The following is a 54,767-nucleotide window of genomic DNA, read 5'->3' as shown; positions in this document are numbered from 1 at the left end:
TCCGGTACAGTGGATTGGCCATGGTCGCTTTCCTCGTGTTGGCGGTTGCGGGCGAAAAAAAAGCCCCTGTCGTCAGGGGCTTTTTTTCGTGAATGCGGGAATGTCGGGAACGGCCGCGCCTCGCAGCAACGCCGCCGCGCCGCCCGCAAGGGTGTCGCTGATGCCGCTTCGCTGCCATGCTGCTTGTCTCATTACATCCGTTCCGAACAAAACTGCGGGAATATATCCCATGATCGCCGCACTCGGCAAGTCCTCGCCCATGGAATGGGCGGCGGCAATCGCCTTCGGCGGCCGGATTCTTGCAAATCCGCCCGCTCCGGCTGATGCTGAAAAAAAGACGCCTTGTCCGCCAGGGCGCCGGCCCGATCCGTCGCACCGCGACGATTTGCTGAATTCCACTCCGCGGCAGCAGGCCGCCAAGCGCCATGATCAAGTGCATTGATGTCAGCGAGCTAAAAGTCGGCATGTACATCCACGACCTGAACTGCGACTGGATGTCCCACCCTTTTCTGATCAACCGCTTCAAGGTGAAGGACGACAGCGAGATCCAGAAAATCGCCGACGCCGGCATTCACGAAGTCTACATCGATACCCGCAAGGGCCTGGACCTGCCCTCCGCCCGCAGCGAAGGCGAAGTGCGCAAGCAACTGGAAAGCGAGCTGCGCGAAATCGCCTCCCGCGAGAGCACGGTGGTCCGCCGCGTGGAGGCGGCGGAAGAATTCGGCCGCGCCCGGGTCATCCACGACGAAGCCAACCAGATCGTCCGCGACATCCTGCAGGACGTGCGACTGGGCAAGCAGGTGGAGCTGGAGCAAGTGGAGCCGCAGGTGGAAAAGCTGACCGAATCCATTCTGCGCAACGGCGGCGCGCTGCTGTCGCTGTGCCGGATCAAGGACAAGGACAACTACACTTTCCAGCATTCGGTCAGCGTCGGCGCGCTGATGGTCAGCTTCTGCAACGGCCTGGGCATGAGCAAGGAAGTGATACACCACGCCGGCATCGGCGGCATGCTGCACGACATCGGCAAGATGAAGGTGCCCAACGAGATCCTGAACAAGCCGGGCAAGCTGACCGAGCAGGAATTCCAAGTGATGAAGTGCCACGTGGTGGAAAGCCAGAAGATTCTGCACGCCACCCGCGGCATCTCGGAAACCGCGGTGCTGGTGGCCGGCCAGCATCACGAGCGCCACGACGGCAGCGGCTATCCAGCCGGACTGAAGGGCGAACAGATTTCGCAGCTGGGACAGATGGCCGCCATCGTCGACGTCTACGACGCCCTCACCTCCGAACGCTGTTACCACCAGGGCATGTCGCCGACCGACGCGCTGCGCAAGATCTACGAATGGTCGAAATTCCACTTCAACCCGGAACTGGTGCAAGCCTTCATGCGGGTGATAGGCATCTATCCGATCGGCACCCTGGTGCGGCTGGAGAGCGGCCGGCTGGGCGTGGTGATCGAGCAAAACGACAACAATCTGGTCTCGCCCAAGGTGAAAGTGTTTTTCAGCACCAAGAGCAATACTCACATCGCGCCGGAAATCGTCGACTTGTCGCGCAAGATGGGCTTCGGCGGCGGCGACCGCATCGTCAAGCACGAGTCGCCGGAGAAATGGCACATCGACCCGCTGCGCTTTCTATAAGGGGCGCCACCTCAAGGGAGTGACGCACCGCATTTCCGAGCATTCATCGTTCGTCCGCGGCGGCATAGTCGGCGCGCCTCCCCTCCGGGTTGACGCGCCTTAGCGGTAATCCCCCCACACCGCCTGCATCGCCGCCACCGCCGCCAGCGCCGCGGTCTCGGTGCGCAGGATGCGCGGCCCCAGCTTCAGCGGCGTCCAGCCGGCCGCCAGCGCCGCGTCCTCCTCCTGCGCAGAAAAACCGCCCTCCGGCCCCGCCATCAACCAGCTGCGCGCCGGCCTATCGGCCAGTTGGGCCAAGCTTTTGTCGCCGCGCGGAGACAGGATCAGCCGGATATCGGCCTCCTGCCGCCGCGCCAGCCATTCGTTCAGCGTCAGGATGGGCAGCACTTGCGGCACCGTGTTGCGGCCGCTCTGCTCGCAGGCGGAGATCACGATCTCCTGCCAGCGCGCGACGCGCTTGTCGGCGCGCTCGCCGCTGAGCTTCACCACCGAGCGGCCGGCGGCGATGGGCTGGAACACCGACACCCCCATCTCCACGCCCTTCTGTAGCGTGAACTCCATCTTGTCGCCGCCGGAAATGCCCTGGGCCAGGCCCAGCCACAGTGGGGTTTCACGTGAAACGTGGTCGAAGCGCTCGACCACGCATTGCGCGTCGCGCTTCATCACCGCACAGAGCGCGGCCTGGTACTCGCCGCCGCGGCCGTTGAACAGCGTGATGGCGTCGCCGGCGTTCAGCCGCAATACTTGGATATGACGCACTACAGCATCGGGCAGGGACAGCTGCTGGCCGACCGCGAGGTCGGCATCGAGATAAAACCTTGGCATCGGATATTGAAAGTCGCTGTTGATACCGGTATTTTGCTAGGTTTGCTCCATTCGGCAAACCGCTTTCGCGCGGAAACCACGCAGGGAGAAAAGGATGCAGGTGCTAGAACAGGTGATGCAGCTGGTACGCGACGTGGCCGCCCGCGAGGTGATGCCGCGCTTTTTGCGCGTCGGCAAGAGCCGCAAGGACGACGGCACCCTGTTCACCGAGGCCGATCTCGCCTGCCAGGAAGAACTGCAGCGGCGCCTGCCCGCCATCCTGCCTCATCCGGTGCTGGGCGAGGAAATGGAGCGCGACGAACAGGACGCGCTGTGGGCGGCCAACCGCAACGGACTGTGGGTGGTGGACCCGATAGACGGCACTACCAACTTCGTCAACGGCCTGCCCTATTTCGCGATCTCGGTCGGCCTGATGGTGGATGGCCGCAGCGAGCTGGGCGTGATCTACAACCCGGTGTCGGACGAGATGTTCTACGCCCGCCGCGGGCAGGGCGCCTGGCTGAACGGCCATCGGCTGCCGCTGAAAACCATCAATAACTGCATGGGCGACGCCATCGCCAGCGTCGAAGTCAAATACCTGCGCTCCGGCAAGCTGGCGGCCCGCATCGGCAGCGTGGCGCCGTGCGGCAGCCAGCGCAATATGGGCTCCAGCACGCTGGACTGGTGCTTCCTGGCCGCCGGCCGCTACGACCTCTACCTGCACGGCGGCCAGCGGCTGTGGGACTACGCCGCCGGCGCCGTCATCGCCGAAGAAGCCGGCGCTTGCCTCGCTAGCCTCAACACCGACGACTACTGGACCGACGTGGTGTGGAAACGCTCGGTGATCGGCGCGATCACGCCGGAACTGTTCTCGCAATGGCACCGCTGGGTTCGCGCCAACCAGTAGCCTCCTCGCCATGGGCATGCCGCGCGCGCAACCGCCCCCAGGCCGCCATGAAACAGCCGCCTCTTCCACTCCCAAGCTCGGCCGGCCTCCGGGCAGGCCGATGCGCACCGGCGCTTACCACATGACCACGACCATCCTCGCCATCTTCCTCATCGTCTATCTCGGCATGATTCTCGGCGGACTGCCGTTCCTGCAGCTTGACCGGACCGGCGTCGCGCTGCTCGGCGCGATCGCGCTGATCGGCGTCAACGCGCTGAGCCTCGAGCAAGCGGTGGCCTCCATGCATCTGCCCACGCTGATATTGCTGTTCGCCTTCATGGTGATATCGGCGCAGATGCGCCTCGGCGGCTTCTACGACTGGGTGACCCGCAAATTGGCGACCCTGTCGCTTGGCCCCGCCGGACTGCTGGCGGCGCTGACCGTCGTCAGCGCGGCGCTGTCGGCGGTATTCAGCAACGACATCGTCTGCCTAGCCGTCGCCCCGGTCTTGATCGACGTCTGCAGGCAGCGCCGGCTCGACCCGGTCCCGTTCCTGCTGGCGCTGGCCTGCGCCTCCAACATCGGCTCGGCCGCGACGCTGATCGGCAATCCCCAGAACATGCTGATCGGCCAGACGCTGCGCCTGGACTTTGGCGGCTATTTCCTGGCCGCCGCCATCCCGGTTGGATTCGGACTGCTGGCATGCTGGGCGTTGATCGTACGGCAAACCGGCGGCCGCTGGCTGGATGCCGGCCCCGCCGAGGCTCCTGCCGCCGAGCCGCCGCGCGCGGGCGCGCCTTTCGATGGCTGGCAAACCGCGAAAGGCCTCGTCATCGCCGCGGCGCTGCTGGCGGCGTTCCTGGCGGCGCCGTGGCCCAGGGAGCACATGGCGCTCATCGGCGCGGGCATCTTGCTGATGAGCCGCCAGCTGCATTCCCGCAAGATGCTGGGGCTGGTCGACTGGGAGCTGCTGGTTCTGTTCATGAGCCTGTTCGTCGTCAACCATGCGCTGCAACGCACCGGGATCCCATCGGACGCCGTCGCCGGCCTGGCCGCGCTCGGCGTGCGGCTGGAGCAGCCGGGCCCCTTGTTCGCCGCCACCTTCCTGCTGTCCAACATCGTCTCCAACGTCCCGGCAGTGATGCTGCTGTTGCCCGTCGCCCATCACGAGACAAGCGGCCTGCTGTTGGCGCTGGTCAGCACGCTGTCGGGCAATCTGCTGATTGTGGGCAGCATCGCCAACATCATCGTCGTCGATGCCGCCGCCAGGCGCGGCGTCGCCATCGACTGGAAACGCCACGCCCGCGTCGGCGTGCCGATCACCCTGGCGACCCTGGCCGTCTCCGGCGCGTACCTGGCGCTGCGTTTCCAGCTCGGTCTCTAGTCATCGCCCATCACGGCCGCGCGAATCTGCCGTCACTCGCAACGCGCCGGCGATAAAAAACCGCATGCCGGCAAGGCATGCGGTTGGCGGATAACCTCAACTCCAGCGGCTCAGCGTCTGCGCGCCTGCGCCGACAGGTTCAGGTTCTGCTGGCGCAGGAAGTCGGCCACCATCTGGCCCAGCAGCACGTGGGTGTGCGTGGTCGGATGCAAATTGTCCCAGAACACATAGGCGTCGGCGTTGGTGCACTCCGGCCGCGGCGTCTGCGACGAGATGTAGGGCAGGCTGGCGTTGGCCGCCACGTTCAGGCAGGGCTGGGTGGTGTTGCTCACCTGGTACTTGGCCGGATTCGTCAGCAGATCGTTGAACATGGCGTAGGCGTCGAACAGGCTGAGCTTGAGCGCCGCGCCGTGCTTCTGCTTCAGATTGGCCACCAGCGTCGCCAGCTTGGCGTTGTAGTCCTTCACCTGCTGCGCCAGCTGGGCCGCCTTGCCGCCGGCCGAGCCGGACGGCGTGCGCGACAGGTCGGGCAGCGTCAGCACCACGATGTTGCGCCCGCCGGCGGCGATGATCTTGTCCAGCGCCTTGCCCTGGTCGGCGATCACCTGATCGACGGCGCGGCCGTAGTTGAGCAGGTCGTTGCCGCCGATCAGCATGGTGAACAGGGTGTTTTCCGGACGATAGCCCGGCGCTTTCTGCATGTACTGGGTCCAGGAATCCACCTGCTGCAACAGGCCCGGCACCACCAGGTGGCTGTCGGCGGCGGAACCGCCTATCGCCCAGTTGTAGAACGGCAGCTTCAATTGGTCGGCCAGATGCTCGACCCAGACCCGGCCGTTGCTGAAGCGGCCGACATACCAGCTGCTGGCCACCGGCAGCCGCCATTGCGAGGCGCCGTACATGTTCTGGGTGTCGGACAGGCTGTCGCCGAACACCACCATGCGGTTGATCGCATTGCCCTGGCTGGCGCTGTCCAGCGTCCAGATGGTGTGGTTGTACGACATCACGTTGTTGGCGGCGGCGAACAACGCCAGCGGACGGTTGACGCCCTGCTTGGCCAGCGTCTGCTGGCACACCGAACGCAGCGTGTCCTGGCTGGTGTCGCTGTAGAACATGTTCTTCAGCGCGACGAAGCTGCCCGACCACCAGTAGCCGTTGACGCGGTAGTAGTCCCCGCTGGACGGATCGGTGGCCCACACATAGTCGGTCTGCGGCTGGTTGGCCGCCGGACTCTTGCGGTAATAGCAGCGCAGATACGTGTAGGTGGCGCTGCCAGGCTGCGGCTTGGCCTGGCTCGAGGCGGCGCGCGCCTCGCTGCCGGACAAGGGCTTGCCGGCGGAAATCACGCCGTCCAGCTCGTCGCTGGGGGGCTGTTCGGACTGGGCCTGCGCCTGAGCGCAGGCCAGCATGCCCGCCAGCAGGGACAGAACGATGGTTTGTTTCATGTATTCACCCGATACCTTGTTTGTTATGTGTGGAATGCCCGTCGTTTTCATCCGGTCGCGGCTAAGGCTCCACGCCGGCCGGGGCTTCCTGTCAAACAGAATATCAGCCGTTTACATTTAAAATAAAGTGTTAATTTTAAACAATTAAACTGACTTCACGCTTAGTTGTCTTGGCTCAAACTATGCAAAAAGCCGCGACTGGGTCGCGGCTTTTTTGCTTGATAATGCGTCTCAAACGCTAAGCAAAACGATCTTCAGCGGGGGTTTGCCGTCAATGCTGGGGAAGTCTTCGTCGGGGACGATCCACTCGGCGGCGCGCACTTCGCGGCCGGCTTTGGCGGCGCTGCGCTTCAAACTTTCCAGCCAGGCGTCGCCATCCACTTCTGCAACATTATTGCAACAAACCAGCGTGCCGCCCGGCGCGGTAGCCAGCAAAGCGGGCTTGAACAGCGCCTGGTAATCGTTGACCAGGTCCACCACGCCGAACGGGCTCTTGGAGTAGCGCGGCGGGTCCAGGAACACCAGATCGAACTGGCGCGGCTCCAGCTTTGGGAAGGGAGGCATCTTCTTGCCCCGCACGCGTTCCGGCTGGCCGATGCCGGACAGCTGGCGCACGGCGGCGAAGACGTCGCTATGCAGGCAGCGCGGCCGGGAGGCCAGCAGGTTCAGCTTGGCGTTGGCGCGGCCGACGCTGAGGCTGGATTCGGCGAAATCCACGTTCAGCACGAAGCTGGCGCCGGCCTTGGCCGCCGCCACGCCCACGCCGCAGGTGTAGGCGAACAGGTTGAGCACGCTCTTGCCCTCGGCCAGCTGCATCATGCGGCGGCGCGCGGCGCGCAGGTCGAGGAACAGCCAGGGATCCTGGCCCTTGTGGCGCGCCTGGTAATGGAAGGCGACCCCGTTCTCGCGGATCGCCACATCCTGCTGGGCCACCGCCTGCTCGGCCAGCGACAGCGTGTTGCTCACGCGCGAGTTGGCGTCGCTGCGGTCGTTGTACACCAGCGCCAGCTCCGGCAGCGTCTCGCGGTAATGGGCGCGGATTTCCTCCAGCTCGGCGTCGGTCAGCGGCTTGTGGAAAGTCTGCGCCAGGATCTGTTCGCCATAGCGGTCGACGGCGAGGCCGGGCATGCCCTCCACGCTGCCGTGGAACAGGCGGTAACAGTTGGTGTCTTCGGCGGCCAGGCGCTCGATCAGCGCGGCGCGCGCCGCGTCGGCGCGGCGGAGGAGTTCGGTCAGGGTGGGCATGGGGGCTTTCGATTACAGTTCGGCCGGGCCGCGGGACAACCCGCGGCCGGATCAAAACCGAATTGTAAGCCCTGGCGGACGGCGCGCCAAACGCCGTCCGTCCGCGCGTCAGCGCACCTTGCTCAGCATCGGCATCGCGCCGGTCGAGCCGAGGAAGTCGGCCACCGCGTTGCCCAGCAGCAAATGAGTGTGGGTGGTCGGATGCAGCGTGTCCCAGAACACGAAGCTGTCCGCGTTAGAGCAATTGGCGCGCGGCGACTGGGTCTGCATGTAGTTCAGCGACGAGTCGGCATTGATGTTCAGGCAGGACTGGGTGGTATTGCTGACCTGGTACTTGCCCGGATTGGCCAACACATCGTTGAACATCGCGTAGCTGTCGAACACCTGGATGTTGACGCCGTACTGCTGGCGCAGCGAAGCGGCCAAGGCGTCCAGCTTCTGATTCAGGTCCTTCACCTGCGCCGCTACGGTGGCCGCGCCGTCCTTGTACTGGTACACCGGCGCGCGCGACACATCGGGCAACTTCAGCAACAGGATATTGCGGGCGCCGGCATTGATCAGATTGGTCAGCGCCTGTTGCTGGCCAGCGATCACCTTGTCCGACGTGCTGCCGTAGTTGACCAGATCGTTGCCGCCTATCCACATCGTGAACAATGTGGTCGCCGGGTTGTAGTTGGGCGCCTGCTTCATATAGTCCTGCCAGGACTGAACCTGCTGCACTACGCCGGGAATCACCAATTTCTGCGTCGACACGCCGGCGCCGCCAATCGCCCAGTTGTACATCGGCAGCTTCAGCCGGCTGGCCAAGTATTCCAGCCACACTGGGCCGTTGCTGAAATGGCCGATATACCAGCTGTTGCGGTTGGGCAGCGTCCATTGCGAGGCGTTGTAGACGTTTTGGTTGTCGGACAGGCTGTCGCCGAAGGCGATGATCTTGTTGATGCCGCTGCCCTGCCCGGCCTTGTCATTGGTCCACACCGTGTAATTGAACGACATAGCGTTGTCGGCGGCGAACACCATCGCCGGCTGGGACGGCTTGCCCTTCTTGGCCAGGGTCTGCTGGCAGACGGAGCGCAGTGCGTCCTGCGTCACGTCGCTGTAGAACATGTTCTTCCAGTCGAAGATGCTGCTGGACCACCAGTTGCCGTTCAGGCGGTAGTAGTCGCCGCTGGATGGGTCGAGCGCCCACTCGTAATCGGTGCCAGGCTGGGTATTGGCGCTGCCGGTGCGGTAGAAACAGCGCACATAGGTATAGGTGGCGGGCCCCGGCACCGACATCGCGGAAACACGCGCGGCGGCTTGCTGCTTGGGCAGGCCACGCTTCAGCAGCTCGGCGCGGCTCAGCGGGCCGGACGACGACAGCACGTGGGCATAGCGTGGATCCGGCGCGCCGTCGTCATTGCCGGCCCAGGCCAGCGAGGAAAGGGTCAGTCCCAGCAGCAACCATGACTTCATTCGCACTCCTCCTTGGATTTCGTGTGTGGATCGCGCCGGTCCGTCGGCGCGTCATTACACACTACGGAGAAAAGATGAAAATCGCATGATTGGAATCATTAAGTTACGACAAATTTAGATCAAACGCTCGAATGATGTCTCATCATCGCCAGCGCAGCATGACATCCGGCTCGGCCTCCACCAGTCTGCGCGTATGCCATAGTGAAGGGATCGCCACTTAAGCCGCGAGGAAGCCATGCAAGCCAGCCGCGAACTGCTGAAAACCCTGTACACGATGGCCATGCTGGTGGAGGCGCGCGACGCCTACACCGGCGGCCATCTGTGGCGCGTGTCGCGCTACAGTCATCTGCTGGCCTCCGATCTGCAGTTGCCGCAGGCGGAAGTGGAAAGGATCGCGCTGGGGGGCTTTCTGCACGATCTGGGCAAGGTGGGCGTGCCGGACGCGGTGCTGAACAAGGCCGGCAAGCTCAGCGACGAAGAATACGAAGTGATCAAAACCCATCCGCATGTCGGCGCGGAGCTGCTGAAAGACCATCCTTTGGCCGAACTGGTGATCGACGCCGTGCTGCGCCATCATGAAACCCCGGACGGCAACGGCTACCCCGACCGGCTGTCCGGCAAGGCCATCCCGCTGGCGGCGCGCATCGTCGGCATCGCCGACGCCTTCGACGCGATGACGAGCACCCGGCCCTACCGCCAGGGTATGCCGGCGCCGCAGGCGCTGGCCATCCTGCGCGACAATCTGGGTCGCCAGTTCGACGCCGAGCTGGGGGAGCGCTTCATCCTGCTGGGCGAGGCGGGCCGGCTGGACCACGTGCTGGGCCATAGCGAACCCGGCGTGCCGATGCAGCGCTGCGCGGCCTGCGGCCCCATCATCGCGGTGCCGGCGGCGGCGGCCGATGGCGACGAATTATTCTGCCCTGCCTGTGCCGGCGGCTACCGCCTCAGCCGCCGGGACGACGCGCTGGCGCTCACGCCCACCGGCGCGAACGATCCGGTCCGCGCCCGCCGGCCGCGCGCCGACAGCGCGCTGATCGATCGGCTGCTGGCCGACAGCGGCCGCCTGCGCGCGCGCGGCAAGCCCGGGCTGCTGGACCTGCTATTTGGCTGAGCCAGCCGATCAGGTCATTGCGCTTGCCGTTAAAATGCGAATGGTATAGCCTGATGAATCAATACCTTGTATAGAGGGGACGGACCATGCACCGACTGCATCCCAATCTGCGACCCTGGCTGGCCGAGCTCAACCAGCAGACTGCGCAACGTTTGGCCGAAGGCTACAAACCGACGGCGATAGGCGCGCGGGAAGCGTTGGCGCAGTTGACCGCGCAGATGGTCGCGCCCGGGCCGGACATCGCCTGGGTGAACGATGACCTGGTGCCGGGCGGCGCTTACGCCGTACCGGTGCGCATCTACCATCCCGCGCCCAAAGAAACGTTGCCGGTGCTGGTCTTCCTGCACGGCGGCGGCCACATGGCGGGAAGCGTCAGCGTCTACGACGGCATCAACCGCCGCCTCGCCGCCGCCAGCCGGCACATCGTCGTCGCCGCCGAATACCGGCTGTCGCCGGAAAATCCCTACCCAGCCGGCCTCGATGACGCGCTGAGCGTGGCCAAACATGTGTGGCGCGCGTTGGACGAACGCGGGCTGGCCTACCGGCGGCGCCTGTCGCTGGCCGGCGACTCCGCCGGCGGCGCGCTGTGCGCCAGCCTCTGCGGCCTTGCCGACCCATCGCTTGAGATTTCGCGCCAGGCGCTGATCTATCCCTGCGTCGACTACACGCTGGCGCAGCCCTCGGTGGCGGAAAACGGCGAAGGCCTCTTCCTGACCCGGGCCCGCACCGACTGGTATTTCGACAATTACTTCCAGCACGGCGAAGACCGCGGCCGGGCATCGCCGCTGCATTGGGCGCTGGATGCCCCGCCGCCCGCGACGCTGGTGATCACCGCCGGCCGCGATATCTTGCGCGACCAGGGCCAGTTATACGCGAACAAGCTGCAGGCGGCCGGCGCCGAAGTGGAGCGGCTGCATCTGGAGGACCAGGTGCACGCCTTCCTGAACATGGAGGCGCTGGTGCCGGAAGTCTGCGACCTGGCTTATCGCCGCATCGGCGCCTTCCTCAACGCTGGCTGAACGCCCGGCCCCACAGCCTGCGCGCTGAAATGCGTCAACTTCGGAGACGCGCGCCGCCCGGCGCATGCTGCGTCTCAGTAGTTTTCCGGGAAGAAGTGCCGCTCGGTCAGCTCGATCAGGATATGCAGTACCTTGATGTGCAGCTCCTGGACGCGGTCGGCGTAGCTGCCGCCCGGCGTGTTGACGTAGACGTCGGCCAGCGGCTCCAGCTTGGCGCCGGCGCGGCCGGTCAGGATCACCACCTTGACGCCCAGCGCGCGCGCCGTTTCGGCGGCGCGGATCACGTTGCGGCTGTTGCCGCTGGTGCTCAGGCCGATCAGCACGTCGCCGGCGCGGGCATGGCTTTCCAGGTAGCGGGCGAAAATCTCGTCGTAGCCGTAGTCGTTGCCGACGCAACTGATGTGGCTGGGGTCGCTGATCGCGATCGCCGCCATGCCGCGGCGGTTGTCGCGGTAACGGCCGGTGAGTTCCTCGGCGAAATGCATCGCGTCGCACATCGAGCCGCCGTTGCCGCAGGAAAATACGCGGCCACCGGATTCAAGCGCGGCGATAATCGCCTGCGCCGCCGCTTCCACGGAGGCCAGCGCCTGCGGGTTGGCCAGCAGATTGTCGAGCGCGGCCTTGGCTTCGCCCAGGCTGGCGCGGATATGGTCTTGCATGATGAATTCCGTTGCTTGGTCAGGCTCTAGTGTACACCTGATGATCCGGCGGCACGGAGCCACCGGCGTCTAGCCAGGTCGGACAAGGCGACATCGATCGCGCAACGGGCGCAGCCAGGAAGCGCGACGTCCGCCAAGATGCCCGTCGCCGCGTTCAAGCGATCTGTCGGCCGAACCACACCACCCGCCCGATCACTTCGAACTCGCCGGCGGAGCGGGACAAATCCACGGTGAAAGTTTCATATAAGGGATTGGCGCTCTTCACCTGCACCGCGCCGCCAGGCAAGCGCTGCAGCTGCTTGACAAAGATGTCATCGCCGATGCGGATCACAAACAGGCCTTCGCCTGGATTGCGCTCTGCCGTATTGACCAGAATGGTATCCCGGTCTTCCAGCACGCCGCTCATGCTGTCGCCTTTGACACTGATCACTACCAGATCGCGCGGCGAGGCGTTCAAATAGTTCTTCACCCAATAACGGCGGAAGGCCATATAGAACATCGGCTGCTCGCCGGCAGCGCTGGTTCCAAAGCCGGCAGACGCCTTCAGGTTATAACGCGGGATAAAACAGAACTCTTCTTGCACTCCAGCAGGGATTTCGTGCTCATCGGCGTCGCCGCGCGGAGGCAGCGCCGGCGATGCGGCCGGTTGCGCAACCTCGTGCGCCTGCGCGCGCTCGTCCTGCATCGGGCCATCTCCGTACAGCAGCCATTCGACCCGGCAGCCGCTGCCGGCCGCGATCTTTTGCGCGGTGCCGACCCTCGGAACGCCGCCCTTGTACCACATATTGGTGAACGACCCCTTGTTGAGACCATGGCGCGCCGCCCAAGCGTAGGGCTTCTCACTACCGATCAATAGTTCCAGGCGCTGCCGGAAATCGGTCTGTTGCTGCGAATTTTCCATTTGGAACTCCATCGGAAGTCATGCACGGTTGGAGCGGCGCTCCAGATTACCATTGCATTGTCATTTTGTCGAATGTAACTGACATAAGTAGTGACATCCCGTTGCTTGTTTAGTTCAAAACCAAGGCATACAATAGCAGTCATACTTCATAAGTAGTTCTACTAATTAGCAACAATACTTATAAAAGTGCTAAAATATGAGCACTTCACTACCATGACAGTTCTAAAAACTGACAACGTAAAACCTTGCCTTGACCTAGGTTAACCCTGTTAAAACTATAACTCATTTAGAACTATTTGTCTGCCAAGGCCCTTAGAGGGCTTTCAGGAGCTCACGTGATGACTACAGCCGCGCAATATCCCGCTCTGCCCTCCACCATGCAACTGGTCGCTCAGCTGATTGGCATGCCGCGCACTTTACAGTTAGTGCAAGCGCTAGGCGGCACCACCCTGCCCTTCTCCAAGAACCAGAGCCGCGCAGGCCAACTGCGTTTCGCCGCGCTGGTGGAAGTGATCGGCCAAGAGGCGGCCGAGCGGCTGACCGGCCATTTCGGCGGCGACATCCTCTATATCCCACGCTGCAGCACCGCGCTGCGTCAGGCGCGCAATCAACAAATGATCCGCGACTTCGACGCCATGCTGGTGGAAGGCCTCGGCGCCAACGAGGCGGTGGGCGTGCTTGCGATGCGCTATCGCCTCAGCGACCGCATGGTCTGGCGCGTGCTGAAAACCCCGCCGGCCGATTACGAAGTGCACTGACCCCCCGGCACGGCGCCGCCGAGGGCCGCCTACTCGCCTCCCAGGCCGAGCAACGCATTTCATCAGGCAAAGGAGACCTCATGGCAAGCCGAGCCATTTCCGATCTGCACCCGCAACTGCAGCCACTGGCTGAAACCTTTCTGCGCCTGTGCCGGGACCAGGACGTGGACCCATTGCTGATCTGCACCTGGCGCTCGGCCGCCGAGCAGGAACAGTTGTATCGCCGGGGCCGGGAACTGCCCGGCGTCATCGTCACCTACGCCCGCCCCGGCGAATCGGCCCACAACGCGATGCTGCACGGCAATCCCGCCGCTCGCGCCTTCGACGTGGTTCCGCTGCACGCCGGCAAGCCCATCTGCGACATCGACCACCCTCACTGGCAGGTGATGGGGCGGATCGCCCAGTCCTTGGGCTTGTACTGGCACGGCACGCTGGAAGCGCCGCTGCATGAGATACCCCATTTCCAACTGTCACTGGAGAAATGAGCATGCGCCTCGCCGACCTGCTCCGCCATCCGCGCAGCCGCCGCCTCAGCCACAGCCGGCTGTGGGCCAATATCGCCTGCGCAGCGGCCACCATCATGTTTCTGGTCAATGGCTGGCGCGGCTCGCTGACCGCCGACATCTGGCTGATCTATATGGGCGTAGTCGGCGGCTACTCGGCCACGCTGCGGCTGATCGCCGCCTATCGCGACCGGAGCCGGACATGATCCCCGCCTCCTTCCTGCGCCTGGGCTCCGGCCTGCTGCTGCCGCTGCTCGCCGCCGCCGGCGGTTACGCGCTGGGCCACAGCCAGAGCCGCCAGTACTGGCAAACCAAGCTGCAGGCCACCGTCGCCGATATGCATTCGGCCGACAGCCGCGCGCAGCAACAACGCCAGGCTGCGGCCATGGAATTGCAGCGGCAATGGCGCCAACGCATCGATCAACTGGAAAGCCGGCTGCTGGAACAACAGCAGGCGCTGCAAGCGCAGCAACGGCGACAAGCGCAAAGGATAGACGATGTCACCCGCAACGATGGTCCCCGCTTTACTGGCCTTGGCCCTGGCAGCCTGCGCCTCTACCGCCAGCTCCTCGGCTATTCCGACCAGCTGCCCGGCGCCCAGCCCCTATCTGCTGGAACTGCCGCCCAAACCCCCGGCGCCGATGCCGGGCTACCGGCGCCCGATCTCCTCGCCCACGCCGCCGACTACGGCGCCTGGTGCCAGCAACTGGAGCAACGCCTTGTCGCCCTGAAACAACTCTACTCTCAACAGGAACCCACACCATGACCGACTTCTTCGACCGGGCCAGCGAGCTGGAAACCGAATTCCGCGAGCAGGCGCTTGCCCGTCATTTCGAACAATGGCGCCAAAACGGCCTCAGCCATTGCGAGGACTGCGGCGATCCGATTCCCGGCCCCCGCCGCGCGGCCATCCCCAGCTGCACCCGCTGCGTGCTGTGCCAGCAACTGGCCGAGAAGTGAGAGGTTTCACGTGGAACACGACAACCTGCTGGCCCTGGGCCGCATAGAAGGCAAGCTTGACATGATCGTCGCCCACCTCGCCAAACAGGACAAGAAATTGGAAGAGCTGGACGGCCGTCTGCGCGACGTCGAAATCCAGGCCGCTAAGAGCGGCGCGGTATCCGGCGCCCTGTCCGCGCTGCTGGTCACCCTGGCCGGCGAACTGCTCAAGCGCCTCGTGCACTGACACCCCTCAGCTAAGCCCCGACGCCGCCCGGCGTCACACTCTCCACATCCTCACCATCGTTCCAAGGAATGACCATGTCCATGCTGATTTCCGTGCAAACCGCCATCGCCGACCGCCTGCGCCAAGGCATGGGCCGGATGGTGCGCGAAGTGGCGGCGGACCTGGACGAAACCGCCCTGTGCGGCCTGCAGCTGGCCCACGGCGATTACGCCAGCCGGCTCACCCCGGGCCAGTCCAGCCCCACCATCAACCCGCAGGCGCTAGCTAGGCTGCCGGCGCTGTGGACCGTGGCCGGCGGCATCACGTCCAGCCAGCCGCAGGCCAGCCAACGCCTGCGCTACAAGGCCAACGCTCTATTCACCGTCATCGTCGGCGACCGCTTGCAAGCCGACGCCAACTACGCCGGCGCCGGCGTCTGGCAACTGGTCTACGCCGCGCGCCGCCTGCTGGCCTCGCAGGATTTCGGCCTGGCGGTGAATCCGCTGCTGCCGGAAAAAGTCCGCCCGCTGGGTCAGGCCCCGCGCGACGGCCAGCCTTGGAGCCTGGTGGCCTGCGACTTCAGCACCTACTGGCTGGACGAGGCGCTGGACAACGGCCACTGGCCGTCGCCGCAAACCGACGCCGACCCGGACGCGCTGTTCCGCGCCTTCGGCGGCCGGCTGGAAGATCCGGCCAAGACCTGGCAGAGCACCCAGCTCAACTACAGCCTGGCCGGCTCCGCCGGCGTCAAGGCGCAGGACGTGGTCGTCAATCCCGTCCCCAGCCAGAAATAACCCGCTTTCCCCTCGCCGCGCCAACCGGCGCGGCACCTTCCCCAACCGCCACACCAGGAGCCTTTCCTTATGGCTAGCGCCAACATCAGCTTCGACCAGATTCCGGCCTCCATCCGCAAGCCGGGCAAATACTTCGAGTTCAACACCAAACTGGCGGTGCGCACGCTGCCGGGCAATCCGCAGCGCGTGCTGGTGATCGGCCAACGCCTGGCCGACACCGCCGCGCAGCCGGCGCTGGCTGCGCTGGACGTGTTCAGCGATGAGCAGGCCGCCCAGGCCTTCGGCCGCGGCTCCAACGCCCACCTGATGGCCCGCGCCGCCATCAACGCCAACCCCTATCTGCAGCTGACCGTGATCGGTGTCGACGATGCCGCCGCCGGCACCGCCGCCACCGGCTCCTTCACCTTCAGCGGTCCGGCCGCCGCCGCCGGCGTGCTGAGCCTGTTCATCGGCGCGGTCCGCGTCGACGTAGCCGTCGCCGCGACCGACGATCCGACCAAGATCGCCGCCAATGCGCAAGCCGCCATCGCCAAGCTGACCGACCTGCCGGTCACCGCATCCGCCGCCAAGGAAGTGCTGACCCTCGCCGCCCGCCACAAGGGCAGCATCGGCAACGGCATCGCGCTGAAGGCGCAGGAGCAGATCGCCGGCCTCGGCGTCGTGATCGCTCCGATGAAGGGCGGCGCCGGCGATCCGGACCTCGCTCCGGTCTTGTCCGCAGTGGTGAGCGGCGGCCACCAGATCATCGCCAGCCCGTTCACCGGCGACGCCGCGCTGACCGCGCTGCGCAACCACCTGGACTTCGTGTCCGGCCCGCTGGAACAACGCGGCGCCATCGGCGTGATCGCCACCACCGGCGCGCTGGCCGACGCCTCCGCCTTGTCCGCCAAGCTGGACAGCGGCCGCATCACCGCCGCCTGGTATCGCGGCTCGGCCAAGCTGTCGGCCGACATCGCCGCCGCCTACGCCGCCGTGATCGCCAGCGAGGAAGATCCGGCCCGTCCGCTGAACACTCTGGAGTTGAAGGGTCTGGACGTGGTGGACTTGGCTTCCCGCACCAGCCGCACCGAGCAGGAAAACGCGCTGTACAACGGCGTGACCCCGCTGGAAGTGGCCGCCGGCGACCGCGTGCAGATCGTGCGCGCCATCAGCACCTACACCAAGGACGCGCAAGGCGTGGACGACGTGTCGCTGCTGGACATCACCACCATCCGCACCCTGGATTACGTGCGCAAGGCTTGCCGCGAGCGCATCGCGCTGCGCTTCCCGCGCGAGAAGCTGTCCGACCGCACGCCGTCCAAGGTGCGCTCCGAGTTGCTGGACGTGCTGTACAAGCTGGAAGAGCTGGAAATCATCGAGCAGGTTGAAGCCAACAAGGCCGGCCTGATCGTCGAGCGCGACCTGCAGGACGTCAACCGCCTGGACGCCAAGATCCCGGTGGACGTGGTCAACGGCCTGCACGTGTTCGCCGGCCGCATCGACCTGCTGCTGTAAGCGCGCGCGGCGAGGCGGCTGATCCCGCAGCGCTCGGCCGCCTCGCCTCTCCCCCTTCCTTCAACACCCCAGCCGGCCGGGCCGCCGCCCGGCCGCACCATCCCGAATCGAAAAGGAAAGTCTCATGGCTTTGAAAGAATACGCAGGCTCCATCGTCCTGGAAGTGAATGGCCAGGAAATCGACGTCATCGACCTCAATGTCAGCAGCCGCACCGGCCGCAAGGTGGTGAAGACGATGAACTCCAGCGGCCGCGCCAAGGGCTTCGCTCGCGGCATCTCCGAATACGACCTGGCGGTCACCGTCTCCATCCCGCTGACCGGCGACCTGGACTGGGAAGCGATCGAAGGCGCCAAACTGACCGAATTCCCGCTGGCGCCGGGCGGCAAACGCACCAGCTACCTGGACTGCTTCACGCTGGAAGTCGGCGAGAAATACGGTGTGGAAAGCGAAGCCCGCCGCGATATCAAGCTGATGTCGCTGCGCAAAGTCGTGGAATAACTCTGCCAGGTCGTTAATCAGTGCTGCCTGTCATGAAAGCAGGCAGCACTTTCAACAGGTACTCAGCGATGACTCTGAAGACACACAGAACACGAAACGGCAAAGCCAATGCGGGATTCGACCTCATCCAGCACGCGTTGGATTTCCAAGGAAAAGGGAAGATAGTTGGCCTAACTGACGCCGAAACACGTGCATACGCTTCAGCTGTCATGCAGAAGGAAAGCGGAGGCAATATAGGCAGCGACAATAGGCAAGGCTATTACGGCCAATATCAATTCGGCGCGGAAGCGCTTGTGGAAACGGGACTGGTAGATCGAGCGAAATATAATTCGGCAGTCGAAGCCGCCAAAAAACAGTATGGTAAAAGCTGGAAGGACCACTGGTACGCAAAAAACACCGGCCTTCACGCTCAATTTCTGGAGAATGAATCCAACTGGAAAGTGGCCGGCGGGTTGAAAAGCTTCTTGGGCAATAAAGCACTGCAAGATGAAAAATTTCTTGAATATACCAACAAGCAAATCAATCAGGGCATCAAGCTAAAGGCCATCAATGCGGATGCACCTGCGGAAAGAATCGCCGCCTTTGCCGGCGCAGCGCACTTAAAAGGCGTTGGCGGAGCTAGCGCGCTCTTCAAGAAAAACCAAGAAACGCGCGACGGCAACGGCACCTCGACTGCCGAGTACGCACAGCGCGCCAAAAACGCGATCAACAGCCTGGCCCCAATGGTTGAAAAAACCATGCAAGGAGGCCAAGCGCCATCCCAGTCACCCAAGATAACGCACCTCTCAGAGCCGCCGCGCCCCACGCCTCCTGCGGCCAACCCGCTCCCAGTCCAAGCTACGCCAGCGCCCCATGCGCAGGCAGCCTCCGGCAAAGTATCGGGAGGGCAGGCCCTCCTGGACCAGCGCAGCCGCTTCAACGGCTACAAATACCTGTACGGCGGCAATGGCCAGAAAGACGCCAAGGACGTCAACCGCATCGACTGCTCCCACTTGGTCAACCAGGCGCTCACCGGCGCGGGCTACGCCATTCCGTACCAAACCACGGCGGGCATGGCCAACTCCAAATATTACGAGGAGGTCGACGCCAAAGACGTCAAACCCGGCGACATCGCGCTGTGGCAGGGAAACAAGAACCACACCGGCATCGTCGAGGCCTATGACGCCAAAACCGGCAAAGGCAGCTTCTTCGGCGCCCAGTCCAAGAAAGGCGCGTCCAGCGCCCAAATGGGCAAAGGCGCATGGTGGGGCCAGCCGCAGAAATTCCTGCGTCCCAAGGCTGAATACCGGCAATCGCCGCCGGCAGCCGCGGCCAAGCCGGCGCAAGCGAAACCGGCCGAGTCCAAACCCGTCGCCGCCAAGCCTGCCGCGCAACCATCCGCGGCGCAGCACGCGGCCCAAGCCGCCCCTTCCAGCCAGCCAGCAGCCGGAAACAGCGTGCAGAAACTGCTGAAGACCGAAGGCACCACCCGCGTCTACCAAATGGCTGACGGCACGGTGCAAACCCGTACCGGCGGCACGGTCGCCTGGCGCAACAACAATCCAGGCAACTTGAAGTTTGGCTACGCCGGCAGCCACGACAAAACCGACCACAGCAAGCGCAGCAAGGCCCGCGCGTTGTCCGACGCGCAAAAACGCTATCAGGGCGTGGTCGATCTGGACCAATGGGGCAACGCCATCTTCGCCGACGAGGCGACCGGGCGCGCGGCCAAAGCCCAGCTGCTGACCAAGCAACACGGCGACAAAACCATCGAGCAGATGCTGCCGAAATACGCGGTGTCCGACTACTCGGGCAAGGCCAATCACGCCAAGTACGCCGAGGGCATCTACCAGTTGGCCGCCAACCGAGGTTTGGATCTGCACGGCAAGAAAATCAAGGACCTGACGCACCCGGAGTTCGAGGCGCTGATGGACGGCATGAAAAAGGTGGAAGGCTTTAAAGCCGGCAAGGTGGACGTCAGCGGTACGGCCCATCCTGCCGCTCAAGCTCAGGCCGCGCCGCCCGCCGCCCCCGCAGCAAAAGCGCCGGCCCCCGCCGCGGCCAAGCCGCTTCCCAAACCCGCGGCCTCCGCCAATCAACCCAAGGCCCAGCCCAAGCCGGCCACGCCGCCCAAGAAACCCGCCGCAGCCAGCCAAGCGCCCGCTGCGGCAGGCAACGCCGCCGAGGCGCAGCTGTCCGCATTGATCGCGCAACTCAGCGCCGCGCTGGCGCAACTGACCCAACCGCTGCGCGTGGTGGTCGACGTGCAAAACGGCAACATCGTCGCCGCCGTCAACGCCGCCAACAGCCAACAACAAAGGAGGAATTGATGTTCAGCCTCAATGTGTTCGCCGGCCTGTCCGCCGGCCCCCTGGTGGACGCCAGCTTCCGCGGCGTGCGCTTCGACTGCCTGAAGAGCGTGGACAGCGCGCAGCGCGACCAGGCGATGCACGAATACCCGTACAAGGACGGGGCCGACGTGGAGGACCTGGGCCGCAAGGCGCGCAAGGTGTCGCTGTCGGCGATGTTCTGGGGCAAGGACTACCAGCACCGGCTGCGCCAGTTCGTCGCCGCGCTGGACGCCGCCGGCCCGGGCGAGCTGGTCCACCCGGTGTTCGGCAGCATGCCGCAGGCCCAGGTGGTGGATTACCAGATCAGCCACGACGCCGACGCCACCGACTCCTGCACCGTGGAGGTCAACTGGGTGGAGGCCACGCCGGGCAACCCCTTCTTCGCCGCCAAGAAGACGCTGCCGCAGGTGGAAGCCATCTCTTCCCAGGTGGACAAGCTGCGCCAGATGGCCGGCGAGGCCTTTTCCAAGGCCCAGGGCCTGGTGGCCACCGCCAAGGGCGCGCTGGCCCGCGTCGCCGCGCTGCGCCAGCAACTGACCGCCACCGTCCGCCAGCTGGCCGCGATGGCCAACCAGGCGGTGGCCCAGGTGACCGACCTGCTCGCCTATCCGCAGGCCTTCGTCGCCCAGGCCAAGCAGCTGGTGGACGCGGCGGCCAACTGGCGCTTCGATCTGCAGGTGGACCTCGGCCCGCTGCCGGCGCTGAAAACCGCCGCCGAGATGTCGTCGGCCACGCTGGCCGACTGGAAGGCGCTGCGCCGCCGGCTGGAGGGCCTGCCGGACGCGGTGCGCCAGGGCATCTCGCCGATCTCCACCAGCGCCTCGCTGTCGGTGTGGAGCGACGACCAGCGCCGCATCGACGCGCTGCTGCAGCTCAACGTATCCACCAAGCTCGCCTCCGCCGCCGGCGGCATCTTCGCCAGCGAATCGCAGAAACCGACGCTGACGCCTCCCGCGCTGGAACAGATCGCCGGCGACGTGCGCGCCTCGCTGCAAACCACGATAGATCAGTGGCGCGCCGCGCTGCCGGCCGAGGACGCCTACAAGGTGGTGGACGGCCTGCGCGAACTGAGCCTGCAGGTGCAGCAAGGCGCCGCCGCGCTGATCGCCGCCAAACCACCGCTGCTGAAGCGCAAGGTGGAATCCGCCTGCAATCTGCGCCAGCTGGCCCACCTGTGGTACGGCGACAGCGAGCGCGCCGCCGAGCTGCTGCGGCTGAATCCGCAGCTGTCCCAACCCAACCATCTGACTCCGGGGACCCTGGTCTATGGCTACGCCAGCTAATCACACCGTCAGCCTGCAGATAGGCGGCCGCCAGCACGGCGACTGGACCCACTATTCGGTCGATTCCGACCTGGTCGTCGCCGCCGACGCCTGGCAGGTGTCGCTGGGCCTGCCCGGCGGGGTCTTCCCGCCCGATGTGGAGCCCGGCGCGATGGTCAAGGTGCTGGTCGGCGGCGAAACGGTGCTGATGGGCCGCATCGACGACATCAGCCACAGCGTCGCCTCCGGCAGCCACCAGCTGGCGCTGTCCGGCCGCGACCTGGCCGGCATGCTGCTCGATTGCAGCGCGCCGCTGTTCACCGGCAAGGGCATGACGCTGCAGGACGTGCTGGACAACGTGGTGAAGCCGCTGGGCATCGCCAACATCCGCGTCGACGCCAAGGCCAAGGGCCAGATCGAGAAGATCAATGTCGATCCCGGCAACAGCGCCTGGGACGTACTCACCCGCGCCGCCCAGGCCAACGGCCTGACCGCCTGGTTCGACCCGGACGGCACGCTGGTGGTGGGCGGCCCGGACTACAGCCGGCCGGCCAGCGCGCGGCTGATCCTGCGCCGCGACGGCAAGGGCAACAACGTGCTCAGCCTGGCCGAAACCCGCTCCCACACGCAGCGCTATTCCGAGCTGACGCTGCTGGGCCAGGGCCACGGCCAGTCGCTGACGCCCGGCCGCCACGCGATGAAGCACCACGTCTTCGATTCCGACGTCTGCTACCACAAGCCGCGCATCCAGGTGGAGCCGGACGCCGCCAGCCCGGCCGAGCTGGCCGCCCGCGCCGACAAGATGCTGGCCGACGCCCGCCTGGCCGGCTACACGCTGACCGCCACCGTGGCCGGCCACCGCGACAGCCAGGGCGCGCTGTGGACGCCGGGCCAGCGCATCGAGGTGGAAAGCGAGCCGCACGGCATCAACGGCACCTATTTCCTGATGGCGCGCACCTTCGAGGGCGGCCGCGGCCAGGGCAGCGTCACCCGGCTGACGCTGAAGGAAGACAAATGCTGGATTCCGGTGATGCGTGCCGGCAAGCAATGAGGAGACCAATATGTGGCATGAAGTAGACCAACGCATCCGCCGCGCCTTCAGCAATGTGCGCCAGGGCTTCCGCGCGGTGCTCACCCATGTGGACAGCGACGGCGGCGTGCAGGCCGCGCAGGCCGACGCGCTGGCCGGCGAGCGGCTGCAGGACGCCGAGCTGTTCCAGCATTACGGCTACACCTCCAACCCGCCGCCGGGCAGCATGGCGATGGTGCTGCCGCTGGGCGGCCGCACCAGCCACAGCGTGGTGATCGCCACCGAGCACGGCAGCTACCGGCTGCAATCGCTGCAACCCGGCGAGGTGGCGCTGTACAGCGACGAAGGCAGCAAGATCGTGCTCAAACGCGGCAGGATCATCGCCGTGGAGTGCGACACCTTCCAGCTCGACTGCAAGACCTGGCAGGTCAACGCCAGCGAACAGGCCAGCTTCGCCACGCCCAAGCTGAACACCAGCGCGCAGTTCATCGCCCAGGGCCAGATCAGCGGCAACGGCGGCCTGGCCATCCAGGGCGGAGGCGGCGCCAAGGTCACCGGCAGCGTCAGCGCCAGCGGCGACGTGAAGGCCGGCGGCATCAGCCTGCAAGGCCACATCCACAACGGCGACTCCGGCGGCGTCACCAGCCCGCCCAAAGGCTGAGCCGACGTCAGGCCGCGCCTCGCGCGGCCACTGACCCCCGTCCCCTGATCCTCCAACCGCCAAACCCGGAAAATAACGCCATGGACCCACTATTGGACCCCATCACCGGCGACTACGCCGGCGGCTCCACCGACACCCTCGCCAACGCCGTCTACCTCCGTCTGATGACCCCGCTGGGCGGCTGGTGGGCCGACCCCACGCTGGGCTCGCGCCTGCATGAGCTGTCCCGCAGCAAGGACAGCAACCGCATCGACCTGTTGGCCTGCCAATACGCCGAGCAGGCGCTGCAGCCGCTGCTGCAGGACGGCCGCGCCAGCCGCGTCCAGGTGTCGTCGCAGCGGCAAGGCCCCGGCCGGCTGCTCCTGAACATCGAAGTCGCCGAAACCGGCGGCCACATCCGCCATTTCCAACACCAAGTGAGGATAGCCTGATGCCCCTGTCCACTCCCGATTTCGCCAGCATCCGCGACACGCTGCTGCGCGACCTGCAAAACCTGCGCGCCGATGCCGACATCGCGCCGGACAGCGATTACTTCGTCCGCGCCAGTTCGGTCGCCAGCGCGGTGGAGGGCCTGTACCAGCACCAGAGCTGGATCGCCCGCCAGATCTTCCCCGACACCGCCGACAGCGAATACCTGGAACAACACGCCCGCCTGCGCGGCATCGTGCGCAAACCGCCTACCGCCGCCAGCGGCACGCTGCGCATCAGCGGCAATGCCGGCGCCGTCGTCACCGGCAGCCTGCAACTGCGGGTGGGTGAGCAACTGTACGCCACCCCGGCCACCAACCCGGACGGCAGCCCATACTCGGTCCGGCTGGACGACAACCAACAGGCGGAGCTGCCTATCTTCGCCAGCCAGGCAGGCGCCGCCGCCAACCAGCCGGACAATCTGCCGGTGGAACTGATGCAGGCGCCGTCCGGCGTCAAACCCAAGGCGCTGCTGCTCAGCATGCGCAACGGCGTGGACGTGGAAGATGACGCGGCCTTGCTGGACCGGCTGCTGGAGCTGATCCGCCGCCCGCCGGCCGGCGGCAACAAGCACGACTACCGCCGCTGGGCGATGGAAGTGAAAGGCGTCTCCGCCGCCTACGTCTACCCGCTGCGCCGCGGCCTGGGCACCGTCGACGTAGTGATCACCGCCAACGGCGACCTGCCGTCGCAGGAAATCCTCGCCAATGTCCAAGCTCATATCGAAGACCTGCGCCCAGTCACCGCCAAGAGCTGCCTAGTGCTGGCGCCGACGCCGCGCCCGGTGGACATCGACGTGGAACTCAACCTGGGCGGCGCGAACCTGGACGCATTCACGCCGCTGTTGCAGCAGACGCTGCAGGCCTACTTCGCCGGCCTCGCCCCGGGCGAACGGCTGGTCAAGAGCCGGATCGAAGCGCTGATCTCCGACCTGCCCGGCGTGCAGGACCGCAAGCTCAACTCACCGGCCAGCAACGTCGATCCCGTCTCTGATCCCACCAAAGTGGAATGGCTGCGGCTGGGCAAACTGTCTGTGGGGCTGCTGAAATGACGCCGCAGCCGCCCTATCAAGACCTGCTGACCCGGCTGCTGCCGCCAGTCAGCTACAACCAGAACGGGCCGCGGCTGCAAGCCGAACTGGCTAGCGAAGGCGCGGCGCTGGACCGCGCGCAGAACTCCGCCCGCCAGCTGGCCGGTGCCGTCACACCCTTTCAGGCGGAGGCGATGCTGCCAGAATGGGAGCGGGTATGCGGCCTGACGCCGCCATCCGACGCCACCTACCAGCAACGCCGGCAGGCGGTGTTGGCCAAGCTGGCCGAAACCGGCGGCCTGTCCATCCCCTACTTCACCCGGCTGGCCGCCGGCATGGGCTATAAGATCCAGATCGACGAGCCGCAACCATTCCGAGCCGGCGTCAACCGCGCCGGCCAGCAGTTGTGGAGCGCCGACATTCCCTGGGTATGGCAGGTGACCGTGTTCGGCAGCAAGGTACGCCCCTACCAGTTCCGCGCCGGCCAGTCGCTGGCGGGCGAGCGCTTGTGCGCCTTCGGCGACCCCAGGCTGGAAGAGCTGTTCAACGACCTCAAACCAGCCCACACCTTCGTCTATTTCGCCTACCAGCCGTAAACGCCGGCCAGCGCGCGCCTCCCGCGCCTTCCCTCCCGCTTTTCCCCTCCCCTCGACGCCGATTCCCATCGGCGCCTCCGTCCCATCCTTTTCCAGGAGCGCCTCATGCAAGACCCGATCAAGCCCGTTCCCACGCCGGACCAGAAGTTCCACGACGGCAACCCCTCCACCGGCGAGCTGGGCACCATCGTCTCCGCCAGTTGGCTGAACACCGTGCAATCCGCCATCCAGACCACTCAGCAGGAAGTGCTGTCAGTGATCAACAGCAACAACGGCCAACTCGCCGATCCGGCGCGCCAGGACCAGCTGCTGCAGTCGATCAAGCAGCTGGCCTGGGGCGGCAACGCCAAGCCGACTACCCTGGCGGGCTACGGCATCGCCGATGGGCTGACCCTGCGGCCGCAACTGGGCGACAAGGTCGACTTGAACAACATCGCCGACGATGGCCTGTATCACAATCCCGCCAACGCTTACGCCGCCAACGGCGCCAATTACCCGGTGCCGTACGCCGGCCTGCTGTTCGTCTTTGCCGATGGCGAGATGGTTTACCAGCAATACCAGAGCTTCAACAACGCCGGTTGCTGGTACCGCTGCCGCTATCGCGGCAACTGGAGCCAATGGCAAAAGCTGGCCGACGCCGCCACCACGCTGGCCGGCTACGGCATCACCGACGGCGCGACCAAGGCCGAGCTGAAGGCGGCGGTGGACAGCCTGGTCAGCGGTGCGCCGGGCGCGCTGAACACACTGCAGGAACTGGCGGCGGCGCTGGGCAACGACAACAACTTCGCCTCCACCATCACCAACCAGCTCGCCGGCAAGGCCGACAAGTCCAGCTCGCTGGCCGGCTACGGCATCAACACGCTGGCGCTCTCCACCGCGCAAACGTCGCAGATCTTCAAAACCACGCCCAACGTCTACGACAACAATCTCTACACCAACGGCACGCTGGAACTGCGCTCCACCGGCACCGACTTCCCGGCCCTGGGCCTGCACCGTCCCGGCAACAGCGCGGTGGCGCTGGTTCACAAGAACTACGGCGACGATACGCTGATGCTGAAGGAAGCCGCCGGCGGCGAATATCGTGTCTGGCACAGCGGCAATGATGGCTCCATCATCAGGAAACGCCGCTATCGCATCAGCTCAGACGACAAGACTTCCCTCGACAACGATGTGGTCGCCGGCGAGATGGGCTTCAATTACGCAACCTCCAGCGGCGTTTACGGCCCTTATCTCGCCTTTGGCGGCTTGAACGGCAATATCGACCATTCTTGCCAGCTGACAGCCGATTACGGCAGTGGCACCACCATGCGTTTCCGCACCCGAAACGATGATGCCAAACGCTGGAACCCATGGCATACGCTGATCCACGAAGGCCATCTGACTGGCCAAGTCGCTTTCTTCGCGATGACCACCCCGCCCGATGGTTGGCTCCCAGCCAATGGCGCAGCGGTCAGCCGCAGTACGTTCGCCTCTCTATTCGCAGCCATCGGCACCACCTACGGCGCCGGCGATGGCACCACCACCTTCAACCTCCCTGACCTGCGCGGAGAGTTTGTGCGCGGCTGGGATGCCAACGTGGATCAGGGCCGGGTATTTGGCTCCAAGCAGAAAGGATCGCTGGTCATTCATAACGACGACCAAGACACCTACGCGGGCGGCATCATCAACAATATGACCAATAAAGCCGTGCGCGATGTCGCGGGCTATGACTTTGTGCCAGAAGTGAAGGATTACACCAGCGGGCTGGTTATCAATAACCTGACCCTGCTCAACCAGCAAACCATCAGCCAAGTCTTCGCTGGCAATCCTCAAAACTGGATGTACATGACCCGCCCCCGCAACATCGCCCTGCTCCCCTGCATCAAGTACTAAGGAAACCGCCATGCAAGACAACAAAACCGTCTACGACTACCACCCGCAAACAGGGGAGTATCAAGGTCCCATCGCAGCTACGCCCTCCCCGCTGGAGCCCGGCATCTGGCTGCTGCCCGCCCACAGCACCGAGTTGCAGCCACCGGTCGCCGCCGAGCGCCAGACTGCGGTCTTCCGCGACGGCGGCTGGACCGTGACGCCGGACTGGCGCGCCGTCAAACTGTGGAGCGTCGACACCGCGCTGCCGGTCCAGGCCCGCTTGGGCGACACGCCCGAGAGCCTGCGCGCCACGCTGCTGCAGCCCTGCGACTTCCCGGTCTGGGACGGCAAGAGCTGGGCCATCAACAAAACCGCCCAGTCCGCCGCGCTGGCGCAGAAGACCAGCGCCGAACTGAAACAGCGCCTGGCCGACGCCTACGCCGCCCGCCGGCCGCTGGAAGACGCCGAGTCCATCGGCATCGCCACCGCCGACGAGCTGCAAAAGCTGGCCGCCTGGAAACGCTACTGCGTGGACCTGTCGCGCCTGCCGGACCTGGCGATGTGGCCGCGGCTGGTGGACGCCGACTGGCCCAAGCAGCCCGCCTGAAAACCTAATTCGCGACACCTGGAAACGGCAGCCCCGCGCTGCCGTTTTTCGCGCTTGCCGCACTGACATCCGTCCACTGAGCCCCCACCTTCGCTTCCCGCACAATCACCGTCATTCCGAATCAGCGACATCTGTCATCGGCCCCGGCGGCCGATTTCTCTTTACCAGCGGGAGGCGCTCCACATGCAAAACCAGCTTAAACCCATCAACAGCTCGGACGGCCAGTTCCAGGATGGCAACCCTTATACCGGCGCGCTCGGCACCGTGGTCACTTCCGAGTGGCTGAACGGCGTGCAATCGGCGGTTCAATCCACACAGCGCGAATTGCTGAAGCTATTGCAAGACAGCAAGCAGGACCCCGACTCCAATCGCGACGACCAATTGCTGCAAGCGGTGCGCAACATCGCCTGGGGCGGCAACAGCAAGCCCGCCACATTGGCCGGCTACGGCATCGCCATCGCAAGCCAGGCCGAGGCGGAAGCCGGCACGGACAACGTCAAAGCGATGACGCCGCTGCGGGTCGAGCAGGCGCTGAACGCCGTTGGCTTGTCCGGCTACGCCAAGAACATCGCCAGCGGCTCGCTGCAAACCATGCGTCCCAACGGCCTCTATCACGTCGACAGCAGCTTGGTAAACGGTACTCCGGACAAAAGCAACGGCATGCTGTTGACCAACTTCCTCAGCGACAAATGGGGCAGCCAGGTCTACTGGATGTGGGGCGGCGCCACTTATGAACAGCGGCTGGAAAACGGCAACTGGCAACCTTGGGTCAAGCTGCTGAAAACCGGGCAGCAAAGCACCCTTGCCGATTACGGCATCACCGACGGCGCCAGCAAAACCGATCTGCAAACCGCGGTCAACAATCTGGTGGCTGGCGCGCCCGGCGCGCTGAACACCTTGCAGGAACTGGCAGCGGCGCTGGGCAACGACCAGAACTTCGCCGCCACCATCACCAACCAGTTGGCTGGCAAGGCAGGCAAGGCCACCACGCTGGCCGGCTACGGCATCGCCGATGCCGCCGCCAAGAACGGCGACGCAAGCCAGGCATTCAATGTCGCGCCCGCCACTCAGGGCCAACATGCGGTTCAGATGAGCCAACTGTTCGGCGGCCTCAGGGGCATGCAGCAGTTCACCGCCAGCAGCGCATTCACGGTGCCGCCCAGCGTAACGCGGTTATACGTGACGCTGGTCGGCGGCGGCGGCGGCGGCGCGGGGGCAATCTCTGGCGCGCCCTATACCCCCGGCGGCGGCGGGGCTGGGGGCGTTCTTTTCAAAGCGCCCCTCGCCGTCACCCCGGGACAGACCATCCCGCTGACGATAGGCGCCGGCGGCGCTGGCGGCATCGGCTCCGGCAACGGCGGTACCTATGCCAGCAGCACAGGCGGGGCCGGTGGCACCACCACCTTCGGCAACCTGAGCATTGCCGGCGGCGGCGGCGGCGCTTGCCAACCCTCCCATTCGAACGGAGGCGGCCCCGGCAGCGCATCGCTGGCCGGCTATGGAGGCCCCGGCAGCGACTTGCCAAGCACGCGGCCAGACGGCGGCGCGGGAGGCTCCAATATCTTCAGCGCCCCCTCATTTGCCGGCCATGGACCGCAACCCAGCGTTTTATATGGCGGCGGCGGCGGCGGCGGCCGAGCCGCAGGTTATAACCAGAATGGCCAAATTGGCGCACCCGGCTTAGTCATCGTTGAATGGTAGGAGGAATCATGAACAACGCGCAGCGCTATATGCTGATCGACCAGAACAGCAACGTGGTAAACGTGGTGATGTGGGACGGGAGCGATGGCTGGCAGCCCTCCAGTGGACTTCAAGCCATCGCATCGGATAACGCCGGCCCAGGCTGGACATACGCCAACGGCGTATTCACCCCTCCCGCGCCGCCTGCATCAATCGTACCGGCAGCAGAGCACGCTTGGGCGCTATACCAACTTCAGGCACAGTCGGCCCTTGCCGACTCGGACAAGACCATTCTTCGTTGCTATGAGGCCGGCGTGGCGGTTCCATCCACATGGGCAAACTATCGCAAAGCGCTGCGCAGCATCATCGGCGCAAGCGCCGGCGATGCATCCAAACCGCTTCCCACTCGGCCGGAGTATCCCGCTGGAACCTAGGTCAGCCCGACAAGCCATTGCCTAGCCCTTCACATGGGCTAGGCGGATGCGGCCCGGCGTCTTGACGGCATCAAACAACGACATACTCGTTAGCGTTTGATGCCGGAAAACCGCCGGGCTCCATTGCCTCTCCCCTGCCATACCACAGGCCTTCCCTGACGGAGCCCACTGAAATCCGTCCACTGATTCGATCATGCGAGCTCCCGCACAATCACCGTCATTCTCAAACAGCGACATCCGTCATCGGCCCTGCGGCCGATTTTTCTTTACCCAGCGGGAGGCGTTTTCCATGCAAGACCTCAAACCCATCAATAGCCCGGACAGCCTGTTCCACGACGGCAATCCCGCCACCGGCGAGCTCGGCACCATCGTGGCGGCCGACTGGCTGAACGGCGTGCAATCGGCCGCGCAGGAACTGCTGACCGTGATCAAGAACAGCGGCCAGACCTTGGATTCCAGACGCCAGGATCAGCTGCTGCAAGCCATTCAGAGCATCGCCTGGGGCGGCAACAGCAAACCCACCACGCTGACTGGATACGGCATCGCCGTCGCCAGCCAGGCCGAAGCGGAAGCGGGCACCGACAACGTCAAGGCGATGACGCCGCTGCGCGTCGAGCAGGCGCTGAATGCCGCCGGCCTGTCCGGCTACGCCAAGAACATTGCCAGCGGCTCGCTGCAAACCGTGCGTCCCAACGGCCTCTATCACGTCGATGCTTTCGGTCAAGTCAGCGGCGCGCCGGAAAAAAACAACGGCATGCTGCTGACAAACTTCCTCAGCGACAAATGGGGCAGCCAGGTCTACTGGATGTGGGGCGGCGCCACTTACGAACAGCGGCTGCAAGACGGCAATTGGCAGCCCTGGATCAAGCTGCTGAAAACCGGACAGCAAAGCACGCTGGCCGATTACGGCATTACCGACGGTGCCAGCAAGACCGACCTGCAAAAAGCGGTCAACGATCTGGTGGCCGGCGCGCCCGGCGCGCTGAACACCTTGCAAGAACTGGCGGCGGCGCTGGGCAATGACCAGAACTTCGCCGCCACCATCACCAATCAGTTGGCCGGCAAGGCAAGCAAAGCCACTACCCTGGCGGGTTATGGCATTGGCGATGCGCAGACCAAAACACAAAGCGACGCCCGCTATTTCCAACGCATCGCCCGCTTCACCAGCAATGGCCAGTTCACCGTGCCCGACGGCGTGACCCGCATCTATGTCTCCGGTTGCGGCGGCGGCGGCGGCGGCGGTGGCAGCGGCGCGAGCAGCGCCAGCGTCATGGCGGCAGGCGGCGGCGGCGGCGCCGGCAACAATGTCATGCGCCAGGACTACCCGGTCAGGCCAGGACAAGTCCTTAACATCGTCATCGGCGGCGCCGGCAGCGGAGGTCTGGGCGGCCCGAAGAACGGCGCGACAGGCTCCGCAGGCATCAGCGGCACCAACGGCGGCACCACCGCCATCGCCGAAATCGGTTTGAATCTGCCTGGCGGCACTGGCGGCGGCGCCGGCAATACCAACGGAACATGGGGGAATGGCGCCAGCCCAGGTAATGGAGGCCCCGGCATGGCACCGGGCACCACGGGCTGGAGCGGACCGACTACCAATATGTGCTATCCCGGCGGGCTGGGCGGCAATTCGCCGTTCGGCGGCGGCGGCGGCACCGGCTGGTGGTACTGGGCAGGCGGCGTGTCCCAAAACGGCTCCGGCTTCGGCTCAGGCGGCGGCGGCGGCTTCGCAGGCAGTGACGGCGGTGGCATCGCCGGTGCAAACGGCGCCCCTGGTGTAATTTTCATCGAATGGTAAGGAGTCAATCAATGAGCAAATTCGCCTACTTCAACCCTCAAGACGGCCTGGTGCTGCAATGGATAGACACCGAGTCCCACGCCTGCCACCTTCCCGATGCCTCGCTGCTTCATGCCTGCACCGACACCGAGTGGCAAATGCGCGATCAAGGCGAAATGATGGTACGCGATGGCGCCGTTCAACCCTACATCGCCCCCCAACCCGCAGCAGAGCAATTGCGTGCCAAGCAGCAAGCCGTCATCCGCGCCGCATGCGATCAAGAACTGGCAGCGCTGCGCCAGGCCTATCCGGAACGCGAGGTCGACAGTTGGCCGCAACAGGAACGGGAAGCCCGCGACATCGCCCTCAATTCGGCTGCGCCAACTCCTCTGCTGTCGGCAATCGCCCAAGCTCGGAGCTTGCCTGTGGAAGAATTGGTCCGCCGAGTTCGAGCCAAGGCGGACGCTTATGCCGCCGCGGCAGGCAAGATCATCGGCCGCAAGCAAGCTTTGACAGATGAATTGGATGCCTTAGATCTGTCCGCACCGGATGCCGCGTCCCGAATTTTCGCCATCCGCTGGGACATGAAACCGGAGTAGCCTGCCCCAAATCAGACTTACCTTGCGTAAAACCGCGCTGCCGCGCGGTTTTACCATGTATCCCGCAGCCATGTCAGCGCTGCATCCATCCACTAAAGATCATTCTAATGAACCCCTTCCCCGCAACCTTGCCTTGCTCGCCTGCATCAAATACTGATGTGACCATCCGCAACGTTCCACGTGAAACCGCGCCTCTGGCGCGGTTTTCACATGAAGCGGTTCAACGCACCACCACCAGCGCGGTGCCGGCGCAGCTCACCGCCGCGCCTATCCAGGCCAAGGGCGGCGGCGGACGCTTCAAAACCACCCATAGCATGGGCAGAATCAGCACCGGGCTCAGCGCCGACAGAATGCCCACCGTCGAAACATTCGCATGCTGCAAGGCCAGCATGATCAGCGTCATGCCCAGGCCCAGCGCCACCAAGCCGTTCAACGCGGTCTGGCCCAGCATCCGCAGCGTGTACGGGCCGCGGCTTTTCGCCAGTTTCCAGCCGCTGAGCCACAACAGATAGTGGGCGCCGCAGCTGACGCCCATGCGCAGCGCCGACGCGGTCACCGGCTCCAGCCCGGCCGCCATCGCCGGCTTGGCGAAGAACGTCCCCAGCGCCTGGCACAGCGCGGCGGCGAGGCCCAGCGCGACGCCGGCGGCCAGCTTGTCGTTGCGCTCCCAGGCGTGGGCGTCCACCTCGCGCCGGCCGAAGGCCACCGCCAGTAGCACGCCGCCGAACACCAGCAGGCTGCCCAGCATCGCGCCCGCGCTCAAGCGCTCCGCCAGGAACAGCACGCCCAACAACACCGAAAACACCGAATGGGTGGCGAACAACAAACCGGTGCGGCGCGGCCCCAGCCGGTTCATCGACGCGAACATCACCGTATCGCCCAGGAAAATGCCGGCCAGCCCCGACAACAGCGCCGGCCACAGGCTGGCCGCGCTGATGGTATGCCAGCCGCCGGACAGCAGGCTGACGCCGCCCAGCACGATGGTCAGCAAGGTCAGCCGCAAGCGGGTGAAGGCGAAGGGGCCGAAATGACGGGAAGGCGCGGCGCCGAGCAGTCCGCCCAGCGCCCAGCAGCCGGCGGCGCCGACCGCGGCAAGGTCATACAGCATCATTAGTCCAGTAAATAGATTTCCACCCGTTCCTTGCCCTTGCCGATGTTGCGGCGCTTGAGGGCGATCCGCCCCACCTCGCCGCTGCGCTTGAGGTGGGTGCCGCCGCAGGGCACGCGGGCGAAACCGGGCAGTTCCCAGTAGCGCCGCCCGGCGGCTTGGTCGGAAAAGGCGCTGACGATGAGCAGATCGTCGTCAATCAGCCGCTGCGCGGCGGCGGCGATGTCGGCCAGCAAAGGCGTGATCGGCTGATCCAGCGCGAAATCTATCCGCGCCTTGTCCTCGGCAATGTGGGCTCCGATCTTCTCCGCGTCTTCCATCTGCTGGCAGATCACTTCCAGCACCAGTTCGGCGGCGAAATGCAGCCGCATTAGCCGGTAGCGGCGCGGCCAGTCTATCTCCACCGCCACCGCGTCGCCGGCACGCAAGCCGTGATCCGCGTCCAGCGTGTAGACGATGTCCATCCCTTGTTTTTCCGCCAGCCGCACCAGATGGCCGGCGATGCGGCCGCTGTCGCTTTCCTGACCGCCGGAGAAGGCGTAGAAGATGGTTTCCTCCAGCCACACCCGCTCGCCGTCCACCCGGCTGACGCGGGTGGCGAGCTCGGTTTGATAGGGATCGGCCCAGAATCGCTTACGCGTCACCGCTAGCCGCCTTTCGCAGATACACGTCCTGATCCAGCCTCTCCATCATCCGCTCCGGCCGGTTCAGCGCGGTGAAGCCGTATTGCGCGTACAGACCATGCGCGTCGGCGGTGGCCAGCATCATCCGGCGCAGACTGGCCAGGTCCGGATGCGCCATCGCCGCCGCCACCAGCCGCTTGCCGATGCCCTGCCCCTGCCAGCCGTCCAGCACGAACACGTCTGCCAAATAGGCGAAAGTGGCGCGGTCGGTGACGGCGCGGGCGAAGCCGATCAGCTGGCCGTCGTCGGCATAGGCGCCGAAGCACAGAGAGTGCGCCAGCGAGCGCTCGAACACCTCGCGCGGCAAGCCGCGCGCCCAATACGATTCGCCCGACAGATATTGGTAAATCCGCTCCCGATCCAGCCGCGCCGGATCGCAGTCTATCTCCACCGCCATCGCCGTTTCTCGCCTTGAGGAAAGTTCCAGCGTAAACAAATACCCGCCGCCAAACAAGCGTTTGGCATACAAACGGCAAGCAAATGGCCGATGCGGGACGATTTATGGCATTTTCCGCCAGCATCTCGCGCATCGCCCCGTTGCCAGCCGCGGCAAAAACTCGCAGGATAAGGGTTTGTCCACGGTAAGCCGCGCCATGTCCCTGCCCTTGCTGAGAAACTTGCTGTTCGCCCTGTTGCTGGCCGTGATCGCGCTGTGGTGCGCCGGCAGCTGGGGCCAGATGCCGCTGTTGACCGAGATCGCCATCTGGCTGGGCGACGCGCTGGTGATGGGCGGGGCCTACCTGCTGCCCACCGTCACCGCAGCGCTGGTCAAAAACCCGCGCCTGAAGCTGGTGGCGCTGGTCAACGTGCTGGGCGGCTGGCTGATCGTGCCATGGATCGCGGCGATGGCGCTGGCGCTGAAACGCGACGACCTGGCCTGATTTCAAGACGACCCGCCGGACTACAGCGCGGGCGCCCGCAAACCAAGAGGAGAAGACTGTGTTCCAACATGTAGACGCCTACGCCGGAGATCCCATCCTGTCGCTGGTGGAAGCCTTCGGCAAAGATTCCCGCGAGACCAAGGTCAACCTCAGCATCGGCCTGTATTACGACGAAGCGGGCCGCATCCCGCGCCTGAAGGCGGTGGAGCAGGCTGAGGCGCTGCTGGCCTCCCAGCCGCAGCCGCCGTGCACCTATCTGCCGATGGACGGCATGCCGGCTTACCGCAGCGCCATCCAGGCGCTGCTGTTCGGCGCCGAGCATCCGGCGGTGAAAGACGGCCGCATCGCCACGCTGCAGACGCTGGGCGGTTCCGGCGCGCTGAAAGTGGGCGCCGATTTCCTCAAGCGCTATTTCCCGGCGTCCGGCGTCTGGGTCAGCGATCCGACCTGGGACAACCACGTCGCCATCTTCGAAGGCGCGGGCCTGGCGGTGGACCGCTATCCCTACTTCGACCCGGCCACCCGCGGCGTGGACTTCGCGGCGATGCTGGCCAAGCTGCAGACGCTGCCGGCCAAGAGCATCGTGCTGCTGCACCCGTGTTGCCACAACCCCACCGGCGCCGACCTCACCGACGCGCAGTGGGACCAGGTGGTGGAAGTGGCCAAGACTCGCCAGCTGATCCCCTTCCTGGACATCGCCTACCAGGGCTTCGGCGCCGGCCTGGAGCAGGATGCCTACGCCATCCGCGCGATGGCCGACGCCGGCATCGCCTTCCTGGTCAGCAACTCCTTCTCCAAGATTTTCTCGCTGTACGGCGAACGCTGCGGCGGCTTGTCCGTGGTGTGCGAAACCGCCGCCGAGGCGGCGCTGGTGTCCGGCCAGCTGAAGGCCACCGTGCGCCGCAACTACTCCAGCCCGCCGACGCACGGCGCCAAGGTAATCGCCGCCGTGCTGAACAATCCGGAGCTGAAGGCGCTGTGGGTATCCGAGGTGAACGAGATGCGCGAACGCATCCAGGCGATGCGCGGCGTGCTGGTGCGGGTGCTGAAGGAAGCGCTGCCCGAGCGCGATTTCGGCTACCTGGTGAACCAGCGCGGCATGTTCAGCTACACCGGCTTCAGCCAGGCCCAGGTGGACAAGCTGCGCGAGCAGTTCGCCGTCTATCTGGTGGGCAGCGGCCGCATGTGCGTGGCCGGCCTCAATGCCGCCAACGCGCCCTACGTGGCCCAGGCCTTCGCTCAGGTTCAGTAAGGCCAAGCCTTTCCTGCCACGGCGGGCTCGTCGCGATGCGGCGGCCCGCCGTTTTTCATCGAGGCACGCGCCCGCCAAAGCCAAACTCTGCCCGAAGGCGGCGTCTGAGCGGCCATAAAAAAACCGGCCCCGCAGGGCCGGTTGTACGCCGAATCAATCGCTTACCACACCTCGCCCGGCCGCCAGTCGGTTTCCAGCGACGCGCTGATGTCCAGCGCCGACGGCGTATGGAACAAGCGATAGATCATCACTTCCTCTTCAGGCGTCTCCACCAGGCCTTCACGGTCCTGGTAGGCCAAGGGCCCCAGCCACAGCTCCCAACCGCGGCGGGCGTAGAAATCGGCCTCGGACGGCGACAATGCGGCGATATCGTAGTCATCGCCGATCAAGGCCGGAATGGTGGAGAGCACCGCGCAGCCATAGCCTTTGCCCTGCCGCTCCGGCAGGGTGGCCATCGCCTCCACATAGGCGGAACGCAGCGGCGGCAGGCCTTCGGCGCGCAGTTCGCGCGGCAGCCAGGCGGCGTGGCTGACCAACTCGCCCTCCTCGCTGACCATCAAGTGAGTGGCGTCGCCCAACAACTCCATATATGGCGAAAAATCCTCTTCGTAGGCCTGAGAGCACAAACTCAGGATGCGGTCGCGCTGCTGCGCGGTCAGATCGCGGTTGGGCACAACCGTGAAGCTGAGTGTGGACATATCGGTCATGGCGGGCTCCTATCGTCGAAAAACAAGAGCGGCTGACGCAAACCTCCGATGCCGGTTCGCTGGCGCAGGCAAGCGCCATGCGACAGGAGCGATGCGGCATCGGGAGTCTGGCCGGCCTCTCGAAAGAGGGCCAGGGGCACCAGCGGCTGAGACTCCGCCGCGCCGGCAGGGTTCAGCCCACCTGCCCTTCCATCCAGTCCGGCGGGTAGCGCCCGCCGGACACATGGCGGTGGAAAGACGAGTACGGCCAATCCCGCACCCGCGCCGCCCAGCCGTGCCGAACCGGGCTGTAATGCAGGAAATCCAGGTGGCGGGCCAGCTCCTCCGCTCCGGCCACCCGCCGCTGTTCGTAGCGCAGTTGCCAGAGCGCGTCCCGCCCGCAAGCCGGCCGCCCGTCCGCGCGCAGATAATGCGCGCCCACCAGCCGCGTCACCCGGCGCTTGATCTCGCGCCAGCGCGCGCCGTGATCGGCGTCGCCGGCCGGCAGCGTCCAGATCGCGTGCATCCGGTCCGGCAACAGCACCCAGCCCTCGATCCGGAACGGCCGCGCCGCGCGCACGGCGACGATGGCCCGCCGCAACGCGACGCGGACCATCTCGTCGGTAAGCACCGCATGCTGGCGCGTGGTGGCCACGGTGAAGAAGAAACACGCGCCCGCCGCGACTCCGGGAGGGAGAGGGGACATCGCAGGCCCCTGGCAAAAGGAACCAGCGTAACGGAAATGGGAAGATTGGGGGACCGGCCGAAAGCCGGGGTGAGTGGCATGTCCATCGTCGCGACATGGGCCCTACGTGAATACAATCAAGCGGTTGCCGCTCATATACCCGCCTCTTTGAAAAAGCGAGTTCCGCCCAAAGGCGGGTCAGGGGCTGCGCGGCCAGCCCCCTGACAACCCCAGGCCGCCCCTACCACGCGCGAAACCCCGCTCTAAAACCGCCCGGCCAGGCGCCGCCGAACTCGCGGCGCGCGCGGAAGGGAAATCAGGATACTGTCGATATACGCCTCCGCTTCTCAGACAAAAAACGGATACACCATCCCATCTCCATTTATCTCTTAACAGCCAACGTTAGTAGCAAGCTCACCACTCAACCATGGCACCACACCCTAGCCCTTTGGGTCATTAGTGCCAGAGCACCATAACCGGTATGAGAAAGTCTCTGGATCATCAGCAGGAGAAATCTGCAGATCAAAACGGATAGCAAACATAAGCTTATTCAGCGCCTCGTCATGAGCCTTTCTTGATGGATTCGGATTGGATCGCGCAATTGCATCCTGAAACTGCCAAAGTGCTAGGAGCACTCGGTGGGAAGCAACCAAACCTATGGTATTTGCAGCTCGTGTCCAGCTTCGTTCCTCCTCAAGAGTCGAATCAGATCCTACCGTACCGCTAAGCGCATCCATAAACTCTCGATAATGCTCCAGCTTTTGTTTTTTCCACTCAGCCTCACGCTCCTTTCGCTTCGTAAGAAAAAAAGTAACCGCTGCGACAACAATAATTGCGGCTGAAGAAATCACAGCAACCAAAATAGGAGCATCCATATTCAAAGGCCTCAGTGAACACAGGACTTTGCTGCACCTAATAGCCTATCAGGCAGGACAATACCCCTACGCTATAGGACCGCCGAACCAATGCGCCCTCTTCCCCATCAGCGCAAGCCGTCTCCGAAGCCATTTCCAAGGTCTTAAGCTGCCGGCTGTTCGACGCGGGGCGACGTTAGCGCCCCGCTAGTTCCGGCGGCTCCTTGGGAATGGCTTTGAAGACGGGGTTTCGCCGCGCTGCTGGGGTCGCCGAGGGGTGTCGGGGAGCTGGCGAAACAGCTCCCCGACCTGCCCGGCGGGCAGCCCCGCCATGAAAATCATCGCCCGCGCAGCGGACACAACACTACAAACCGATCCCAGAAGCTGACTCATTCAACATAGCCGCCAAACAAAAAGGGCAAGCCTCCCGGCCTGCCCTCTCGATCCACCATTTGACGGTGCGTCGCCCTTTCGGGTGACGCACCCTACCCATCCACGTTATAGCGACGGCAACACCTCGCCATCCACCAGTCCATTGAAGCGGCCGCTGGCCACCAGCGCCGCCGCCTTCTCGATGTCCGGCGCGAAATAGCGGTCCTTGTCGTAGAACGGCACCAGCTCGCGCAGCATGCCCTTGGCCGCCTCCAGCTTGTCGCTGGACTTGTGCGGCGCGCGGAAATCTATGCCCTGGCAGGCCGCCAGCAGCTCAACACCTAGAATGCCGGCGGTGTTGCCGGCCATGTCGCGCAGGCGGCGGCCGGCAAAGGTGGCCATCGACACGTGGTCTTCCTGGTTGGCGCTGGTGGGCAGGCTGTCCACCGAGGCTGGATGCGCCAGCGACTTGTTCTCGCTGGCCAGCGCGGCGGAGGTCACCTGAGCGATCATGAAGCCGGAGTTGACGCCGCCGTTGTTGACCAGGAAGGGCGGCAGCTTGGACAGATTGCTGTCGATCAACAACGCCATCCGGCGCTCGGACAAGGAGCCGATTTCGGCGATGGCCAGCGCCAGGTTGTCGGCGGCGAAGGCCACCGGCTCGGCGTGGAAGTTGCCGCCCGACAGGATGTCGTTGTCGCCGGCAAACACCAGCGGGTTGTCGGACACCGCGTTGGCCTCGACTCGCAGCACCTCTGCCGCCTGGCGGATCTGGGTCAGGCAGGCGCCCATCACTTGCGGCTGGCAGCGCAGGCTATACGGGTCTTGCACCTTGCCGCAGTTTTCATGCGATTGCTCGATCTGGCTGTGCGCCAGCAAATCGCGGTACAGCCCGGCGGCGTCGATCTGGCCCTGGTGGCCGCGCACTTCGTGAATGCGGGCGTCGAACGGGGTGCGGCTGCCCAGCGCGGCTTCCACCGACAGGCTGCCGGCCACGGTGGCGGAGACGTACAGGTCTTCGGCGGCAAACAGGCCTTCCAGCGCGAAGGCGGTAGACGCCTGGGTGCCGTTCAGCAAGGCCAGGCCTTCCTTAGGCGCCAGCGTGATCGGCTCCAGGCCGGCGGAGCGCATCGCCACCGAACCCGGCACCCGCACGCCGTCGACAAAGGCTTCGCCCTCGCCGATCAGCACCGCGCTCATATGCGACAGCGGCGCCAGATCGCCGGACGCGCCGACCGAGCCTTTTTGCGGAATCACTGGGTAGATCTGGCGGTTGAACAGCGTCACCAGCGCGTCGATCACTTCGCGGCGGATGCCGGAGAAACCGCGCGCCAGCGAGTTGATCTTCAGCGCCATCACCAGGCGCACGCTGCTGTCTTCCATCGGCGCGCCGATGCCGGCGGCGTGCGACAGCACGATCGAGCGCTGCAGCAGCTCCAGCTCGTCGGTGGCGATCTTGGTGCTGGCCAGCAGGCCGAAGCCGGTGTTGATGCCGTAGACGGTGCGGCCTTCGGACAGCACGCGCGCCACGGTGGCGGCGGAGGCGTCGATGGCGGCGTGGCTGGACGGGTCCAGCTGCAGTTGCAGGCCGGTTTCACGTGAAACGCGGCGCAGGTCGGCCAGCGTCAGCCGGCCCGGTACGATGTTGAGGATGCTCATGGCTTCTGTCTCTCTATGCTTCTTTGTTCTATTGCTTGCGTGTCGCGTTTTGGCGGCAATGCGTGTCGGAGCGGAAAACCTTATCGGTTCTCCGCCCTACCGCGTTTACTTCAACATCGGCAGGTCCAGGCCCTGCGCCTTGGCGCAGTTCACCGCGATGTCGTAGCCGGCGTCGGCGTGACGCATCACGCCGGTGCCCGGGTCATTGCGCAGCACGCGGCCCAGGCGCTCGGACGCGGCATCCGTCCCGTCGCAGACGATGACCACGCCGGAGTGCTGCGAGAAGCCCATGCCCACGCCGCCGCCATGGTGCAGCGAGACCCAGGTGGCGCCGCCGGCGGTGTTGAGCAAGGCGTTGAGCAGCGGCCAGTCGGACACCGCGTCGGAGCCATCCTTCATCGATTCCGTCTCGCGGTTGGGCGAGGCGACGGAGCCGGAATCCAGGTGATCGCGGCCGATGACGATGGGCGCCTTCAATTCGCCGTTCTTCACCATCTCGTTGAAAGCCTGGCCCAGACGGGCGCGGTCTTTCAGGCCCACCCAACAGATGCGCGCCGGCAGGCCCTGGAAGCTGATGCGCTCCTTGGCCATGTCCAGCCAGTTGTGCAGGTGCGGATCGTCGGGAATCAGCTCCTTCACCTTGGCGTCGGTCTTGTAGATGTCTTCCGGATCGCCGGACAGCGCCACCCAGCGGAAAGGGCCGATGCCTTCGCAGAACAGCGGGCGCACATAGGCCGGCACGAAGCCGGGGAAGTCGAAGGCGTTTTGCACGCCCTCTTCCAGCGCCATCTGGCGGATGTTGTTGCCGTAGTCCAGCGTGGCCGCGCCGCGCTCTTGCAGCGTCAGCATCGCGCGCACCTGCACCGCCATGGACCTCTTGGCGGCGGCGGTGATTTCGGCGGCGGCGGTCTTCTGCTTGTCACGCCACTGGGCCACTGTCCAGCCCTGCGGCAGATAGCCGTGCACCGGGTCGTGGGCCGAGGTCTGGTCGGTGACCACGTCCGGGGTGATGCCGCGCGCCACCAGTTCGGCGAACACGTCCGCGGCGTTGCCCAAGAGGCCCACCGACACCGCCTTGCCCGACTGCTTGGCGTCTTCGACGATGGCCAGCGCCTCGTCCAAGGTGGCGGCCTTGCGGTCGACGTAACGGGTTTTCAGGCGGAAATCGATGCGGGTTTCGTCGCATTCGACGGCGATCATGCTGAAACCGGCCATGGTCGCGGCCAGCGGCTGCGCGCCGCCCATGCCGCCCAAGCCGCCGGTCAGAATCCAGCGGCCCTGCGGCTTGCCGCCGAAGTGCTGGTTGGCGACGGAGAAGAAGGTTTCGTACGTCCCTTGGACGATGCCTTGCGAGCCGATGTAGATCCAGGAGCCGGCCGTCATCTGGCCGTACATCATCAGGCCTTTTTTATCCAGCTCGTTGAAGTGCTCCCAGTTAGCCCAGTGCGGCACCAGGTTGGAGTTGGCGATCAGCACGCGCGGCGCGTTTTCGTGGGTCTTGAACACGCCGACCGGCTTGCCGGACTGCACCAGCAGCGTTTCGTCGTCTTCCAGCCGCTGCAGGGTCTCCAGAATCTTGTCGTAGCATTCCCAATTGCGGGCGGCGCGGCCGATGCCGCCGTACACCACTAGGCTTTGCGGGTGCTCGGCCACTTCGGCGTCCAGATTGTTCTGGATCATCCGGTAGGCGGCTTCAGTCAGCCAGCTTTTACATGTGAGCTGGTTGCCGCGCGGCGCGCGGATGTGGCGGGAAGCGTCAAAACGCGGGTCGGTCATGGTTCTCTCTCCTCTGTTTTCCTTGAATCGCGCGATGGTCAACGGCGCAGGTGGCGGCTCAGGCTCCAGGCCAGCCGCGCCGCCGCCTTGGCGCCATGGCTGTCGATGTCGAATGCGGGATTGAATTCCACCAGGTCGGCGCCGGCGAGCTTGCCGCTCTTGGCGATGCGGCCGGCCAGCGCCTCCACCACGGCGATGTCCACGCCGTAGCCGGCCGGGGCCGACACCGCTGGCATCTGCGCCGCCGGCAATACGTCCAGATCGATGGTCAGATAGACAACGTCGACGCTGTCGAGAAACTCGGCCAATTGGCCGCGGATGTCGGCCAGTTGCCAGCCGTTCATGTCGGTATCCAGCCGCCATTCGGCGCCCAAGCGGCGGGCGGTGTCGAACAGTGCCTGGGTATTGGCGGTTTCGGCCACGCCCAGGCACAGGTAGCGGAATACGCGGCCGTGGCGGGCGCAATCGGCGGCGATCTGCGCGAACGGCGTGCCGCTGGTGGCCTCGGGAGCCTCGCGCAGGTCGAAATGGGCGTCGAAATTGACCACGCCGATGCGTTTGTCCGGATGCGCGGCCGACAGGCCCAGCCAGTGGCCGTAGGCGGTTTCGTGGCCGCCGCCCAACACCAGCGGCAGATGGCCGGCGGCGATGACCTGCGCCACGCGCTCGCCCAGGCGGCGCTGCGCGGCGGCCAGATCGCTGTCGGCGCAGACGACGTCGCCAGCGTCGTACAAGGGCAAGGTCGGGTGGTAGGCTAGGTTGGCCAGCGCCTTGCGCAAAGCCTGCGGGCCTGCGGCCGCGCCGACGCGGCCCTGGTTGCGGCGCACGCCCTCGTCGCAGGCGAAACCAATGATGGCGATGCCGGGCGCGCCGTTTTCAGGCATGGCCTGCACCGCCTGGTGCCAGCGCTTGGCCGCCTCGCCTTCGGCCGCGTCCACGCGGCCGGTCCAGATCTTCATGTCCACCATGAGCATGCTTCCTTTATTGCCGTCCCGGCCGGAAGCTCACTGCGTCCGGCGGGCCGAACGGTAATCAGTCGATAGATTGCGCCGCGCCGCGGAACACCCGCCGCTTCAGCAGCGGCACGCCCACGCTGTAGGCCAGCTCGGCCGGGTGGGCGATGTCCCAGACCAACAAGTCGGCGACGCAGCCGGCGGCCAGCCGGCCATGGGTGTCGCCGCGCCCCAGCGCTTGCGCCGCGTGGCGGGTGACGCCGGCCAGCGCCTCCTCCGGCGTCAGGCCGAACAGCACGCAGGCCTGGTTCATCGCCAGGCGGATCGATGCGAACGGGCTGGTGCCGGGATTAAGATCGGTGGACACCGCCATCGGCACGCCGGCGGCGCGCAGCTTGTCCACCGGCGGCTTTTGCGTTTCGCGCAGGAAATAGAAGGCGCCGGGCAGCAGCACCGCCACCGTGCCCGCGCGTTTCAGCGCTTCCACGCCGGCGTCGTCCAGATATTCGATGTGGTCGGCCGACAGGCCGCCGAACTCGGCCACCAGTTCCGCGCCGTGGAGGTTGGACAGCTGCTCGACATGGCCCTTCACTTTCAAGCCATGCGCGCGCGCCGCCTCGAACACCCGTCGGGTCTGCGCCGGGGAAAAGCCCACGCTCTCGCAGAACGCGTCCACCGCCTCGGCCAAGCCCGCCCGGGCCGCCACCGGCAAGATGGACTCGACCACCAGATCGATATAGCCGTCGGCGTCGCCGGCGTATTCCGGCGGCACCGCGTGGGCAGCCAGCAGCGTCGCCGCCACCTCTACCGGCAAGGACGCCTCCAGCCGCTGCGCGGCCGCCAGCTGCTTCAACTCGTCGGCCTGGGTCAAGCCATAGCCGGACTTGATCTCCACCGTGGTCACACCCTCCGCCATCAAGGCCTTCAGCCGCGGCAGGCTGGCCAGCGCCAGTTCCTCCTCGTCCAGCCAGCGGGTGGCGCGGACGGTGGAGACGATGCCGCCGCCCTCGGCGGCGATCTGCTGGTAGGGCACGCCGGTGAGCCGCTTTTCCCATTCCGCCGCTCGGCTGCCGCCGTACACCAGATGGGTGTGGCAATCGATGAAGCCCGGCGTGACCCAGCGCCCCTGCAGGTCGAACACCTCGCCGTCGAAGGCGGCGGCATCCACCTCACCCTGCGGCAGCACCGCCTCGATGTGGCCGTCGCGCAACAGCAGCGCATGGCCTTCCAGCGCGCCGTAGGGCGCGTCATGGACCGAGTCCATGGTGGCCAGCCTGGCGTTGAGCCACAGGCTGGGGCGGTGGGGATGGGGAACGTTCATGGTCGTCCTGCCGGGTTATTTGTATATACATTTAATCGCCTGAACTTCCGGTGTCAAGCGCAGGGGGAAATCTTTTCTCGGACTGTCTCATGCAAGGTACTGATGCTGCATGGCAATAAAAAACGGCCGCTTGTCAGGCGGCCGTTTTTGTCTGCGATTGTCGGCTAATTGTATATACCGTTTACTTCTTCACCCGCGTCTGCGAACGCAGCTTGTAACGCAGCCCCGGATGGGTGAGCCGGGCGAAGCTGACCAGCTTCTTGTGCGACCAGGTGCGGCGCAGCACCAGCAGACAGGGCTCGGCGGCGGCGATGCCCAACAGCGCCTGCTCAGCCGCTCCCGGCAGCACCGCTTCCACGCTATGCTCGATATCGGTGAGCGGGCAACTCTGCATCAGGTAGTCGTTGGGCGTGCGTTCGGAAAAGTCCTGCCGCAGATAGTCGGGCGCGAAGGACGGATTGACGTAGCGGTCCTCCAGTTGGATCGGCACCTCGTCTTCGCAATGGACGATCAGCGAATGGTAGACGGCGCCGCCGGCGCGCATGCTGAGCCGCAGCGCCACTTCCTCGCTGGCCGGCGCCGCCTCCAGCAGGATCACGTGGGCGGTGTGGCGATGGCCGCGCGCCTCGATTTCGGCGGCGATATTGTTGATGTCCAGCAGCGGCGACTCCGCCTTGCGCTCGGCGACATAGGTGCCGTCGCCGGCAAAGCGCAGCAGGATGCCGGCCTCGGCCAGATCGCGCACCGCCTTGTTGACCGTCATGCGCGACACGCCGAACTGCCGCGCCAGCTCCAGCTCCGGCGGAATCTTGCAGCCGGGCAGAAAGTGGCGGTCGCGAATGCCGGACAGGATGTAGTCCTTGATGCGCTGGTAACGGGGTTGGGCGGCGTCTGACACCTTGGCTCCAGTCTTGACGGGAATGAGCGATTGTAGCGCGGGCGGCCGCATCGCTGGCTGATCCAGCGCAGATAAAGGGAGGCGAAACCATGATGACCCTGCCGCAATGGCTGGCGGCCTACGACGAAAGCCACCGCCATCCGTTCAACATCGCCATGCACAAGCTGTGCGTGCCGCTGATCGCGCTGTCGCTGCTGGGCATGCTGATCGTGCTGCCCGGCCCGCTGCCCTGGGCCTGGCTGGCGGCGCTGGCCGCCGTGGCCTGGTACTGGCGGCTGTCGCGCGCGGCGGCGCTGGTGATGGCCGTGCTCAGCGGCCTGGCGTTGCTGCTCTTGACCATCGCCCAAAGCCAGGGCCTGCCGCTGGGCGTCGTCTCGCTGCTGGTGTTCGCCCTGGCCTGGGCCGGCCAGTTCGCCGGCCACGCGCGCGAAGGCAAAAAGCCGTCGTTCACCCAGGACCTGCAATTCCTGCTGATCGGCCCGCTGTGGACGCTGCGCTCGCTATGGCGGCGGCTGGGCTTGATCGAATGACGCGCTGAACCGTCCTGCCGCGCGCTATCATCGATCTTTTCCCGATTCCGATGGAGCGCGCGATGTTCCTTCCGCAAGGCCTGAGCCTGGCCCCCCTGGCGCCCGGCGTCGACCAGATTCTGCTGGCCGGCGACGGCTTCTCCGCCCGCATCGCCCTGCTGGGCGGCCAGTTGATCGACTACCGCCGCGACGGCGAGCCGCCGCTGCTCTACCTGTCGCCACAAACCGCCTGCCAGCCGGGCAAGGCGATACGCGGCGGCGTGCCGGTGTGCTGGCCGTGGTTCGGCCCGCATCCGTCCGACGCCGGCCAGCCGGCGCACGGCGTCGCCCGCCAGCAGCTCTGGACCCTGCGCGACGCCAGCCGCGACGGCGAAGTGTTCCACGTGAAACTGGATGGCCCGCGCCACGGCGATCTGGCCGCCGAGCTGGATTTCCGCATCAGCCCCGACGGCGCCGCCATCACGCTGACCACCACCAACCATGGCGATGCCGCGCAAACCGTCAGCGCCGCGCTGCACAGCTATTTCGCGGTGTCCGACATCGACAGCGTCGAGCTGCTGGGCCTGGAAAACGCCCCGGCGCACGACAAGGTGGCCGACGCCCGCTCCGCCCTGCCGGCCGGCCCGTTCCGTTTCGACGGCGAAGTGGACCTGGTGGTGTATTCCAGCCAGGCCGCGACGCTGCGCGACGCCGGCTGGCGACGCGACATCGCCATCCAGCCGGAAGGCTCGGCCAGCGCGGTGGTGTGGAACCCTGCGCCGGCCAAGGCGCAAAGGCTGGCCGATCTGCCGGACGATGACTGGCGGCGCTTCGTCTGCGTGGAAACTGCGAACGCCGGCGACGACGCGCGCGCGCTGGCGCCGGGCGAGCGCCACCGCCTGGCTTGCCGCCTGCATTTCTCTTGTCACGGCTAGGGGTTATAATCCCCAGTTCGAGACGGCCGCCGCGACCCTCCGGTCCGGCGGCGCTTTCCAGGCTATCCGGACCTCAGCAATGGCACGACCAGACAAGATTTCCCGCTTCCTTCCGCTGACCTTCGCCAACGGCAACAGCGTGCGCCGTTTCGGCAAGCACTGCCCGCAGTGCCGCTCCATGGTGGGCGCCGAGCACATGGAAGGCCTGGCCAGCCTGATGCACGGCAAGATCTACCTGTCCGCCGAAGCCTGCTGTCCGCAATGCGAGCAGCGCTTCCCGGTGGCCTGCGTGATCACCGACGACAAGCGCGTGCACCGCGTGCTGCTGCCGCTGTGGATGTTCCGCCTGTGGATGAAATCGGCCACCCGCCATGATCCGCAGCCGATCAACAATGACAAGTGGGACCTGGAGCAGGCCGACAGCGCGCCCAAGGGCCTGATGCTGCCGGCCGACGCCGATGTGCTGCGCTCCGAGGAAATCCTCGGCCGCTTCCAGGGCGAGCCGATCAGCGCCTGGATCGAATACCAGGGCCAGCGCTTCGTGTTCGACCGCGCCGCCCCCGGCAACAATCTGGCCCTGACCGCCCGCGAACTGCTGCTGGAAGGCCGGCTGATCTACCGCCAGCAATAAGGCCGAGCGCCGCCGCCGAGATCGACGTCCAGCAAACGCTAAAGCTTGTCTTTGCCATTCGCGGTCCGGCCCATGCCAGGAGCCGGCGGCTGCTTCGGCTCAGCGGCGCCGCAAGCCAGCGCCAGCTTGTCCAGCACCGCCATCACCTCCGCCATCGCCCGGTATGAATCGACGGAACCCGCAGCGCCGCCGCAGGCCTGGCGCTTTTTGGCGTCGGCCCGCCATTTGCGGGTGATCAGATCGAGCTTCTGTCGCTGCGTCTGCAAAATCTCCAATACCTGTTCGTCCGGCAACGCCCCTCTCCCTGCAGCATCGCCTTGTACGCCCTCACGCTCCTCACTTCGCTGCCGATCCCGCTCACTTTTCTTCCACCGCGCATTTCATGTCGGCACATGCGCTCCAAACGTCAATCATCCGTTCCGGTCCCGCTCGCCAGCCAATCCCGCAGCGCGGCCGCCTGCGGCGACGCCATGCCGGAAGCCGCCAGCGCGAAACGCCGCGGCGGCGCGCCCTCCAGCGAAAACACCCGTAAACCGTGCCGGTTGTCCGGCAGGACCGACTCCGGCGCCACCGTCACGCCCAAGCCGCCCTTCACCATCGCCAGCGCGCTGTCCCAATCGCGCAGCCGCAGCCTGACATTGGCCGGCGCCGCGCCCAGCGCGCGCATCACGCTCTCGCCGTTCAGGTCGCAGCCGCCGCTGGCGACGATGAAGGGTTGATCGGCCAATGCCGCCGGCGCCAGCGGCAGGCTGCTGGAGCGGCTAGCCAAGGGATGGTCGCCGGGCAACGCCGCCACCCATCTATCCTCGCCCAACAGCAGCGCGTCGCGCTCGGCGGCCGGGTTCAGCACGATGCCCAGGTCCACGCGGCCCTCGGCCAGCCATGCTTCTATCTCGGCGTCGCTGCCCTCCAGCCACAACACGTCCAACCCCGGATGCAGCAGCCGGAAATCATCCAGCCGCCGCGCCAGGCCCTGGGCGAACACCGATGGAAAGCCCGCCACCACCGCCTTGCCTTCGCACAGTCCCCGGCCCTCGTTGGCCAGCCGCCGGATGGCGTCCAGCTCGTCCAGCATGCCGCGCGCGCGGCGCAGCACCCGTTCTCCCAGCGCCGTCGGCCGGGTGCGGCGGCGGTCGCGCACGAACAGCTCGGCCCCCAGCGTCTGTTCCATCTGCCGGATCACCTGGCTAGCCCCGGACTGAGTAATGCCATGGCGGCGCGCGGCCTCGGTCACCGTGCCGTACTCCGCCACCGCCAGCATCAGCCGCCAGTGCATCAGGTTCATCATCGATCGCCCCCTCATGAAAACTACGCGCTGCAACCATCAGCACAGCTAATGGCAGAGTGCTGAAATTCTTGTTTTACCGCAAGCGCCGCCAGGCGGCAGCATGGGAGCCTGAATCGCGTTGGCATTGGCCGCCGCAGGCCACGCCAAACGCGGCACCCAATGGAGAACCTAATGAAACTGTATTTCGCCCCCATGGCTTGCTCGCTGGCGCCGCACATCGCGCTGCGCGAACTCGGCCTGCCATTCGAACTGGTCCGCGTCGACAACCAGACCAAGCGAACCGGCGACTGCCGCGATTTTCTCGATATCAATCCCAAGGGCTATGTCGCCGCGCTGGCGCTGGACAACGGCGAGGTGCTGACCGAAGGACCGGCCATCCTGCAATACCTGGCCGATCTCAAGCCGGACGCCGGGCTCGCGCCGGAAAACGGCGGCTGGCCGCGGGCCCGGCTGCAGGAGATGCTGAACTTCATCGCCACCGAGCTGCATGGCGGCAGCGCGCCGCTGTTCCGCTCCGACCTGCCGGAGACCGCGTTGCAGATATTCCGCGACAAGCTGTTCCGGCGGCTGGACTGGCTGGAAGACAGGCTGCAAACGCAGCCCTACCTGCTGGGCGACCGCTTCGGCATCGCCGATGCCTATCTGTACGCGGTGCTGGGCTGGCTGCCGCGTTTCGGAATAGACATCGCGCTGTGCCCGGCGCTGCATGCCTACTTCCAGCGCATCGCCGCCCGTCCGGCGGTGCGGGCCGCGCATCGGGCGGAAGAAACCGCGGCACCGGCGCGCTGAGCCGGTTTCGCAATGAGAAACGGCCGGGAAACCCGGCCGTTTCGCGGTCCCGCAACAGCTCAATGCACGCTGGCAGGGTAATGGCTAGCCACCCAGCTCTCGAAGCGGTCGAACATCGCCGCGTCGCCGGCCGCGTTGTCGGCGATCAGCTCCGCGCCGTGCACCAGGCGGATGCGGGCGTCCAGCGCATCCGGGTACTGCGCCGGATAGTCGCGGGCGGCGGATTCGGCGATCAGCCTCCGAGCGTCGGCCCAGGCCTCGTCCACGCTCTGGTTGCAGCTGTCGGCCAGGTAGCGGGCGTTGAACGGCTCGCCGGTCAGGCGCAGCAGCGTGGCGTTATGGTTGATGCTGTTGCCCGGGCCCCAGTAGTGCTCGGCCAGCAGCGGGCCGATGGCCGGGTTGTCGGTCAAGTAGCCGAACTTGCCGATGAAGTAGGCGCGGGTCTGGTACACCGCCATATTGGCCAGCAAGTAGCCGTGATAGGCGGCGGCCGACTCCTGGTTCAGCAGGTGCGGAATGGCCAGCAGCGGACGCGGGCTGACGGCGATGCCCAGGATGCGCCGCTCGCTGTCGCGCGCCAGTTGCAGAATGCGCTCGGCGCTCAGTTCGCTCTCCGGCAGCGCGTACAGGGCGCGCTCAAAATACGCCACCACGGCGATCGAACGCTCGGCGTAGGCGGCGAACGGCTGCGTCGCGGCGATGCGAGCGTGGATCAGCTCGTCGGGAATCGCCTCGCCCTGGCCATTGCGGGCGTAGCGCTTCAGCCAGTCGGCGTCGTCCAGCAGGCTGTCGCAGAACATGCTCTGGGTTTCGGCGTAAGCCATCGACGTCGGCGCGAACTCCTGCGAGAAGCACGGCGCATTCTGCGTGACGTTGGCGAAATGCGCTGCGTGGCCGCCTTCGTGGAACAGCGTGTTGATCGCGCGCGCGCCGCTGCCCACCTGGTCCGGCTTGGCGTCGGCGGTGAAGTTGATCTGGCCGGCCACCCAGGTTTCACCGTCGAAGAACGTAGGAATCGGACCGTGGCAGAAACCGTTCTGGTACTTGCCCTGGCGCTCGATCAGATCAAGCTGCATCGTCGCGCCGCGATACTGGATGCCCAGGCGGCGGAAACTCAGCACCCAGCGCTCGACGGCCTTGGAGAACGGCAGGTAGGGGTCCATCTGGCGGATGACGTCGCCGCTCATGTGGAAGCGCAGATTGTGCGCCAGCAGCGCGCCGTCGCCGTGCTTGGCCTGCAACTGGTCCAGCGCGCGCTGGTTGGCGTCGCGGGTGCGGGCCTCGAAATCATCCAGGATCGCGAACAGCTGATCCGGCGTCATCTGCTCGTTCTTCTTCACCTTGTATTCGAAGTAATCGGCGTAGCCCAGGCTGCGGGCGAGCGCGTTGCGCTTGCCCACGATGGCGATGAAGCCATTGTCCAGCGCCCAGCGCTCCAGGCCCATCAGCGCGTCGTGCGAGCTCTTGCGCGCCGCCTCGTCGCGGTTGGTGCCCATATTGGTGGACAGCCCGCTCAGCGTCGCCTCTTCCAGCTCGCCGGCCTCGTTGATGTGGCGCATCTTGTAGCCGCGGCGCTTGGAAAACAGCTCGGACTCCAGCGCCACCAGCTCGGTCATCAGCCGGCGCGCTTCGTCGCTCTCGATGATGTTGCTGTCGAATAGCGCCTGCCAACCTTTGAAGCCGTGCAGCAGCGCATCGCGCTCGGCGCCGGCCGGCAGCGTCTCCAGCTTGGCGATGGCGGCCTTGGTCCGCGCCAGCCGCTCCGGGCTGGAGATGAAGTCCTTGAACGCGCCCTCGGCGCGGGCGAAGCCGGCGTCGTCGTCGGACACCGCCATATACGTATCCCAGAACAGGTCTTCCTTGGCCTTGTGGATGGCCAGGTAATCGCGGTTGAGCGCGTCGAACTCGCCGCGCAGCGCTGCCAATGCAGTCATTTCCATTTTCTCCCGGGGATGTCGCCGCTCTATCGGCGGCATGGTTTGAGCGATGAATATCGCCACGTCATGGATGATTAAGTCTCATACCATATCCCCGCAAGGTCAAGGTATCTCAATGCTATTTCACACAGATCCCCATTTTTAGCATGAGTAAATCAAAACTCGCGCCGATCAGGGCGACATCTACCGCCGGCGAGCCGGCGGCTGATGCCGCAAGCGGCTAGAACATCGACAGCGGGTAGGCTGTGTTCACCCGCCACATCCCGCCGATCAGGTTCAAAAAGCCGGCGATGCTGAACACCGTGCCATTTTCGCCGGTGCAGTAAGCCGCCGCACCGACCGACGGCGCCGACGGACCGACAAACTGGCCGCCGGCTGGCGGCGCGGCAATAATGGCGTGGGTATAGGCGTAACGCACCGACGCCATGATCTGCGCCCGGTTGCAAGCATCCGGATAAAAAGTGGAGCTGCCGGCCCCGCCCTTGGCGACCCATGCGCCTGCCGCCGCGTCATACACCTGGATGCCGCCGCCGACATAGCGATATGGCCCTGGATGGGCCGCGCCGGGCAGCACGATGTAGTCCACGCCACCGGTAATTTGAGCCGCCAACGGCGCAGCGGGCCCCGCCCCCAATACGGGATTGTGTCCGCCCGGCCGGGCGTGGAAACCCACGGCCGCACCAGCGGCGTTGATCTCGCCGCAGAAGATATGCTCCAAATTGATCTGCGGGTTAAGCCGGCTGTTGGCCGCCGGCGGCACGGCGACCTGCATCGGCGCCAGAGCGATATCCGGCGAACCCGGCGCGCAATTGATCGCAGCGGCGGCCGGCAGCGCCGCGGCCAGTCCGAATAGAAGCAACAGAAAGGAACGCATGGAAAACTCCTTGCCTGGCGGACAGCACATGCTGCCTACCAGGCAAGACGAAACGGCTTCCCATCTGTGAAAACCGCGTCCCCTCCGCAGCCGCCCCGCCTCAGGCCGCGAGCAGCAAATCCAGCCGGCGGCCGTCGCGCAACGGCTGCATGTCGAAGCCCAGCCTCTGCGCCAGCAGCAGCATCGCCACGTTGCCGGGCGCGCAATGCGCGCGGAAGCGCCGGTATGCCAGCCGCTCGCGGCCGAAGGCCAGCATCAGCCGGGCCGCCTCCCGCGCGTAGCCCTGCCGCCAAGCGGTTTCGGCCAGCTCGATGCCGAACTCGGCCTCGCCGCCGCCCGCGCCGCGCAAGCCGACCGAACCGATCAGCGCGCCGTCGTCGATGCGCTCGATCGCCAGTTGCCAGTCGCGTCGCGGCGTCCGCCCTTGCTGCGTCAGAGAGTTTTCCAGCAGCCGCGCGCTGAAATCCGCGCTCATCTGCTCCGGCGCGTAATGGCGGCCGAACGCCGCGCCCTTGCGCACCGCCAGATAGGCGTCGAGATCGGATTCGCGAAAATCGCGCAGCCTCAGCCTACCGTCCGGCTCGGCCAGGATCAGCATGCGCAAGTCTCCAGCCGGCGTTGGTCGACGCGCTGCTCCAGCCGCGATCGGCGCAAATGGTCTTCGTCGGCCAGCAGTTGTCGCGGCGGCGCTTCGGTGGAAAGAATGGATAGGGAAACGGGCTCGTCGCCGAGTATGTCGCGCAGCAAGTGGCGCGACAGGATAAAGATCGATGCCATGATGGCGGTACCTGTAAAGAACGATGAAAGAGCGAGGAGTCCAGCGCGCCGGGCGGCGAAACGGCTCCGATAATTCCCGCGGCGATGCGTTTCTCAGAATGCGCCCGCGGCGGAAGCGCGAAGTCTGCTCCCGCCGATGGCCATTCGTCAAGCATAAGGCCGCGCACGCGGCCTTATGCTCACCAGCGCCGGCTTGTCTGCCTGGCCGGCGCGTGCGCCTCGCGCCAGCGGCCAAATCCGGTGCGCAAAGCCGCATCCATCAGCCCCAGCTGCAGGCCGACCATCACCGCGTACAACAGCATGCCCCCGCTCAACGGCATCCACGGCACCGCCCAATCGCTCAGATGCGGATACAGCAGCCAGGCCAACAGCAAACCGGCCACCAGGGTCAGCTCCACCGCGCGCCACGATCGGGTGCGCAGCGCCAGCCGGACGCCGATGTCGGTCAGAAAGAAAACCAGGCAGAGCAGATAGAGTTCCATGATGAAATCCCCGCTACAAGGACAGCGGCGCCGCGGGCTGGCTCCAATTGTCCGACATTGTACGGCGCTGGCAGCCGCCCGCGATTTTTGCGCCCTGCCCCCTTTTCTTAAGGGGTTATAGCCAAACCCGTACCAAGTGTCAGGTACGTCTTTTATGTTTATGGTCTAGCTCAGCCTGTCAGATCCATTACATTGTCAGACAACATCCATAAGGAGTCGAGTTTTATAGCGCTTCAGTACAATGTTTTTCTGGGTGACGCGCCGCTATCCTGCTGAAATCAGCAAACTGTCATAAGGATTTCCATCATGGCCACCAGCACCCAGGGACAGGTTCTCTCGCTGCAAGGCAGCGTCAAGGCGATCGGCGTCGACGGCAAGGTCCGCATCCTGAAAGTAGGCGACATCCTGCAGCCCGGCGAGCAACTGCAGCTGGAAAACGGCGCCTCCGTCAGCATCAGCCGCGCCGACGGCGAAGTGATGCACCTGGACGGCGACCGCCAGGTGACGCTGACCGAGGAGGTGCTGCACGCGCAGCATGCCGACGCGGCGGAAGCCAGCATCGCCCCGCTGGCGCCGGAAGCGCAGCAGATCCTGGCGGCGCTGGACAATCCGGCGGCCAACCCCGGCAATCCTTTTGACAGCCTCGACCCGGCAGCGGCCGGCCTGAACGACGCCGGCGGCGAGAACAGCGGCCACTCCTTCGTCCGCATCGGCCGCATCTCGGAAAACCTGACCGGGCTGCAGCTGGAAGCCACGCAGGCAAGCGCGGCGCAAGTGCCCGAAAAACGGGCCGCAGACGTTCCGGCGCAAAACTCGCCGCCGTTCTTCACCGCCGCCAACGGCGCGCCGCTGGGCAGCGACATGAATGTCACCACCGACGAAGACACGCCGGTCAGCGGCACGCTGACCGCCAGCGACCCCAACGGCGACCCGCTGACCTTCGTCAAAGGCTCCGATCCGCAGCACGGCACCGTCACCGTCAATCCGAATGGCACCTGGACCTATACCCCGGCCCAGGACTACAACGGCGGCGACAAATTCACCGTCACCGTCAGCGACGGACGCGGCGGCACCGCCACCGTGACCGTCAACATCGGCGTCAATCCAGTCAACGACGCCGCAGTGATCACCGGCAACGATCAGGGCGCGGTGACTGAAGACCTGAACGTCTCCGCCGTCAACACGCTGGACTACAACGGCAAGCTGAACGTGGCCGACCCCGATCAAGGCGAAGCGGTGTTCAACACTGCCCGCGTCGACAACAAGACCGCCAACCTCGGCAGCATCACCATCGACGCCAACGGCAACTGGCATTACAGCGTCGACAACGCCC

Annotated in this window: 60 protein-coding genes (1 of these 60 running past the window's edge); 35 read left to right on the top strand and 25 right to left on the bottom strand. The window is 65.5% G+C overall.

Annotation, left to right across the window (positions count from 1 at the left end; all coding sequences use genetic code 11):
- Window positions 1-22 carry the beginning of an aspartate carbamoyltransferase gene (gene pyrB, locus LQR33_RS14685; protein ID WP_231469542.1) on the bottom strand. The gene continues 899 nt to the left of window position 1, outside the view, so the window shows 22 of its 921 coding nt (coding positions 1-22); the start codon lies at window positions 20-22; its stop codon lies beyond the left edge, outside the window.
- Between the two features lie 207 nt (window positions 23-229).
- On the opposite strand from pyrB, the gene LQR33_RS14680 reads away from it, so the two are divergent.
- Complete coding sequence (locus LQR33_RS14680) at window positions 230-442, top strand: hypothetical protein (protein WP_221667721.1); 213 nt, start codon at window positions 230-232, stop codon at window positions 440-442.
- On the top strand, window positions 426-1,640 hold the full coding sequence (locus tag LQR33_RS14675; RefSeq protein ID WP_221665299.1) for an HD-GYP domain-containing protein: 1,215 nt from the start codon (window positions 426-428) through the stop codon (window positions 1,638-1,640). Before LQR33_RS14680 ends, LQR33_RS14675 begins: the two co-directional genes overlap by 17 nt.
- Before the next feature lie 99 nt (window positions 1,641-1,739).
- On the opposite strand, the gene LQR33_RS14670 is transcribed toward LQR33_RS14675, so the two are convergent.
- Entirely contained in the window at window positions 1,740-2,465 is a 726-nt protein-coding gene (locus LQR33_RS14670) for a 16S rRNA (uracil(1498)-N(3))-methyltransferase (RefSeq protein WP_166441363.1), read from the bottom strand.
- Between the two features lie 94 nt (window positions 2,466-2,559).
- On the opposite strand from LQR33_RS14670, the gene LQR33_RS14665 reads away from it, so the two are divergent.
- Entirely contained in the window at window positions 2,560-3,351 is a 792-nt protein-coding gene (locus LQR33_RS14665; RefSeq protein WP_221665301.1) for an inositol monophosphatase family protein, read from the top strand.
- Between the two features lie 121 nt (window positions 3,352-3,472).
- Window positions 3,473-4,714 carry an anion transporter gene (locus LQR33_RS14660; protein ID WP_221665302.1) on the top strand — a complete coding sequence of 414 codons (1,242 nt, stop codon included), beginning with the start codon at window positions 3,473-3,475 and terminating at the stop codon, window positions 4,712-4,714.
- 110 nt (window positions 4,715-4,824) lie between these two features.
- Here the strand turns inward: LQR33_RS14660 and LQR33_RS14655 are convergent, their stop codons facing one another.
- The 3 genes from LQR33_RS14655 to LQR33_RS14645 all read right to left on the bottom strand — a co-directional run bounded on the left by LQR33_RS14655 (window position 4,825) and on the right by LQR33_RS14645 (window position 8,859).
- On the bottom strand, window positions 4,825-6,159 hold the full coding sequence (locus LQR33_RS14655) for an SGNH/GDSL hydrolase family protein (RefSeq protein WP_231150505.1): 1,335 nt from the start codon (window positions 6,157-6,159) through the stop codon (window positions 4,825-4,827).
- A gap of 231 nt (window positions 6,160-6,390) precedes the next feature.
- Complete coding sequence (locus LQR33_RS14650) at window positions 6,391-7,404, bottom strand: class I SAM-dependent rRNA methyltransferase (RefSeq protein WP_166441366.1); 1,014 nt, start codon at window positions 7,402-7,404, stop codon at window positions 6,391-6,393.
- A gap of 108 nt (window positions 7,405-7,512) precedes the next feature.
- A complete protein-coding gene (locus LQR33_RS14645) occupies window positions 7,513-8,859 on the bottom strand; it encodes an SGNH/GDSL hydrolase family protein (protein ID WP_231177594.1) in 1,347 nt (448 codons plus the stop codon).
- Between the two features lie 235 nt (window positions 8,860-9,094).
- Between LQR33_RS14645 and LQR33_RS14640 the strand changes: the two genes are divergently transcribed.
- Together LQR33_RS14640 and LQR33_RS14635 are read left to right on the top strand one after the other, a co-directional pair.
- Window positions 9,095-9,970 carry an HD-GYP domain-containing protein gene (locus LQR33_RS14640; RefSeq protein ID WP_221665304.1) on the top strand — a complete coding sequence of 292 codons (876 nt, stop codon included), beginning with the start codon at window positions 9,095-9,097 and terminating at the stop codon, window positions 9,968-9,970.
- A gap of 86 nt (window positions 9,971-10,056) precedes the next feature.
- On the top strand, window positions 10,057-10,989 hold the full coding sequence (locus LQR33_RS14635) for an alpha/beta hydrolase (RefSeq protein ID WP_231469540.1): 933 nt from the start codon (window positions 10,057-10,059) through the stop codon (window positions 10,987-10,989).
- 74 nt (window positions 10,990-11,063) lie between these two features.
- Here LQR33_RS14635 and LQR33_RS14630 read toward each other — a convergent pair whose 3' ends face one another.
- A complete protein-coding gene (locus LQR33_RS14630; protein WP_166441369.1) occupies window positions 11,064-11,648 on the bottom strand; it encodes an SIS domain-containing protein in 585 nt (194 codons plus the stop codon).
- Window positions 11,649-11,802: 154 nt separating this feature from the next.
- The gene (locus LQR33_RS14625) at window positions 11,803-12,549 is read right to left on the bottom strand and encodes a S24 family peptidase (protein WP_166441370.1); all 747 of its coding nucleotides are present in this window, start codon (window positions 12,547-12,549) and stop codon (window positions 11,803-11,805) included.
- Between the two features lie 338 nt (window positions 12,550-12,887).
- On the opposite strand from LQR33_RS14625, the gene LQR33_RS14620 reads away from it, so the two are divergent.
- The 22 genes from LQR33_RS14620 to LQR33_RS14515 all read left to right on the top strand — a co-directional run bounded on the left by LQR33_RS14620 (window position 12,888) and on the right by LQR33_RS14515 (window position 32,084).
- Complete coding sequence (locus tag LQR33_RS14620) at window positions 12,888-13,307, top strand: Mor transcription activator family protein (RefSeq protein ID WP_166441371.1); 420 nt, start codon at window positions 12,888-12,890, stop codon at window positions 13,305-13,307.
- Window positions 13,308-13,387: 80 nt separating this feature from the next.
- Window positions 13,388-13,792 (top strand): M15 family metallopeptidase, encoded by a 405-nt coding sequence (locus LQR33_RS14615; RefSeq protein ID WP_166441372.1) that lies wholly within the window; start codon window positions 13,388-13,390, stop codon window positions 13,790-13,792.
- A 2-nt stretch (window positions 13,793-13,794) separates the two neighbouring features.
- Window positions 13,795-14,016, top strand: coding sequence for a hypothetical protein (locus LQR33_RS14610; RefSeq protein ID WP_031295420.1), 222 nt, complete (start codon window positions 13,795-13,797; stop codon window positions 14,014-14,016).
- Window positions 14,013-14,576, top strand: coding sequence for a hypothetical protein (locus tag LQR33_RS14605; protein ID WP_221667725.1), 564 nt, complete (start codon window positions 14,013-14,015; stop codon window positions 14,574-14,576). The genes LQR33_RS14610 and LQR33_RS14605 overlap by 4 nt, the downstream gene beginning before the upstream one ends.
- The gene (locus LQR33_RS14600) at window positions 14,573-14,770 is read left to right on the top strand and encodes a TraR/DksA family transcriptional regulator (protein ID WP_221667726.1); all 198 of its coding nucleotides are present in this window, start codon (window positions 14,573-14,575) and stop codon (window positions 14,768-14,770) included. The genes LQR33_RS14605 and LQR33_RS14600 overlap by 4 nt, the downstream gene beginning before the upstream one ends.
- A 10-nt stretch (window positions 14,771-14,780) precedes the next feature.
- On the top strand, window positions 14,781-14,996 hold the full coding sequence (locus LQR33_RS14595; RefSeq protein WP_021475230.1) for a hypothetical protein: 216 nt from the start codon (window positions 14,781-14,783) through the stop codon (window positions 14,994-14,996).
- Between the two features lie 74 nt (window positions 14,997-15,070).
- On the top strand, window positions 15,071-15,769 hold the full coding sequence (locus LQR33_RS14590) for a DUF1834 family protein (protein ID WP_231469538.1): 699 nt from the start codon (window positions 15,071-15,073) through the stop codon (window positions 15,767-15,769).
- A gap of 69 nt (window positions 15,770-15,838) precedes the next feature.
- Window positions 15,839-17,263, top strand: coding sequence for a phage tail sheath subtilisin-like domain-containing protein (locus tag LQR33_RS14585; RefSeq protein WP_231469536.1), 1,425 nt, complete (start codon window positions 15,839-15,841; stop codon window positions 17,261-17,263).
- A 124-nt stretch (window positions 17,264-17,387) separates the two neighbouring features.
- On the top strand, window positions 17,388-17,762 hold the full coding sequence (locus tag LQR33_RS14580; protein ID WP_046158002.1) for a hypothetical protein: 375 nt from the start codon (window positions 17,388-17,390) through the stop codon (window positions 17,760-17,762).
- A 32-nt stretch (window positions 17,763-17,794) separates the two neighbouring features.
- Window positions 17,795-20,071: an NlpC/P60 family protein gene (locus tag LQR33_RS14575; RefSeq protein ID WP_231469534.1), complete on the top strand. Its 2,277-nt coding sequence runs from the start codon at window positions 17,795-17,797 to the stop codon at window positions 20,069-20,071.
- Window positions 20,071-21,375, top strand: a complete 1,305-nt coding sequence (locus LQR33_RS14570) for a DNA circularization protein (RefSeq protein ID WP_231469532.1) — start codon at window positions 20,071-20,073, stop codon at window positions 21,373-21,375. Before LQR33_RS14575 ends, LQR33_RS14570 begins: the two co-directional genes overlap by 1 nt.
- A complete protein-coding gene (locus LQR33_RS14565; protein ID WP_231469530.1) occupies window positions 21,359-22,405 on the top strand; it encodes a phage baseplate assembly protein in 1,047 nt (348 codons plus the stop codon). The genes LQR33_RS14570 and LQR33_RS14565 overlap by 17 nt, the downstream gene beginning before the upstream one ends.
- 10 nt (window positions 22,406-22,415) lie before the next feature.
- Complete coding sequence (locus LQR33_RS14560) at window positions 22,416-23,045, top strand: phage baseplate assembly protein V (RefSeq protein WP_221667730.1); 630 nt, start codon at window positions 22,416-22,418, stop codon at window positions 23,043-23,045.
- Window positions 23,046-23,125: 80 nt separating this feature from the next.
- Window positions 23,126-23,476 carry a phage GP46 family protein gene (locus tag LQR33_RS14555; protein ID WP_043618594.1) on the top strand — a complete coding sequence of 117 codons (351 nt, stop codon included), beginning with the start codon at window positions 23,126-23,128 and terminating at the stop codon, window positions 23,474-23,476.
- The gene (locus LQR33_RS14550) at window positions 23,476-24,564 is read left to right on the top strand and encodes a baseplate J/gp47 family protein (RefSeq protein ID WP_166441536.1); all 1,089 of its coding nucleotides are present in this window, start codon (window positions 23,476-23,478) and stop codon (window positions 24,562-24,564) included. Before LQR33_RS14555 ends, LQR33_RS14550 begins: the two co-directional genes overlap by 1 nt.
- Window positions 24,561-25,139 (top strand): YmfQ family protein, encoded by a 579-nt coding sequence (locus tag LQR33_RS14545; protein WP_166441535.1) that lies wholly within the window; start codon window positions 24,561-24,563, stop codon window positions 25,137-25,139. The genes LQR33_RS14550 and LQR33_RS14545 overlap by 4 nt, the downstream gene beginning before the upstream one ends.
- Before the next feature lie 105 nt (window positions 25,140-25,244).
- Complete coding sequence (locus LQR33_RS14540) at window positions 25,245-27,011, top strand: tail fiber protein (RefSeq protein ID WP_231469528.1); 1,767 nt, start codon at window positions 25,245-25,247, stop codon at window positions 27,009-27,011.
- Window positions 27,012-27,021: 10 nt separating this feature from the next.
- Window positions 27,022-27,597: a tail fiber assembly protein gene (locus LQR33_RS14535; protein ID WP_166441534.1), complete on the top strand. Its 576-nt coding sequence runs from the start codon at window positions 27,022-27,024 to the stop codon at window positions 27,595-27,597.
- 183 nt (window positions 27,598-27,780) lie between these two features.
- The gene (locus tag LQR33_RS14530) at window positions 27,781-29,298 is read left to right on the top strand and encodes a glycine-rich domain-containing protein (RefSeq protein WP_166441533.1); all 1,518 of its coding nucleotides are present in this window, start codon (window positions 27,781-27,783) and stop codon (window positions 29,296-29,298) included.
- 8 nt (window positions 29,299-29,306) lie between these two features.
- Window positions 29,307-29,711, top strand: coding sequence for a hypothetical protein (locus tag LQR33_RS14525; protein ID WP_221665314.1), 405 nt, complete (start codon window positions 29,307-29,309; stop codon window positions 29,709-29,711).
- Window positions 29,712-30,000: 289 nt separating this feature from the next.
- Entirely contained in the window at window positions 30,001-31,506 is a 1,506-nt protein-coding gene (locus tag LQR33_RS14520; protein ID WP_221665315.1) for a glycine-rich domain-containing protein, read from the top strand.
- An 11-nt stretch (window positions 31,507-31,517) separates the two neighbouring features.
- The gene (locus tag LQR33_RS14515; protein ID WP_231177574.1) at window positions 31,518-32,084 is read left to right on the top strand and encodes a hypothetical protein; all 567 of its coding nucleotides are present in this window, start codon (window positions 31,518-31,520) and stop codon (window positions 32,082-32,084) included.
- Between the two features lie 220 nt (window positions 32,085-32,304).
- Here LQR33_RS14515 and LQR33_RS14510 read toward each other — a convergent pair whose 3' ends face one another.
- From LQR33_RS14510 to LQR33_RS14500, 3 genes are read right to left on the bottom strand one after another with little or no spacing between them, the layout of a single operon-like run.
- The gene (locus LQR33_RS14510; RefSeq protein WP_231177572.1) at window positions 32,305-33,192 is read right to left on the bottom strand and encodes a DMT family transporter; all 888 of its coding nucleotides are present in this window, start codon (window positions 33,190-33,192) and stop codon (window positions 32,305-32,307) included.
- 2 nt (window positions 33,193-33,194) lie between these two features.
- The gene (locus LQR33_RS24330) at window positions 33,195-33,836 is read right to left on the bottom strand and encodes an alanyl-tRNA editing protein (RefSeq protein WP_166441528.1); all 642 of its coding nucleotides are present in this window, start codon (window positions 33,834-33,836) and stop codon (window positions 33,195-33,197) included.
- Window positions 33,826-34,272 (bottom strand): GNAT family N-acetyltransferase, encoded by a 447-nt coding sequence (locus LQR33_RS14500; RefSeq protein ID WP_166441527.1) that lies wholly within the window; start codon window positions 34,270-34,272, stop codon window positions 33,826-33,828. The genes LQR33_RS24330 and LQR33_RS14500 overlap by 11 nt, the downstream gene beginning before the upstream one ends.
- 175 nt (window positions 34,273-34,447) lie before the next feature.
- Between LQR33_RS14500 and LQR33_RS14495 the strand changes: the two genes are divergently transcribed.
- The gene (locus LQR33_RS14495) at window positions 34,448-34,756 is read left to right on the top strand and encodes a superinfection immunity protein (RefSeq protein WP_166441526.1); all 309 of its coding nucleotides are present in this window, start codon (window positions 34,448-34,450) and stop codon (window positions 34,754-34,756) included.
- Window positions 34,757-34,814: 58 nt separating this feature from the next.
- On the top strand, window positions 34,815-36,008 hold the full coding sequence (locus LQR33_RS14490) for an amino acid aminotransferase (RefSeq protein WP_221665321.1): 1,194 nt from the start codon (window positions 34,815-34,817) through the stop codon (window positions 36,006-36,008).
- A gap of 161 nt (window positions 36,009-36,169) precedes the next feature.
- Here LQR33_RS14490 and LQR33_RS14485 read toward each other — a convergent pair whose 3' ends face one another.
- The 8 genes from LQR33_RS14485 to hutC all read right to left on the bottom strand — a co-directional run bounded on the left by LQR33_RS14485 (window position 36,170) and on the right by hutC (window position 45,212).
- Entirely contained in the window at window positions 36,170-36,715 is a 546-nt protein-coding gene (locus LQR33_RS14485; RefSeq protein ID WP_052729351.1) for a GNAT family N-acetyltransferase, read from the bottom strand.
- Between the two features lie 172 nt (window positions 36,716-36,887).
- Complete coding sequence (locus LQR33_RS14480; protein WP_231469526.1) at window positions 36,888-37,400, bottom strand: REP-associated tyrosine transposase; 513 nt, start codon at window positions 37,398-37,400, stop codon at window positions 36,888-36,890.
- 419 nt (window positions 37,401-37,819) lie between these two features.
- Window positions 37,820-38,254 (bottom strand): hypothetical protein, encoded by a 435-nt coding sequence (locus LQR33_RS14475; RefSeq protein ID WP_221667736.1) that lies wholly within the window; start codon window positions 38,252-38,254, stop codon window positions 37,820-37,822.
- 477 nt (window positions 38,255-38,731) lie between these two features.
- A complete protein-coding gene (hutH, locus tag LQR33_RS14470; RefSeq protein ID WP_221667737.1) occupies window positions 38,732-40,264 on the bottom strand; it encodes a histidine ammonia-lyase in 1,533 nt (510 codons plus the stop codon).
- Window positions 40,265-40,369: 105 nt separating this feature from the next.
- Window positions 40,370-42,040 carry a urocanate hydratase gene (gene hutU, locus LQR33_RS14465; RefSeq protein WP_231177568.1) on the bottom strand — a complete coding sequence of 557 codons (1,671 nt, stop codon included), beginning with the start codon at window positions 42,038-42,040 and terminating at the stop codon, window positions 40,370-40,372.
- Window positions 42,041-42,078: 38 nt separating this feature from the next.
- A complete protein-coding gene (gene hutG, locus LQR33_RS14460) occupies window positions 42,079-43,008 on the bottom strand; it encodes a formimidoylglutamase (protein WP_166441519.1) in 930 nt (309 codons plus the stop codon).
- Window positions 43,009-43,072: 64 nt separating this feature from the next.
- A complete protein-coding gene (gene hutI / locus LQR33_RS14455) occupies window positions 43,073-44,314 on the bottom strand; it encodes an imidazolonepropionase (protein ID WP_231469524.1) in 1,242 nt (413 codons plus the stop codon).
- Between the two features lie 181 nt (window positions 44,315-44,495).
- Entirely contained in the window at window positions 44,496-45,212 is a 717-nt protein-coding gene (gene hutC, locus LQR33_RS14450) for a histidine utilization repressor (protein ID WP_046158854.1), read from the bottom strand.
- A gap of 89 nt (window positions 45,213-45,301) precedes the next feature.
- Between hutC and LQR33_RS14445 the strand changes: the two genes are divergently transcribed.
- From LQR33_RS14445 to LQR33_RS14435, 3 genes are all read left to right on the top strand, one after another.
- The gene (locus tag LQR33_RS14445; protein ID WP_166441516.1) at window positions 45,302-45,742 is read left to right on the top strand and encodes an Mpo1 family 2-hydroxy fatty acid dioxygenase; all 441 of its coding nucleotides are present in this window, start codon (window positions 45,302-45,304) and stop codon (window positions 45,740-45,742) included.
- 62 nt (window positions 45,743-45,804) lie between these two features.
- A complete protein-coding gene (locus tag LQR33_RS14440) occupies window positions 45,805-46,656 on the top strand; it encodes a D-hexose-6-phosphate mutarotase (RefSeq protein WP_231469522.1) in 852 nt (283 codons plus the stop codon).
- A gap of 79 nt (window positions 46,657-46,735) precedes the next feature.
- Window positions 46,736-47,287 carry a hypothetical protein gene (locus tag LQR33_RS14435; RefSeq protein WP_166441514.1) on the top strand — a complete coding sequence of 184 codons (552 nt, stop codon included), beginning with the start codon at window positions 46,736-46,738 and terminating at the stop codon, window positions 47,285-47,287.
- A 38-nt stretch (window positions 47,288-47,325) separates the two neighbouring features.
- On the opposite strand, the gene LQR33_RS14430 is transcribed toward LQR33_RS14435, so the two are convergent.
- The gene (locus LQR33_RS14430) at window positions 47,326-47,580 is read right to left on the bottom strand and encodes a hypothetical protein (RefSeq protein WP_231177564.1); all 255 of its coding nucleotides are present in this window, start codon (window positions 47,578-47,580) and stop codon (window positions 47,326-47,328) included.
- Window positions 47,581-47,693: 113 nt separating this feature from the next.
- The gene (locus LQR33_RS14425) at window positions 47,694-48,575 is read right to left on the bottom strand and encodes a LysR family transcriptional regulator (protein WP_231177562.1); all 882 of its coding nucleotides are present in this window, start codon (window positions 48,573-48,575) and stop codon (window positions 47,694-47,696) included.
- Window positions 48,576-48,746: 171 nt separating this feature from the next.
- On the opposite strand from LQR33_RS14425, the gene gstA reads away from it, so the two are divergent.
- Entirely contained in the window at window positions 48,747-49,364 is a 618-nt protein-coding gene (gstA, locus tag LQR33_RS14420; RefSeq protein WP_231469520.1) for a glutathione transferase GstA, read from the top strand.
- Between the two features lie 59 nt (window positions 49,365-49,423).
- On the opposite strand, the gene LQR33_RS14415 is transcribed toward gstA, so the two are convergent.
- The 5 genes from LQR33_RS14415 to LQR33_RS14395 form a co-directional block, all read right to left on the bottom strand.
- Window positions 49,424-51,298 carry a M3 family metallopeptidase gene (locus LQR33_RS14415; RefSeq protein ID WP_231469518.1) on the bottom strand — a complete coding sequence of 625 codons (1,875 nt, stop codon included), beginning with the start codon at window positions 51,296-51,298 and terminating at the stop codon, window positions 49,424-49,426.
- 223 nt (window positions 51,299-51,521) lie between these two features.
- Complete coding sequence (locus tag LQR33_RS14410; protein ID WP_231469516.1) at window positions 51,522-52,175, bottom strand: EndoU domain-containing protein; 654 nt, start codon at window positions 52,173-52,175, stop codon at window positions 51,522-51,524.
- Window positions 52,176-52,275: 100 nt separating this feature from the next.
- Window positions 52,276-52,773, bottom strand: coding sequence for a GNAT family N-acetyltransferase (locus LQR33_RS14405; RefSeq protein ID WP_231469514.1), 498 nt, complete (start codon window positions 52,771-52,773; stop codon window positions 52,276-52,278).
- Entirely contained in the window at window positions 52,767-52,952 is a 186-nt protein-coding gene (locus tag LQR33_RS14400; protein WP_231469512.1) for a hypothetical protein, read from the bottom strand. Before LQR33_RS14400 ends, LQR33_RS14405 begins: the two co-directional genes overlap by 7 nt.
- 179 nt (window positions 52,953-53,131) lie before the next feature.
- Window positions 53,132-53,434, bottom strand: coding sequence for a hypothetical protein (locus tag LQR33_RS14395; RefSeq protein WP_166441506.1), 303 nt, complete (start codon window positions 53,432-53,434; stop codon window positions 53,132-53,134).
- Window positions 53,435-53,740: 306 nt separating this feature from the next.
- On the opposite strand from LQR33_RS14395, the gene LQR33_RS14390 reads away from it, so the two are divergent.
- Window positions 53,741-54,767, top strand: a 1,027-nt coding sequence (locus LQR33_RS14390) for a retention module-containing protein (protein WP_231469510.1), incomplete at its 3' end; no start/stop codon positions are given.

Source organism: Chromobacterium piscinae, from assembly GCF_021129175.1.
Lineage (GTDB): Bacteria > Pseudomonadota > Gammaproteobacteria > Burkholderiales > Chromobacteriaceae > Chromobacterium > Chromobacterium piscinae.
The sequence above is the reverse complement of the archived record's forward strand: the minus strand, read 5'-3'. Positions and strand labels throughout refer to the sequence as shown.

Excerpts from the sequence above, each read along its gene's own strand:
- LQR33_RS14645 (WP_231177594.1), bottom strand. The coding sequence starts at position 8,859 with ATGAAGTCATGGTTGCTGCTGGGACTGACCCTTTCCTCGCTGGCCTGG.
- LQR33_RS14650 (WP_166441366.1), bottom strand. The coding sequence starts at position 7,404 with ATGCCCACCCTGACCGAACTCCTCCGCCGCGCCGACGCGGCGCGCGCC.
- LQR33_RS14585 (WP_231469536.1), top strand. The coding sequence starts at position 15,839 with ATGGCTAGCGCCAACATCAGCTTCGACCAGATTCCGGCCTCCATCCGC.
- LQR33_RS14510 (WP_231177572.1), bottom strand. The coding sequence starts at position 33,192 with ATGCTGTATGACCTTGCCGCGGTCGGCGCCGCCGGCTGCTGGGCGCTG.
- LQR33_RS14635 (WP_231469540.1), top strand. The coding sequence starts at position 10,057 with ATGCACCGACTGCATCCCAATCTGCGACCCTGGCTGGCCGAGCTCAAC.
- LQR33_RS14500 (WP_166441527.1), bottom strand. The coding sequence starts at position 34,272 with ATGGCGGTGGAGATAGACTGCGATCCGGCGCGGCTGGATCGGGAGCGG.
- LQR33_RS14610 (WP_031295420.1), top strand. The coding sequence starts at position 13,795 with ATGCGCCTCGCCGACCTGCTCCGCCATCCGCGCAGCCGCCGCCTCAGC.
- LQR33_RS14555 (WP_043618594.1), top strand. The coding sequence starts at position 23,126 with ATGGACCCACTATTGGACCCCATCACCGGCGACTACGCCGGCGGCTCC.
- LQR33_RS14435 (WP_166441514.1), top strand. The coding sequence starts at position 46,736 with ATGGCACGACCAGACAAGATTTCCCGCTTCCTTCCGCTGACCTTCGCC.
- LQR33_RS14600 (WP_221667726.1), top strand. The coding sequence starts at position 14,573 with ATGACCGACTTCTTCGACCGGGCCAGCGAGCTGGAAACCGAATTCCGC.
- hutU (WP_231177568.1), bottom strand. The coding sequence starts at position 42,040 with ATGACCGACCCGCGTTTTGACGCTTCCCGCCACATCCGCGCGCCGCGC.
- LQR33_RS14550 (WP_166441536.1), top strand. The coding sequence starts at position 23,476 with ATGCCCCTGTCCACTCCCGATTTCGCCAGCATCCGCGACACGCTGCTG.
- LQR33_RS14445 (WP_166441516.1), top strand. The coding sequence starts at position 45,302 with ATGATGACCCTGCCGCAATGGCTGGCGGCCTACGACGAAAGCCACCGC.
- LQR33_RS14660 (WP_221665302.1), top strand. The coding sequence starts at position 3,473 with ATGACCACGACCATCCTCGCCATCTTCCTCATCGTCTATCTCGGCATG.
- LQR33_RS14655 (WP_231150505.1), bottom strand. The coding sequence starts at position 6,159 with ATGAAACAAACCATCGTTCTGTCCCTGCTGGCGGGCATGCTGGCCTGC.
- LQR33_RS14580 (WP_046158002.1), top strand. The coding sequence starts at position 17,388 with ATGGCTTTGAAAGAATACGCAGGCTCCATCGTCCTGGAAGTGAATGGC.
- gstA (WP_231469520.1), top strand. The coding sequence starts at position 48,747 with ATGAAACTGTATTTCGCCCCCATGGCTTGCTCGCTGGCGCCGCACATC.
- LQR33_RS14400 (WP_231469512.1), bottom strand. The coding sequence starts at position 52,952 with ATGGCATCGATCTTTATCCTGTCGCGCCACTTGCTGCGCGACATACTC.
- LQR33_RS14680 (WP_221667721.1), top strand. The coding sequence starts at position 230 with ATGATCGCCGCACTCGGCAAGTCCTCGCCCATGGAATGGGCGGCGGCA.
- LQR33_RS14525 (WP_221665314.1), top strand. The coding sequence starts at position 29,307 with ATGAACAACGCGCAGCGCTATATGCTGATCGACCAGAACAGCAACGTG.
- LQR33_RS14410 (WP_231469516.1), bottom strand. The coding sequence starts at position 52,175 with ATGCGTTCCTTTCTGTTGCTTCTATTCGGACTGGCCGCGGCGCTGCCG.
- LQR33_RS14560 (WP_221667730.1), top strand. The coding sequence starts at position 22,416 with ATGTGGCATGAAGTAGACCAACGCATCCGCCGCGCCTTCAGCAATGTG.
- LQR33_RS14615 (WP_166441372.1), top strand. The coding sequence starts at position 13,388 with ATGGCAAGCCGAGCCATTTCCGATCTGCACCCGCAACTGCAGCCACTG.
- LQR33_RS14425 (WP_231177562.1), bottom strand. The coding sequence starts at position 48,575 with ATGATGAACCTGATGCACTGGCGGCTGATGCTGGCGGTGGCGGAGTAC.
- LQR33_RS14665 (WP_221665301.1), top strand. The coding sequence starts at position 2,560 with ATGCAGGTGCTAGAACAGGTGATGCAGCTGGTACGCGACGTGGCCGCC.
- LQR33_RS14670 (WP_166441363.1), bottom strand. The coding sequence starts at position 2,465 with ATGCCAAGGTTTTATCTCGATGCCGACCTCGCGGTCGGCCAGCAGCTG.
- LQR33_RS14485 (WP_052729351.1), bottom strand. The coding sequence starts at position 36,715 with ATGACCGATATGTCCACACTCAGCTTCACGGTTGTGCCCAACCGCGAT.
- hutG (WP_166441519.1), bottom strand. The coding sequence starts at position 43,008 with ATGGTGGACATGAAGATCTGGACCGGCCGCGTGGACGCGGCCGAAGGC.
- LQR33_RS14640 (WP_221665304.1), top strand. The coding sequence starts at position 9,095 with ATGCAAGCCAGCCGCGAACTGCTGAAAACCCTGTACACGATGGCCATG.
- LQR33_RS14570 (WP_231469532.1), top strand. The coding sequence starts at position 20,071 with ATGTTCAGCCTCAATGTGTTCGCCGGCCTGTCCGCCGGCCCCCTGGTG.
- LQR33_RS14415 (WP_231469518.1), bottom strand. The coding sequence starts at position 51,298 with ATGACTGCATTGGCAGCGCTGCGCGGCGAGTTCGACGCGCTCAACCGC.
- LQR33_RS14605 (WP_221667725.1), top strand. The coding sequence starts at position 14,013 with ATGATCCCCGCCTCCTTCCTGCGCCTGGGCTCCGGCCTGCTGCTGCCG.
- LQR33_RS14590 (WP_231469538.1), top strand. The coding sequence starts at position 15,071 with ATGTCCATGCTGATTTCCGTGCAAACCGCCATCGCCGACCGCCTGCGC.
- LQR33_RS14530 (WP_166441533.1), top strand. The coding sequence starts at position 27,781 with ATGCAAAACCAGCTTAAACCCATCAACAGCTCGGACGGCCAGTTCCAG.
- LQR33_RS14475 (WP_221667736.1), bottom strand. The coding sequence starts at position 38,254 with ATGGATGCTCCTATTTTGGTTGCTGTGATTTCTTCAGCCGCAATTATT.
- LQR33_RS14545 (WP_166441535.1), top strand. The coding sequence starts at position 24,561 with ATGACGCCGCAGCCGCCCTATCAAGACCTGCTGACCCGGCTGCTGCCG.
- LQR33_RS14625 (WP_166441370.1), bottom strand. The coding sequence starts at position 12,549 with ATGGAAAATTCGCAGCAACAGACCGATTTCCGGCAGCGCCTGGAACTA.
- LQR33_RS14540 (WP_231469528.1), top strand. The coding sequence starts at position 25,245 with ATGCAAGACCCGATCAAGCCCGTTCCCACGCCGGACCAGAAGTTCCAC.
- LQR33_RS14405 (WP_231469514.1), bottom strand. The coding sequence starts at position 52,773 with ATGCTGATCCTGGCCGAGCCGGACGGTAGGCTGAGGCTGCGCGATTTT.
- LQR33_RS14630 (WP_166441369.1), bottom strand. The coding sequence starts at position 11,648 with ATGCAAGACCATATCCGCGCCAGCCTGGGCGAAGCCAAGGCCGCGCTC.
- LQR33_RS14395 (WP_166441506.1), bottom strand. The coding sequence starts at position 53,434 with ATGGAACTCTATCTGCTCTGCCTGGTTTTCTTTCTGACCGACATCGGC.
- LQR33_RS14575 (WP_231469534.1), top strand. The coding sequence starts at position 17,795 with ATGAAAGCAGGCAGCACTTTCAACAGGTACTCAGCGATGACTCTGAAG.
- LQR33_RS14675 (WP_221665299.1), top strand. The coding sequence starts at position 426 with ATGATCAAGTGCATTGATGTCAGCGAGCTAAAAGTCGGCATGTACATC.
- LQR33_RS14620 (WP_166441371.1), top strand. The coding sequence starts at position 12,888 with ATGACTACAGCCGCGCAATATCCCGCTCTGCCCTCCACCATGCAACTG.
- LQR33_RS14440 (WP_231469522.1), top strand. The coding sequence starts at position 45,805 with ATGTTCCTTCCGCAAGGCCTGAGCCTGGCCCCCCTGGCGCCCGGCGTC.
- LQR33_RS14535 (WP_166441534.1), top strand. The coding sequence starts at position 27,022 with ATGCAAGACAACAAAACCGTCTACGACTACCACCCGCAAACAGGGGAG.
- hutH (WP_221667737.1), bottom strand. The coding sequence starts at position 40,264 with ATGAGCATCCTCAACATCGTACCGGGCCGGCTGACGCTGGCCGACCTG.
- hutI (WP_231469524.1), bottom strand. The coding sequence starts at position 44,314 with ATGAACGTTCCCCATCCCCACCGCCCCAGCCTGTGGCTCAACGCCAGG.
- LQR33_RS14515 (WP_231177574.1), top strand. The coding sequence starts at position 31,518 with ATGAGCAAATTCGCCTACTTCAACCCTCAAGACGGCCTGGTGCTGCAA.
- LQR33_RS14565 (WP_231469530.1), top strand. The coding sequence starts at position 21,359 with ATGGCTACGCCAGCTAATCACACCGTCAGCCTGCAGATAGGCGGCCGC.
- LQR33_RS14520 (WP_221665315.1), top strand. The coding sequence starts at position 30,001 with ATGCAAGACCTCAAACCCATCAATAGCCCGGACAGCCTGTTCCACGAC.
- LQR33_RS14480 (WP_231469526.1), bottom strand. The coding sequence starts at position 37,400 with ATGTCCCCTCTCCCTCCCGGAGTCGCGGCGGGCGCGTGTTTCTTCTTC.